General features: G+C 70.1%; 54 protein-coding genes and 1 pseudogene (1 of these 55 only partly in view). 24 read left to right on the top strand and 31 right to left on the bottom strand.

Annotation, left to right across the window (positions count from 1 at the left end; all coding sequences use genetic code 11):
- Nucleotides 1-280 carry the beginning of a hypothetical protein gene (locus IEY95_RS33875; RefSeq protein WP_189190010.1) on the bottom strand. Its footprint begins 365 nt before the window's first position, so 280 of the gene's 645 nt are visible here — the first part of the coding sequence; it begins with the start codon at nucleotides 278-280; its stop codon lies beyond the left edge, outside the window.
- Between the two features lie 136 nt (nucleotides 281-416).
- Entirely contained in the window at nucleotides 417-1001 is a 585-nt protein-coding gene (locus tag IEY95_RS33870) for an ArsR/SmtB family transcription factor (protein ID WP_189190009.1), read from the bottom strand.
- Nucleotides 1002-1094: 93 nt separating this feature from the next.
- Between IEY95_RS33870 and IEY95_RS33865 the strand changes: the two genes are divergently transcribed.
- Complete coding sequence (locus tag IEY95_RS33865; RefSeq protein WP_189190008.1) at nucleotides 1095-1478, top strand: hypothetical protein; 384 nt, start codon at nucleotides 1095-1097, stop codon at nucleotides 1476-1478.
- Between the two features lie 92 nt (nucleotides 1479-1570).
- Nucleotides 1571-4774, top strand: coding sequence for a tetratricopeptide repeat protein (locus IEY95_RS33860; protein WP_189190007.1), 3204 nt, complete (start codon nucleotides 1571-1573; stop codon nucleotides 4772-4774).
- A 549-nt stretch (nucleotides 4775-5323) separates the two neighbouring features.
- On the opposite strand, the gene IEY95_RS33855 is transcribed toward IEY95_RS33860, so the two are convergent.
- Together IEY95_RS33855 and mca are read right to left on the bottom strand one after the other, a co-directional pair.
- Complete coding sequence (locus IEY95_RS33855) at nucleotides 5324-5581, bottom strand: hypothetical protein (protein WP_229703549.1); 258 nt, start codon at nucleotides 5579-5581, stop codon at nucleotides 5324-5326.
- Nucleotide 5582: 1 nt separating this feature from the next.
- Nucleotides 5583-6443, bottom strand: a complete 861-nt coding sequence (mca, locus tag IEY95_RS33850; RefSeq protein ID WP_189190184.1) for a mycothiol conjugate amidase Mca — start codon at nucleotides 6441-6443, stop codon at nucleotides 5583-5585.
- A 193-nt stretch (nucleotides 6444-6636) separates the two neighbouring features.
- On the opposite strand from mca, the gene IEY95_RS33845 reads away from it, so the two are divergent.
- Both IEY95_RS33845 and greA read left to right on the top strand, forming a co-directional pair.
- A complete protein-coding gene (locus IEY95_RS33845) occupies nucleotides 6637-7038 on the top strand; it encodes a DUF4307 domain-containing protein (protein WP_189190005.1) in 402 nt (133 codons plus the stop codon).
- A 211-nt stretch (nucleotides 7039-7249) separates the two neighbouring features.
- Nucleotides 7250-7753 (top strand): transcription elongation factor GreA, encoded by a 504-nt coding sequence (greA, locus tag IEY95_RS33840; protein ID WP_189190004.1) that lies wholly within the window; start codon nucleotides 7250-7252, stop codon nucleotides 7751-7753.
- A 64-nt stretch (nucleotides 7754-7817) separates the two neighbouring features.
- Here greA and IEY95_RS33835 read toward each other — a convergent pair whose 3' ends face one another.
- From IEY95_RS33835 to ilvA, 3 genes are all read right to left on the bottom strand, one after another.
- Nucleotides 7818-8675, bottom strand: coding sequence for an ABC transporter permease (locus IEY95_RS33835; protein WP_189190003.1), 858 nt, complete (start codon nucleotides 8673-8675; stop codon nucleotides 7818-7820).
- Nucleotides 8672-9682: an ATP-binding cassette domain-containing protein gene (locus IEY95_RS33830; protein ID WP_189190002.1), complete on the bottom strand. Its 1011-nt coding sequence runs from the start codon at nucleotides 9680-9682 to the stop codon at nucleotides 8672-8674. The genes IEY95_RS33835 and IEY95_RS33830 overlap by 4 nt, the downstream gene beginning before the upstream one ends.
- Nucleotides 9683-9859: 177 nt before the next feature.
- On the bottom strand, nucleotides 9860-11089 hold the full coding sequence (gene ilvA / locus IEY95_RS33825; RefSeq protein WP_189190001.1) for a threonine ammonia-lyase: 1230 nt from the start codon (nucleotides 11087-11089) through the stop codon (nucleotides 9860-9862).
- Nucleotides 11090-11253: 164 nt separating this feature from the next.
- Here ilvA and IEY95_RS33820 point away from each other — a divergent pair, with 164 nt between their 5' ends.
- From IEY95_RS33820 to IEY95_RS49535, 3 genes are all read left to right on the top strand, one after another.
- Complete coding sequence (locus IEY95_RS33820; protein ID WP_189190183.1) at nucleotides 11254-11760, top strand: MarR family winged helix-turn-helix transcriptional regulator; 507 nt, start codon at nucleotides 11254-11256, stop codon at nucleotides 11758-11760.
- A 217-nt stretch (nucleotides 11761-11977) separates the two neighbouring features.
- The gene (locus IEY95_RS49540; protein ID WP_229703548.1) at nucleotides 11978-12475 is read left to right on the top strand and encodes a sigma factor-like helix-turn-helix DNA-binding protein; all 498 of its coding nucleotides are present in this window, start codon (nucleotides 11978-11980) and stop codon (nucleotides 12473-12475) included.
- Entirely contained in the window at nucleotides 12472-12720 is a 249-nt protein-coding gene (locus tag IEY95_RS49535) for a hypothetical protein (protein ID WP_229703547.1), read from the top strand. The genes IEY95_RS49540 and IEY95_RS49535 overlap by 4 nt, the downstream gene beginning before the upstream one ends.
- 6 nt (nucleotides 12721-12726) lie before the next feature.
- On the opposite strand, the gene IEY95_RS33810 is transcribed toward IEY95_RS49535, so the two are convergent.
- Nucleotides 12727-13881, bottom strand: a complete 1155-nt coding sequence (locus tag IEY95_RS33810) for a cystathionine gamma-synthase (RefSeq protein ID WP_189190000.1) — start codon at nucleotides 13879-13881, stop codon at nucleotides 12727-12729.
- Between the two features lie 176 nt (nucleotides 13882-14057).
- Here IEY95_RS33810 and IEY95_RS33805 point away from each other — a divergent pair, with 176 nt between their 5' ends.
- The 5 genes and pseudogenes from IEY95_RS33805 to IEY95_RS33785 all read left to right on the top strand — a co-directional run.
- The gene (locus tag IEY95_RS33805) at nucleotides 14058-15176 is read left to right on the top strand and encodes a hypothetical protein (RefSeq protein ID WP_189189999.1); all 1119 of its coding nucleotides are present in this window, start codon (nucleotides 14058-14060) and stop codon (nucleotides 15174-15176) included.
- 212 nt (nucleotides 15177-15388) lie between these two features.
- Nucleotides 15389-16057, top strand: a complete 669-nt coding sequence (gene msrA, locus IEY95_RS33800) for a peptide-methionine (S)-S-oxide reductase MsrA (protein ID WP_189189998.1) — start codon at nucleotides 15389-15391, stop codon at nucleotides 16055-16057.
- Entirely contained in the window at nucleotides 16050-16388 is a 339-nt protein-coding gene (locus IEY95_RS33795; protein WP_189189997.1) for a hypothetical protein, read from the top strand. The genes msrA and IEY95_RS33795 overlap by 8 nt, the downstream gene beginning before the upstream one ends.
- A 105-nt stretch (nucleotides 16389-16493) precedes the next feature.
- Nucleotides 16494-18929 (top strand): SpoIIE family protein phosphatase, encoded by a 2436-nt coding sequence (locus IEY95_RS33790; RefSeq protein ID WP_189189996.1) that lies wholly within the window; start codon nucleotides 16494-16496, stop codon nucleotides 18927-18929.
- A 159-nt stretch (nucleotides 18930-19088) separates the two neighbouring features.
- Nucleotides 19089-19244: pseudogene (locus IEY95_RS33785) on the top strand (DUF4291 family protein); the annotation flags it as partial.
- Nucleotides 19245-19293: 49 nt separating this feature from the next.
- Here the strand turns inward: IEY95_RS33785 and IEY95_RS33780 are convergent.
- From IEY95_RS33780 to IEY95_RS33765, 4 genes are all read right to left on the bottom strand, one after another.
- Complete coding sequence (locus IEY95_RS33780) at nucleotides 19294-20082, bottom strand: tetratricopeptide repeat protein (RefSeq protein WP_189189994.1); 789 nt, start codon at nucleotides 20080-20082, stop codon at nucleotides 19294-19296.
- A 288-nt stretch (nucleotides 20083-20370) separates the two neighbouring features.
- Nucleotides 20371-20676, bottom strand: a complete 306-nt coding sequence (locus tag IEY95_RS33775) for a DUF1905 domain-containing protein (protein ID WP_189189993.1) — start codon at nucleotides 20674-20676, stop codon at nucleotides 20371-20373.
- Between the two features lie 125 nt (nucleotides 20677-20801).
- The gene (locus tag IEY95_RS33770; protein ID WP_229703546.1) at nucleotides 20802-21878 is read right to left on the bottom strand and encodes a hypothetical protein; all 1077 of its coding nucleotides are present in this window, start codon (nucleotides 21876-21878) and stop codon (nucleotides 20802-20804) included.
- 257 nt (nucleotides 21879-22135) lie between these two features.
- On the bottom strand, nucleotides 22136-23530 hold the full coding sequence (locus tag IEY95_RS33765; protein WP_189189991.1) for an SMI1/KNR4 family protein: 1395 nt from the start codon (nucleotides 23528-23530) through the stop codon (nucleotides 22136-22138).
- Between the two features lie 242 nt (nucleotides 23531-23772).
- On the opposite strand from IEY95_RS33765, the gene IEY95_RS33760 reads away from it, so the two are divergent.
- Nucleotides 23773-24138 (top strand): hypothetical protein, encoded by a 366-nt coding sequence (locus IEY95_RS33760; protein ID WP_189189990.1) that lies wholly within the window; start codon nucleotides 23773-23775, stop codon nucleotides 24136-24138.
- A gap of 66 nt (nucleotides 24139-24204) precedes the next feature.
- Here the strand turns inward: IEY95_RS33760 and IEY95_RS33755 are convergent, their stop codons facing one another.
- Nucleotides 24205-24657, bottom strand: coding sequence for a hypothetical protein (locus tag IEY95_RS33755; protein WP_189189989.1), 453 nt, complete (start codon nucleotides 24655-24657; stop codon nucleotides 24205-24207).
- 202 nt (nucleotides 24658-24859) lie between these two features.
- Between IEY95_RS33755 and IEY95_RS33750 the strand changes: the two genes are divergently transcribed.
- On the top strand, nucleotides 24860-25534 hold the full coding sequence (locus tag IEY95_RS33750; RefSeq protein ID WP_189189988.1) for a hypothetical protein: 675 nt from the start codon (nucleotides 24860-24862) through the stop codon (nucleotides 25532-25534).
- A gap of 172 nt (nucleotides 25535-25706) precedes the next feature.
- Here IEY95_RS33750 and IEY95_RS33745 read toward each other — a convergent pair whose 3' ends face one another.
- Nucleotides 25707-27143 (bottom strand): FG-GAP repeat protein, encoded by a 1437-nt coding sequence (locus IEY95_RS33745; protein ID WP_189189987.1) that lies wholly within the window; start codon nucleotides 27141-27143, stop codon nucleotides 25707-25709.
- A 184-nt stretch (nucleotides 27144-27327) separates the two neighbouring features.
- On the opposite strand from IEY95_RS33745, the gene IEY95_RS33740 reads away from it, so the two are divergent.
- Nucleotides 27328-27558: a hypothetical protein gene (locus IEY95_RS33740; RefSeq protein ID WP_189189986.1), complete on the top strand. Its 231-nt coding sequence runs from the start codon at nucleotides 27328-27330 to the stop codon at nucleotides 27556-27558.
- A gap of 4 nt (nucleotides 27559-27562) precedes the next feature.
- Here the strand turns inward: IEY95_RS33740 and IEY95_RS33735 are convergent, their stop codons facing one another.
- Nucleotides 27563-27949, bottom strand: coding sequence for a VOC family protein (locus tag IEY95_RS33735; protein WP_189189985.1), 387 nt, complete (start codon nucleotides 27947-27949; stop codon nucleotides 27563-27565).
- 212 nt (nucleotides 27950-28161) lie between these two features.
- Nucleotides 28162-29202, bottom strand: a complete 1041-nt coding sequence (locus IEY95_RS33730) for an NAD(P)-dependent alcohol dehydrogenase (protein ID WP_189189984.1) — start codon at nucleotides 29200-29202, stop codon at nucleotides 28162-28164.
- 175 nt (nucleotides 29203-29377) lie between these two features.
- On the opposite strand from IEY95_RS33730, the gene IEY95_RS33725 reads away from it, so the two are divergent.
- Entirely contained in the window at nucleotides 29378-30292 is a 915-nt protein-coding gene (locus IEY95_RS33725) for a helix-turn-helix transcriptional regulator (protein WP_189189983.1), read from the top strand.
- 18 nt (nucleotides 30293-30310) lie between these two features.
- Here the strand turns inward: IEY95_RS33725 and IEY95_RS33720 are convergent, their stop codons facing one another.
- The 6 genes from IEY95_RS33720 to IEY95_RS33695 form a co-directional block, all read right to left on the bottom strand.
- The gene (locus IEY95_RS33720) at nucleotides 30311-31081 is read right to left on the bottom strand and encodes a group II truncated hemoglobin (protein WP_189189982.1); all 771 of its coding nucleotides are present in this window, start codon (nucleotides 31079-31081) and stop codon (nucleotides 30311-30313) included.
- Between the two features lie 81 nt (nucleotides 31082-31162).
- The gene (locus IEY95_RS33715) at nucleotides 31163-34456 is read right to left on the bottom strand and encodes a S8 family peptidase (protein WP_229703545.1); all 3294 of its coding nucleotides are present in this window, start codon (nucleotides 34454-34456) and stop codon (nucleotides 31163-31165) included.
- A 206-nt stretch (nucleotides 34457-34662) separates the two neighbouring features.
- Nucleotides 34663-35346: an ABC transporter ATP-binding protein gene (locus IEY95_RS33710; protein WP_189189981.1), complete on the bottom strand. Its 684-nt coding sequence runs from the start codon at nucleotides 35344-35346 to the stop codon at nucleotides 34663-34665.
- 30 nt (nucleotides 35347-35376) lie between these two features.
- Nucleotides 35377-36843, bottom strand: coding sequence for an ABC transporter permease (locus tag IEY95_RS33705; RefSeq protein ID WP_189189980.1), 1467 nt, complete (start codon nucleotides 36841-36843; stop codon nucleotides 35377-35379).
- A 175-nt stretch (nucleotides 36844-37018) separates the two neighbouring features.
- The gene (locus IEY95_RS33700; protein WP_189189979.1) at nucleotides 37019-38287 is read right to left on the bottom strand and encodes a L,D-transpeptidase; all 1269 of its coding nucleotides are present in this window, start codon (nucleotides 38285-38287) and stop codon (nucleotides 37019-37021) included.
- Between the two features lie 208 nt (nucleotides 38288-38495).
- Nucleotides 38496-38840: a hypothetical protein gene (locus IEY95_RS33695; RefSeq protein WP_189189978.1), complete on the bottom strand. Its 345-nt coding sequence runs from the start codon at nucleotides 38838-38840 to the stop codon at nucleotides 38496-38498.
- 110 nt (nucleotides 38841-38950) lie between these two features.
- On the opposite strand from IEY95_RS33695, the gene IEY95_RS33690 reads away from it, so the two are divergent.
- Both IEY95_RS33690 and IEY95_RS33685 read left to right on the top strand, forming a co-directional pair.
- Nucleotides 38951-39280 (top strand): hypothetical protein, encoded by a 330-nt coding sequence (locus tag IEY95_RS33690; RefSeq protein ID WP_229703544.1) that lies wholly within the window; start codon nucleotides 38951-38953, stop codon nucleotides 39278-39280.
- Between the two features lie 37 nt (nucleotides 39281-39317).
- Nucleotides 39318-40067, top strand: coding sequence for a DUF2625 family protein (locus IEY95_RS33685; protein WP_189189977.1), 750 nt, complete (start codon nucleotides 39318-39320; stop codon nucleotides 40065-40067).
- A 97-nt stretch (nucleotides 40068-40164) separates the two neighbouring features.
- Here the strand turns inward: IEY95_RS33685 and IEY95_RS33680 are convergent, their stop codons facing one another.
- The 5 genes from IEY95_RS33680 to IEY95_RS33660 form a co-directional block, all read right to left on the bottom strand.
- Nucleotides 40165-41853, bottom strand: a complete 1689-nt coding sequence (locus IEY95_RS33680; RefSeq protein ID WP_189189976.1) for a DEAD/DEAH box helicase — start codon at nucleotides 41851-41853, stop codon at nucleotides 40165-40167.
- Between the two features lie 134 nt (nucleotides 41854-41987).
- Nucleotides 41988-42191: a cold-shock protein gene (locus tag IEY95_RS33675; RefSeq protein ID WP_037661310.1), complete on the bottom strand. Its 204-nt coding sequence runs from the start codon at nucleotides 42189-42191 to the stop codon at nucleotides 41988-41990.
- Nucleotides 42192-42432: 241 nt separating this feature from the next.
- Complete coding sequence (hutH, locus tag IEY95_RS33670; protein ID WP_189190179.1) at nucleotides 42433-43971, bottom strand: histidine ammonia-lyase; 1539 nt, start codon at nucleotides 43969-43971, stop codon at nucleotides 42433-42435.
- Nucleotides 43972-44087: 116 nt separating this feature from the next.
- A complete protein-coding gene (locus IEY95_RS33665; protein WP_189189975.1) occupies nucleotides 44088-45239 on the bottom strand; it encodes a GGDEF domain-containing protein in 1152 nt (383 codons plus the stop codon).
- 303 nt (nucleotides 45240-45542) lie between these two features.
- Complete coding sequence (locus IEY95_RS33660) at nucleotides 45543-46349, bottom strand: enoyl-CoA hydratase/isomerase family protein (RefSeq protein ID WP_189189974.1); 807 nt, start codon at nucleotides 46347-46349, stop codon at nucleotides 45543-45545.
- Nucleotides 46350-46553: 204 nt separating this feature from the next.
- Between IEY95_RS33660 and IEY95_RS33655 the strand changes: the two genes are divergently transcribed.
- Nucleotides 46554-47255, top strand: a complete 702-nt coding sequence (locus tag IEY95_RS33655; protein WP_189189973.1) for a hypothetical protein — start codon at nucleotides 46554-46556, stop codon at nucleotides 47253-47255.
- Here IEY95_RS33655 and IEY95_RS33650 read toward each other — a convergent pair.
- Together IEY95_RS33650 and IEY95_RS33645 are read right to left on the bottom strand one after the other, a co-directional pair.
- Nucleotides 47252-48328 carry an adenylate/guanylate cyclase domain-containing protein gene (locus tag IEY95_RS33650; RefSeq protein WP_189190178.1) on the bottom strand — a complete coding sequence of 359 codons (1077 nt, stop codon included), beginning with the start codon at nucleotides 48326-48328 and terminating at the stop codon, nucleotides 47252-47254. The genes IEY95_RS33655 and IEY95_RS33650 overlap by 4 nt on opposite strands.
- Nucleotides 48329-48779: 451 nt before the next feature.
- Nucleotides 48780-49658, bottom strand: a complete 879-nt coding sequence (locus IEY95_RS33645) for a biotin--[acetyl-CoA-carboxylase] ligase (protein ID WP_189189972.1) — start codon at nucleotides 49656-49658, stop codon at nucleotides 48780-48782.
- A gap of 136 nt (nucleotides 49659-49794) precedes the next feature.
- Between IEY95_RS33645 and IEY95_RS33640 the strand changes: the two genes are divergently transcribed.
- Both IEY95_RS33640 and IEY95_RS33635 read left to right on the top strand, forming a co-directional pair.
- The gene (locus tag IEY95_RS33640; RefSeq protein ID WP_189189971.1) at nucleotides 49795-51387 is read left to right on the top strand and encodes an acyl-CoA carboxylase subunit beta; all 1593 of its coding nucleotides are present in this window, start codon (nucleotides 49795-49797) and stop codon (nucleotides 51385-51387) included.
- 37 nt (nucleotides 51388-51424) lie between these two features.
- Nucleotides 51425-51634: an acyl-CoA carboxylase epsilon subunit gene (locus IEY95_RS33635; protein WP_189189970.1), complete on the top strand. Its 210-nt coding sequence runs from the start codon at nucleotides 51425-51427 to the stop codon at nucleotides 51632-51634.
- Here IEY95_RS33635 and IEY95_RS33630 read toward each other — a convergent pair.
- Complete coding sequence (locus IEY95_RS33630; protein WP_189189969.1) at nucleotides 51631-52770, bottom strand: SGNH/GDSL hydrolase family protein; 1140 nt, start codon at nucleotides 52768-52770, stop codon at nucleotides 51631-51633. The genes IEY95_RS33635 and IEY95_RS33630 overlap by 4 nt on opposite strands.
- A 175-nt stretch (nucleotides 52771-52945) precedes the next feature.
- On the opposite strand from IEY95_RS33630, the gene mmpB reads away from it, so the two are divergent.
- Together mmpB and IEY95_RS33625 are read left to right on the top strand one after the other, a co-directional pair.
- Nucleotides 52946-53074 carry a morphogenic membrane protein MmpB gene (mmpB, locus tag IEY95_RS50255; protein ID WP_268240534.1) on the top strand — a complete coding sequence of 43 codons (129 nt, stop codon included), beginning with the start codon at nucleotides 52946-52948 and terminating at the stop codon, nucleotides 53072-53074.
- Nucleotides 53075-53125: 51 nt separating this feature from the next.
- A complete protein-coding gene (locus IEY95_RS33625) occupies nucleotides 53126-53746 on the top strand; it encodes a Maf family protein (RefSeq protein WP_189189968.1) in 621 nt (206 codons plus the stop codon).
- Here the strand turns inward: IEY95_RS33625 and IEY95_RS33620 are convergent, their stop codons facing one another.
- Nucleotides 53747-54241: a hypothetical protein gene (locus IEY95_RS33620; protein WP_189189967.1), complete on the bottom strand. Its 495-nt coding sequence runs from the start codon at nucleotides 54239-54241 to the stop codon at nucleotides 53747-53749.
- Nucleotides 54242-54595: 354 nt separating this feature from the next.
- On the opposite strand from IEY95_RS33620, the gene IEY95_RS33615 reads away from it, so the two are divergent.
- Nucleotides 54596-55497, top strand: a 902-nt coding sequence (locus IEY95_RS33615; protein ID WP_189189966.1) for an acetyl-CoA carboxylase biotin carboxylase subunit, incomplete at its 3' end; no start/stop codon positions are given.

Below are 55497 nucleotides of genomic sequence, written 5' to 3'. Positions count from 1 at the left end.
GACCGAACGCCGCCTTCGCCGCCTTGGCGCTCTTGCCGGGCTGCGCGGCGGACTCGTCGGCGGACCCGCCCGTGGCTGTGGGGCTCGCCGCGGCGGACGACCGCGTCGGCGCCGACTGCACACTCTTGTCGTCCGACGAGTCCGGCCGGCTCGCCATGATCGTGACGATGATTCCCACCAGCGGGATGACGATCCCGACGACCCACCAGGCCCAGCGGGGCTGGTGCGGCTGCGGCGGTCCCGGCGGCGGGCCCGTGAACGAGCTGTTGTCCGCAGACATCTACTCCCCCGTGGCTGTCCTTGCGATGTGTGCGATCACGATAGCCACACCGGCCGCCCCTTACACCAACCCCCACATGCCCCAGGGTTTACGGAGCCCGACGCGCCGGGTTCCTGTCGGGCGGTGAACGAGCGCATCACCCGCCCGTCGGCTCGCCTTCTGGCTCTTCTACGGCGTCCGGAACGGCGTAGAAGCGCAGGCTCACCGGGCGTGCTCCCTCGGGGGCGTCTTCACGGGAGTGGCTGTGGCGGTCGAGGAGGGCGTGGTACTCGCGCAGGAACGCGCGGAGTTCGTCCTTGCTCATCCAGGCGCCGTGGCGCTGGACCTGGGCCCAGCCCTCCGGACCCCGGTACTCCTGGTGGGCCCGGCGGAACAGCTCGGTGTCCACGTCGATCTTCAGCAGGGCGAGGTGCTCGGCCGCCGCGTACTCCTCGGCGGTCATCGTGGCCGGGTCGGGCGTGGTGTGGCTGAACGGCAGCGTCCGCCACCAGCGTTCCCGGCCGCCCGACTTCTCGGGGATCTCCTCGATGAGGCGCTGCTCGGCGAGTTTGCGCAGGTGGTAGCTGGTCGTGCCGGAGCTCTCGCCGAGTTCCTTGGCGAGCACGGTCGAGTTCGCCTCGCCGTGCCGGCCCAGGTACTCGAGGATGCGGCGGCGCAGCGGGTTGCCGAGGGACTTGTACAGGGCGGTGCGTTCGACGCTGGTCAGCTCGGGGTCGGGCATGCGGCCACGGTATCCCCGGCCCGCTTCCCTTCGCAGAGCAAGTTCTGCAGAATTTTCTTTGCAGAATTTCCTCTGCGGTTCTATCGTGGTGGCATGCGAACGAAATGGGCTCTGGTGTTACTCGGCGCCACCGCCGTGGCGCTCGTGCCGTGGATGGTGCTCCTCGTCCGTACGCTCCCGGCGAGCACCGAGGTGCGGAACTGGCAGGTGGCATGGGTGGGACTCGATGTACTGATGGCCGCGGGGTGCGCGGCCACCGCCGTGCTGGGCTTCCGCCGCAATCCGCACGCCCGGCTGACCGCGTCGGCGACGGCCGCGGTCGCGGTGCTCGACGCCTGGTTCGACATAACCACCGCGCAGCCGGGCGCCGCCCTCGTCCAGGCCCTGGCCTGTGCGGTGGCGGAGGCGGGGCTCGCCTGCGCATGTGTGTATCTCGCACTGTCCATGGCGCACGCGGTGTGTGAAGGACCGGGGTAGTACTGCCCGAATGATCGCAGGGCCTCTCGCCTTCCCGTCCCGCACGAAGGACACTCATGGGCCAAGGAGTTGCTGCCGGAGGGGGACGTGACATGCGGGACAGCCATCGGGCGGAAGCCGAGCGGCTGTTGGCCCGGGCCGTCGAGGAAGAGGTCCGGCGTTCGGGTGGGCGCGTTGACGGGGGTGTGCTGCTGTCCCGGACGCGGGCCGCGCTCGACGCGATGGGACAGACGGCCGGCGAGGAGTACGAGGCGTATACGCGGGCCCTCGACGACGCGGAGGCGGGACAGCTGACGTTCGCGCAGCGCTATGCCCAGGACGGTGCTGGAACTCCCGTACTGATAGCGGCCGTTGGGGCAGTGGCCGCCGTCGTCGCGGATCTTGCGCTGGGCACGGGCGCAGGGACGGCGATCGGCGCGGGTGCCACGGTGGGGGTGGTGGGCGCGGCGGCCACCGTGCTCAAGGTGACGGCCTCTCATCTGCCGGCCGCGAGCCGCCGGGCCGGTGCCATCGCGCAGCCCGGCGGCCCCGAACAGCTGCGCCTGCAGTGGCTCACGGCCCTGGAAGTACGAGGCATCCGACCGTTCCTCGACCAGCAGCGGGTCATCAGCGCCTCCACGAGCGCGAAGCAGGGTGCTCCCCAGCTGCGGCGTACCGACAAGAGCGCGGCGGCGCGACGGCGCAGTGTGCTGGAGCAGTCGTTCGGTCAACTGCCCGAGCCGGACGGGCCGTTCGCGGGACGCCGGGCCCAGCTGTCACGGGTCGCGCAGTGGGTGCACGCGGCGCGCGCCAGCACCGAGACGAAGCCGACGGTCGTGGTGCTGCACGGCGCGCCCGGCTCCGGCCGCAGCAGCCTCGCGATCCGGGCGGCGCACGACCTCAGGGACCAGTTCCGCGGTGCCTGCGTGGTGGACCTGCGCGGCGACAGCCCGGACGACCCCCCACTGACCACACGCGACGCCCTGCTCCACCTCCTGAACCGGCTCGGCGCACCGCGTGAGCAGCTCCTCTTCCGTGAGCGTTCCTCACCGGACCAACAGGTCAGGCGGCTGAGCGAGTTGTACCACCAGCACCTGGCGGGCCTGCCGGTGACGATCGTCCTGGACGACGCGAGCGACGCCGAGCAGGTGCGCACCCTGGTCCCCGAGCGCTCGGAGAGCCTGGTCCTGGTCACCGCCCGCACACCGCTCGACCTGCCCGCCGACCTCCCCGCCTGGGTGCACCAGCTGCCCGTCGAGGCGCTGGACGCGGCAGGCGCCGAGGAGCTGTTGAACGCGACGGCGCAGGACAAGTCCGGCCCGTACGACGCCGAATCCACCGACCGCGTAGGGGAGTTGTGCGGCGGCCTGCCCCTGGCCCTGCGCATCGCGGGCTCCTCCCTCGGCCCCCGCACCCCGCGCCAACTGGCCACGGACCTCGCGGCATACGGCCCCGTGGAACCGGTCGAGCGAGTGCTGTGGCTGCGCTACACCGACCAGTCGGACATGGCGCGCCGACTCCTGCGCCGACTGGCCCTGGCCGGCCGCGCCTCCCTGGGCGCGGCCGCCGCGGCATCCCTGCTGGCCACCGACGAACCGGAGGCCACCCGCCAGCTGACCGCGCTCTCCCAGGCGGGCCTGATCGACCATGTCCGCGGCAGCCGCTACCGCCTGCACGACCTCGTACGGGCCTTCGCGGGAGCCCGCCTCCTGGACGAGGAGGAACCCTCCGAGCGCACGGCCGCGCAGGAACGCCTGATCGTGAACTACGCGGAGCTCGCCGACTCGGTGATCCGCCTGGTCGACGGCAAGACGTCCACGCGCGCCGATCAGTTCGGGCCGCACGGCTTCACCTCTCTCGACGCGGCCCTGCGCTGGCTGGACGACGAGTCGAGCTTCATCACGGCGGCGCTGCGGCACGCGGAGGGCGTGAACCAAGCCGCGGTACTGAACCTCCTGGGCGCCCTGTGCGACTACTGCCTCCTGCGCGGCGACCTCTACCGCCTGGGCGAGATCAGCGAGTTGACCCAGGCGGTCGACCAGGGCCTGCTGGTGCGCTCGGTCCAGTGGCGCACCGGCATCGCGGCCCGCCAGCTCGGCGAACTCGACAAGGCACGCACGACCCTGGCCTCGGTCGTGGACCTCTACTTCGAGGCCCATCACGACGCGGGCGCCGCCCGGGCGCTCTGCTCCCTCGGCATCACCCTGCACCACCAGGGAAACCTCACCGAGGCCGCGGCCAAGCTCCAGGAGGCCATGGACCTCCAGGCCTCCCCCGACCTTGCCGCCGACCGCGCCTGGACGATGCACGCGCTCGCGGCGGTGGAGCGCGACAGGTCCCGGCTCGCCCGCGCCCTGGACCTGCTGACCGAGGCCCTGGTCCTGCACCGCGAAGGCGAGTCCGTACACGGCGAGGCGTGGGCCCACTTCCAACTCGGCCAGCTCGGTCTGCGGATGGGCGACGTACCGCGCGCGGAGCGCGAACTGCGCGAGGCTCTCGACCTGTACGGCCGTACCCGTGACGCCCGCGGCGAGGCCTGGGCCCTCACCCAGCTGGCCCGCGCCCGGCTCGTCGAGGGCGACCCGACCTCCGCGGTCGCCGGCCTGCGCCAGGCGGCCTCCCGCCACCGCGAGAACGAGGACGCGCGCGGCGAGGCGTGGACGATCTACTACCTGGGCCAGGCCCTGGAGGAGACCGGCAACCTGGACCAGGCGGTCCGTGAACTGGAGCGCTCCCGCACGATGTTCTCCCGCATGCGCGACGTGTACGGCCTCGCCTGCGCCCGCCACCACTCGGCCCGCGTCACGCGCGACCAACGGGCCGCCCAGACGGGTTCGTTGAGGAACTCGGGCTTCGCCCGCCAGCTCCTGGTCGACGCCCGCGCCGACTTCCAGCGCATCGGCGTCGCCCACGGCGAGGCCTGGACCTGCCTCGAACTGGCGGTCGTCGACGCCGGCAACGCCCGTACGCAACAGGCCCTGGCCCTGTGCGAGGAGGCGATCGACCTCTTCACGTCGTACGGCGACCGCCGGGGCGAGGACTGGGCCAAGTTCCTGAGGTGCACCCTGCTCCCCTACGCCGCTCCCGGCGGCTACGAGGTCGGCGCCGCGGTGGCCCAGGAGGAACTGACCCAGCTCTCCGGCACCGGACATCCCTCCCGGGACGGAAAACTGGACGACTACATCGAGGCGTACCAGCTGCTGCTGGAGCGTGGCGTGGACCTGGACGCCGGCTGGCAGGCCTGGCGACTCGGGATGGTGCCGGGGCGGCATGCGCGGGATGTGATGGGGGTGGCGGTCGGCGCGGGGCGGGAGTGAACCCGCGCGGCGCCGCCGGCACGCGGACACCGCCGCTGCGGATCCCCGCCGGGCATGCGGCGGGGACCGCCGGACTGTGGCGGAGACCGCCGGACTGTGGCGGGAACCGCCCGGCTGTCGCGGGAACCGCCCGGCTGTCGCGGGAACCGCCCGGCTGTCGCGGAGACCGCCCGGCTGTCGCGGAGACCGCCCGGCTGTCGCGGAGACCGCCGGGCTGTGGAGGCGGCGGCCGCCAAGGGGCGGCAGGGCTCTCCCCGGCGCCTAGGCAGCGGTGTGCGCGGCACGTCCGGTTGTCCGGAGTCGGTGTGTCGCGAAGCCGTATCCGCGCGACGCCCGCGACCACCGCGGAGTCCGCGTCGACGCGAGCGAGATGTACGTCCGCGTCAATGGCACAGCGGGCGCGCACTCCGGCCATCCACGGTCGGAGTCCGCGCACCTGCTGCTGTTGTTGTCCGTGAAGTACCTGTCCCTGGCGGGCCACTCCCGTTGAGTGCCACGCACGCGCCAGGGGCGGCACGCGCCAGAGGCGGCACGCGCGAGGGGACGGGCTCAGCCCTTCGCGGGCGAAGCCTTCCCGCTCCCGGTGATCCCGGCATCGGCGCCCTTGCCGGAGGACCCCGCGCCCTTCTGGGCGTCCTCCTCGAAGGTGACCTTGCCCATGTGCCGGTTCATGGACTTCATCAGCCCCCACACCGCCAGGGCCATCACCGCGAAGACGATGAAGCCGAGGACGCCGGGGGTGACCTTGTTCTGGTCGACCTCCTTGGCGAGGGGGACGAGCTGTGTCAGTGCCAGGCTTGCGCTCATGTCAGGCATTGTCGCGGATGCCCGCAAAGAGGTCGTCCTCGGGGAGGGAGGTATCGACGAAGGACTTGGCGAGCTCGTACTCCTCGGTCGGCCAGACCTCCTTCTGGATCTCCATCGGGACCTTGAACCAGCCGCCGTCGGGGTCGATCTGTGTGGCGTGCGCGATCAGCGCCTTGTCCCGGATCTCGAAGAAGTCCGCGCACGGAACATGCGTGGTCAGCGTGCGCTCGGTGCGCTCGAACTCCGACCAGCGCTTCAGCCACTCCCCGTACGGCGACTCCAGACCGCGCTCCAGCAGGGCATTGTGCAGCGCCTCGGTGCGCGGGCGATTGAAGCCCTGGTTGTAGTAGAGCTTCTGCGGCTGGAACGCCGGACCGAACTCGGACTCCGGGTACTTCTCGCGGTCCGCCGCACCGTCGAACGCCACCATCGAGATCTTGTGGGTCATGATGTGGTCGGGGTGCGGGTAACCACCGTTCTCGTCGTATGTGGTGATCACCTGCGGGCGGAAGGAGCGGATCTGCTTGACCAGCTCGCCGGCCGCCTTGTCGACGTCCTCCAGGGCGAAACAACCCTCGGGGAGCGGGGGCAGCGGGTCGCCCTCGGGCAGGCCCGAGTCGACGAAGCCGAGCCACTCCTGCTTGATCCCGAGGATCTCGCGGGCCTCGTCCATCTCCTTCTTGCGTACCTCGTGGATGTGCTCCTCGATGTACTCATCGCCCTGAAGCTTCGGGTTGAGGATGGAGCCGCGCTCCCCGCCCGTGCAGGTCACGACCAGCACGTCCACCCCCTCGGACACGTACTTCGCCATGGTCGCCGCGCCCTTGCTCGACTCGTCGTCGGGGTGGGCGTGCACGGCCATCAGTCGCAGCTGGTCAGTCAAGACTCAATCCTCGGTCAGTCGGCTGTCGCCTCGTAGGTCGGCTGTCGGCGCCCGGCGTGAAACAGCGCGATGGGCGGCTTCTATAGTGACGGAATCGGGGGGCCAATAATTCCAGGGCCCGGTCACGGGGCCCCTTCCAGGACATTGGTCCCGGCCGGCCGAGAGGACGATCATGAGTACGGCGAGCACGCAGCTGCCCGAGGGCCGGTACGGCCGCTCCGCGGACGAGCGCGCCGACCGGAAACTCAAGGCCATCGGAACTGTACTGGGCGTCGCCCTGCTCGCCCTGGTTGGCTGGTTCGGTTTCCACTACGTCGTCGGCAACAAGATCAGCGCCGAAGTGATCACCTTCAAGGCGGCCTCGGACAGCGCTGTCGAGGTGCACCTGGAGGTGCGCAAGGACGCGGACGCCCATGGCTACTGCACCCTGCGCTCGCAGAACGCCGACGGTGCCGAGGTGGGTCGCGCGGACTTCCGTTTCGACCAGGACTCCTCACGCATCGACAAGGTGGTTACCCTGCGTACGACGGCCCTCGGCTCCACGGCGGAGCTGCTCGGCTGTCACGCGGACTGAGCGGAACGGCACAGGCGCGGACACAGGCACCGACACGGGTCGGCATCGCCCTTGACTCCTACCCGCTGACCTGCACTGACGAAATTCTGATGCCTTATGTCCTCCCCCTTGAGCCACTGAATTGTTAGGCTCGTGGTTTCGCCCACCCGTGAAGGAACATTCTTCTGGGTAGGGCGATGCTTTGTATTCCCAGTACCTACGAGGAGCACCTGTGACCCAGACCAGCGAGAACGTCACCTGGCTGACCCAGGAGGCGTACAACCAGCTGAAGGCCGAGCTGGAGTACCTGTCTGGTCCTGCGCGCACGGAGATCGCCGCCAAGATCGCGGCCGCGCGCGAGGAGGGGGACCTGCGCGAGAACGGCGGGTACCACGCGGCCAAGGAGGAGCAGGGCAAGCAGGAGCTCCGTGTGCGCCAGCTGACCCAGCTTCTGGAGAACGCCAAGGTCGGCGAGGCTCCCGCGGCGGACGGTGCGGTAGCGCCGGGCATGGTCGTCACCATCGCCTTCGACGGCGACGGCGACGAGGACGACACCCTGGACTTCCTGCTGGCCTCGCGCGAGTACGCCAGCTCTGACATCGAGACGTACTCGCCGCAGTCCCCGCTGGGCTCCGGTGTGAACGGCAAGAAGGTCGGCGAGGACGCCCAGTACGAACTGCCGAACGGCAAGTTCGCCTCGGTGAAGATCCTCAAGGCCGAGCCGTACCAGGGCTGAGCCCAGGACCGGCGACTACGGCGATGCCCCCGGCCGCGCGGCCGGGGGCATCGTCATGTCCGGGTCACGCCGTGGCGGATCGGTACTTGCGCACCGCCAGCGTCCTGAATATCAGGATGATCAGGACCGAGTAGATCACCGAGGCCCAGACCGAGTGCTGCATGGGCCAGGCGTCCGACGTCGACTGACCGGGGTTGGCGAAGAGCACGCGGCAGGCCTGCACGGTGGCGCTGAACGGGTTCCAGTCCGCGATGTGCCGCAGCCAGGGCGTCATGTTGCTGGAGTCCACGAACGCGTTCGAGATGAACGTGACCGGGAAGAGCCAGATCAGTCCGCCGGAGGTGGCCGCCTCGGGTGTGCGCACGGAGAGGCCGATGAGGGCGCCGATCCAGGTGAACGCGTACCCGGCCAGAAGCAGCAGCCCGAAGGCGCCCAGCACCTTGGCCGCGTTGGTGTCGCCGTCCGAGCCGACCCGCCAGCCGACCAGCAGGGCGACCACCGCGAGGACCAGCAGGGTCAGCGCGGTCTGCACGAGGTCGGCGAGCGTACGCCCGGTCAGTACCGCGCCGCGCGCCATGGGCAGCGAGCGGAAGCGGTCGATGAGGCCCTTGTGCATGTCGTCGGCGATACCCGCGCCGGCGCCCGCCGTGGCGAACGTGACGGTCTGCGCGAAGATGCCCGCCATCAGGAAGTTGCGGTAGTCGGTCGAACTGGTGCTGCCGCCGATCATCATGGAGCCGCCGAAGACGTAGCTGAACAGCACCACGAACATGATCGGCTGGATCAGCCCGAAGATCACCATCTCCGGGATCCGGGACATCCTGATCAGATTGCGCTTGGCGACGACCAGCGAGTCGCGAATGGACTGGCTGACGGGGTTCGAGGGCGCCGTGATCTGCACGGCGTCGGTCACGGCACTCACTTGCCTGCCTCCTTCTTGCGCTTGGAACCCTTGCCTGCGTCCGCCACTCCGTTGCCCTCTTCGCGCTCCTCGGCCACATGGCCCGTGAGCGACAGGAAGACGTCGTCCAGGGTGGGACGGCGCAGGCCGATGTCGTCGATCTCGATGCCCCGGGTGTCCAGCTCGCGGATGACTTCCGCGAGCAGCTTCGCGCCGCCGGTGACGGGCACGGTGAGCTTGCGGGTGTGCTCCTCGACGGTGGTCTCGCCCTTGCCGAATCCGCGCAGCACCTCGGAGGCGGTCTCCATGTGCTCGCGCTCGTGGACCACGACCTCGACGCGCTCGCCGCCGGTCTGTGCCTTGAGCTGGTCGGCAGTGCCGCGGGCGATGACGCGGCCGTGGTCGACCACGCAGATGTCGTGCGCGAGGTGGTCGGCCTCTTCCAGGTACTGGGTGGTCAGCAGCAGGGTCGTGCCGCCGGAGACCAGGTCCTTGATGACGTCCCACAGCTGCTGGCGGTTGCGCGGGTCCAGGCCGGTCGTCGGCTCGTCCATGAACATCACCGGAGGTGACACGACCAGCGCGGCCGCCAGGTCGAGCCGGCGGCGCATACCGCCCGAGTACGTCTTCGCGGTGCGGTCGGCGGCGTCCGCGAGGTTGAACTGCTCGAGCAGCACGTCCGCGCGTATCTTCGCGGCCTTGGCCTTCATCTGGTAGAGCTGGCCGACCATCTGCAGGTTCTCGCGGCCGGTCAGGTACTCGTCGACCGCGGCGAACTGTCCGGAGAGGCCGACCCTGCGCCGCACGGCGTCGGGGTGTTTGAGCACGTCGACGCCCGCGACGACGGCCTTGCCGCTGTCGGGGCGGAGCAGGGTCGTCAGGCAGCGGACCGCGGTCGTCTTCCCCGCGCCGTTCGGCCCGAGCAGACCCAGCACTGTGCCCTCCGGGACATCGAGGTCGACGCCGTCCAGAGCCCTTACGTCACCGAAGGTCTTGACCAGGCCTTCGGCATAGATGGCGCCTGGCATGTGAGTTCTCCACGTCGTTGGGGATTTTCACGAAAGTGTGAGTTTTACTGTTTCGCACCGCCCGGTGGGGCGAACGCGCCGCCCGCCCGGCAGTTCCGTGACGGGAGACACACCGTAACGCGATGTATCGCGTTGCTCAACAGGTTTTTCCGACCGGAGACGAAAGCGCTCGTGATCTCAGCCGATCACTGTGTAACCCGCCTCGCGCAGCGCCCGGTTCACCTCGGCGCAGTGCTCGGGGCCCTTCGTCTCCAGGTGCAGCTCGACCTCCACCTCCGTGAGCCCGAGCCGTGGATCGGTCCGTACGTGACTCACATCGAGGACGTTAGCGTCCGCCACTGACAACACCCCGAGAAGTGTGGCCAGGGCTCCGGGACGATCGGTCAACCGCAGCGTGACCGCCAGGTAACGGCCACCCGCCGCCATGCCGTGGCGCAGGATGCGCTGCATCAGCAGCGGGTCCACGTTTCCGCCCGACAGCAGGGCCACGACCGGGCCCTCGAAGGCTCCGGGCTCGCGCAGCAGCGCCGCGACGGGGCTCGCGCCGGCCGGTTCGACGACCAGCTTGGCGCGCTCCAGGCAGAGCAGCAGAGCGCTGGAGAGATTGTTCTCGGAGACCGTGTGGACCTCGTCGACCAGTTCCTCGACAAGGCGGAACGGTACGTCGCCCGGCCGTCCGACCTTGATGCCGTCGGCCATCGTCGCCGGGTTCTCGATCGACACCGGGCGCCCTGCCGCCAGCGAGGGCGGGTACGCCGCGGCGCCCTCCGCCTGCACACCGACGATCCGTACGTCCGGGCGGATCGACTTCACCGCGAGCGCGACGCCCGCGGCCAGCCCGCCGCCGCCGATCCCGACGACGATCGTGCGCACCTCGGGACACTGCTCCAGGATTTCCAGGCCGACCGTGCCCTGGCCCGCGATGATGTCGGGATGGTCGAAGGGGTGGATGAACACGGCGCCCGTCTCGGCCGCGTACTCCTGCGCGGCGGCCAGCGTCTCGTCCACCACCTGTCCGTGCAGCCTCACCTCGGCGCCGTAGTCGCGCGTGGCCGCGACCTTCGGCAGCGGGGCGCCGGTCGGCATGAAGACCGTGGAACGCACGCCGAGCAGCGAGGAGGCCAGGGCGACGCCCTGGGCGTGGTTGCCCGCGCTGGCGGCGACGACACCCGCCGCGCGCTCCTCGGGAAGCAGCCCGGCGATCCGCACATACGCGCCGCGCAGCTTGAACGAACCCGTGCGCTGGAGGTTCTCGCACTTGAAGTGGACCGGTGCGCCCACCAGCTGGGACAAGTACCTGCTGCCCTCCATCGCGGTCACCCGCGCCACACCCGTGAGCATCTTCTGCGCGCCACGTACGTCGTCGAGAGTCACGCTGTGCAAGGAGTCAGCCGTGCTGTAGCTCATGACCTCCAGTCTCGCAGCTCACACGGGCGCACCCCGGCCGTGACCACGCTCCGAGACAGGTTTGCGCAGCGCCGGTACGGCCCGCGCCCCGGCCGCGTACCCTGTCCCCCAACCCAGCTCCCCACGCATGAATTGAGCCCCCGGCCATGCCCACAACACCTGAAATGTCGATGGACATGACGACCGTCGGTGACACCGGTCTTCTCGACACGCTGCAGCACGAGGTCGCGGTCTTCGCGCGCCGTGCCGAACAGACCCGGCTCGGCGGGGTGGGGCAGGTGCGCAACTCCATGGACCGCGCCGCGTACCTGCTGCTCAACCGCCTCGACAAGGAAGGGCCCATGGGCGTCAAGGCACTCGCCGCGAGCATGGGCATCGACTCCTCGACGGTCACCCGGCAGGTGGCGCCACTGGTCGACACCGGGCTCGTCAAGCGGACCTCGCACCCCGAGGACGGGCGTGCGGTGGTGCTCCAGCTGTCGCCGCGCGGGCAGTCCCGCCTCGACGAAGTGCGCTCCTCCAGGCGTCAGTTGATGGCCGAGCTGACACACGACTGGGCGCCGGAGGAGCGCGAGGCGTTCTGCACGCTCCTCACGCGCTTCAACGGCGCGCTCTCCGCCCGCCAGGCGGCACAGGGCCTGCCCGGCGCGGAGTCGCAGCCGACCTCCTGAACGACCCGGGGGCTTCACCGCGCCCCCGTCCGGCACGTGCGCACAGGCCGTTTTCGGGTCTCCCCGCTCTTCACGCGCGCGTGCATGTGCGTCGGACTCTTGACCGGAAGGCGGCGCCTGGCCTCATATGAGACCGGGTCCTTGTCGCACACGGTGCGGCCTGTCGTACGTGGCCGGGGCCCCGTTTCCCTCAGGATCGCCCTCGGACGGAGGCGTGGTGCGAGAACGGCAGGCGTCCCAAGGCGCCCGCCGGGCCCGGGAGTTCGAGGCGTTCGTCGCGGGCGCGGCAGGGCGGCTGCTGCATGCCGCCACGCTGCTGACGGCGGAACCCCGGGACGCCAACCCGCGGGCCCGCCGCCTGCTGACGCTGGCCCTCGCCCACACGTACGCCTCCTGGGACCGGCTGCGCGGCGAGGACCCGTACGACCGTGCCCGCCAGCAGTTGGCCGTGCGCTTCGCACGCTCGGCCTGGCACCAGTACGGGAGCTTCGGGCGGCCGCGCCCCTCCCCCGACAACGTCCTGGCCCGGCTCACGCCCCAGGAGCGGCTGATTCTGGTCCTCAGGCTGTACGAGGGGGTCGCCGAGGAACAGACGGCGGCCCTGCTCGGGCTCCCCACGGAACGCGTGCACACGATCTGCGCCCGCGCGATGGCGACGCTGCTGCACCCGCCGCGGGGCCCGGCACCGACCAGGGTGGAGGTGGCGCCGTCGTGAACCTTCCCGAGCGCGAGGCGGCGGTACGGCGCATGCTGGAGCAGGCGCCGCCCCCGGTGCCGCCCGACCTGTACGCGGACGTCGTACGCCGTGGCGGGCGCATGCTGCGCCGCTGGACGGCGGCCCGGCGCCTGATGTGGCTGGTGCTGTTCGCGGCGGCCGTCGCCTTCATCGTCTGGGCGAGCATCGCCCGCCCGTGGGTGGAGCCGCCGTCGGAAACGACTCCACCGCTGACGGGCTGGTGACCTGACTCAGCCGAGGGCCTGCTGGAGGTCCTGGAGCAGGTCGTCGACGTTCTCGATGCCCACGGAGAGGCGTACGAGATCGGCGGGGACCTCGAGCGCCGAACCGGCCGCCGAGGCGTGCGTCATACGGCCCGGGTGCTCGATCAGGGACTCGACGCCGCCCAGGGACTCGCCGAGCGTGAACACCTTGGCGCGGTTGCAGACCTCGACGGCCGCCTCCTCGCCGCCCTCGACCTGGAAGGAGACCATGCCGCCGAACGCCCTCATCTGCTTGGCGGCGATCTCGTGACCGGGGTGCTCCGGGAGGCCCGGGTACAGCACACGCGTCACGCGCGCGTGCCGGGTGAGCATCTCGGCGACCTTGCCGGCGTTCTCGCTGTGCCGGTCCATGCGCACCGAGAGCGTCTTGGTACCGCGCAGCACCAGCCAGGAGTCGAAGGGCCCGGCGACCGCGCCCATCGCGTTCTGGTGATACGCCAGCTCCTCGCCGAGCTCCTGGTCGCCGACGATCAGCGCGCCGCCGACGACGTCCGAGTGGCCGCCCATGTACTTGGTGAGGGAGTGCACGACGACGTCCGCGCCGAGCGTGAGCGGCTGCTGGAGGTAGGGGGTCGCGAAGGTGTTGTCGACGACGAGCTTGGCGCCCGCCTCGCGCGCGATCTGTGCGACCGCGGCGATGTCGGTGATGCCGAGAAGGGGGTTGGAGGGCGTCTCGACCCAGACGGCCTTGGTCTTCGGGGTGAGGGCGGCTCGTACGGAGTCGGGGTCGCTGGTGTCGGCCACGGACCACTCCACGCCCCATCGGGAGACGACCTTCGCGAAGAGGCGGAACGTACCGCCGTACGCGTCGTTGGGGATGACCACGTGGTCGCCGGGGCTGAGCAGCGTACGCAACAGGCAGTCCTCGGCCGCCAGTCCGGACGCGAACGCGAGGCCGCGACGGCCGCCTTCGAGGGCGGCGAGGTTCTCTTCCAGGGCCGTCCTGGTGGGGTTGGCGCTGCGGCTGTACTCGTAACCGCCGCGCAGCCCGCCGACGCCGTCCTGCTTGTAGGTCGAGACCTGGTAGATCGGCGGGACGACCGCGCCGGTGAGGGGATCGGCGGTGTTGCCCGCGTGGATCGCGAGGGTCTCGAAGTGCTGACTGATGTGCCTGTCGCTCATGGGTCCCGAGCGTAGTGCGCCCGCGGGGTCGGTGGCGGCGTAGGCCCTCCGGAGCGGGGCCGGACCGACCGTGCCGGGCCGCGGCGAAGGGAGGGCTCGCCCGTGTCGGGGCCGCCGCGAGGGGTCTTTCCCGACCGGGTTGGCCAATTGTCGGACCCGTCTGGTTCGCTTGAGGCATGGAGATTCTCTGGGTCCTGATGGCGCTGGCCATGTTCAGCCTGGTCCTGCTGCCGGTATTCAGGCGCAGGCGTGCCGGTATTCAGCTGGTCTCGCCCGGCGACCCGGACGCGGCGGACCCGGCGAACTACGGGTTCCTGCGCCAGGAGGAGCTGGACATCCGCATGCCCGGCCCGGACCAGGACCTGCTGGATGTGCTGGACCTGGTGCAGCGCACGCAGGACTACCGCTCCGCCTCGCAGCTGCTCGCCGGCACCGAGGTGGACGGCGAGCGGCGCTGGCAGCGGGTGCAGGCCTTCGCGGGTGCCGCGTCGCTGGAGCTGCAGCAGCGCCCCGGCGGGGTCAGCGAGATGCCCGGCGGGCAGTGGCTGCGGGTGTGGCGGGCCGAGCAGCCCAAGGACGCGGGCGGCACGGCGGTGCACGCGGAGTTCCTGGTGCAGCAGGCCTGGCGTACGTCGACGCCCGGGACGGACGAGTTCCGGATCATCATGGAGGAGGCGAGGGCGGCCTGCGGTGAGGCGGCCCTCCTCTCCCCCGGTGATCCGATCCCGTACATCATCGAGCTGTCGGTGGCCCGCGGACTCGGCTACCCCCAGCCGGAGTTCGAGAAGCTCTGGCTGAAGATCCTGGACCGCGCGCCGTCCCACATGGGTGCACACCTGGCGGCCCTGCACTACTGGTGCGAGAAGTGGCACGGCTCGCGCGAGGTGGCGTACGCGTTCGCGGAGGCCGCGGCCGCGCGTGCCCCGCAGGGGTCACTGCTCGCCGCCATGCCGCTCTTCGCGGTCTTCGAGCACCTCCCCGAGGTGAATCTGGTCCGCAGCTTCTACCAGAGCGAGGTCGTGACCAAAGCGGTCCATGGCGCGCTCTTCGCGGTGCACGCGGCCCGCTCCGACGACCCGATGCTGGCCCACGTACGCCACCTGCTGGTCCTCTTCCTGGTCCGCAGCGAGCGCTGGGCCGAGGCCATGGACCAGCTGGTGCATGTGGACGGCCACGTCGGCGCGCTCCCCTGGACGCTGACCTCCGACCCGGCCGCGGACTACGCGATATACCGGGCGCTGGCGGTGGCGGGATACGAGGCGAACGGCGGGAGCCCGGCGACACTGTCGCACTGAGGCGAACGGCGGGAGCCCGGCCACGCTGCCGCACTGAGGCGAACGGCGGGAGCCCGGCCACGCTGCCGCACCGAGGCGAACGGCGGGAGCCCGGCCACGCTGCCGCACCGAGGCGCGGGGCAGCTGCCGTACTGAGGCGTAGGAATGCCGGAGGCGGTTCACGCGTTCAGCAACACGTCCCCCCTCGGAACCCGCAACCCCGTGGAGAGCGCATGTTCCTGCACAGCCGTACACCGCAGCTCCCGACCCCTGAGCAGGCCCTGCGCGGCCGCCCGGAGCCGACCTTCACGGTCCCCGAGCGCCACACTGTCCTCGGCACCCCGCTCCTTGGCCCCTACCCCGAGGGTCTGGAGATCGCCGACTTCGGCCTCGGCTGCTTCTGGGGCGCGGAGCGCAAGTTCTGGGAGCTGCCGGCCGGCGTGTACACGACCCTGGTCGGCTACGAGGGCGGCTTCACCGAGCACCCCACGTACGAAGAGGTGTGCTCGGGGCTGACCGGCCACACGGAGGCCGTCCGCGTGGTCTACGACCCCACGAAGATCACGTACGAGCGTCTCCTCCAGGTCTTCTGGGAGTCCCACAACCCCACCCAGGGCTTCCGCCAGGGCAACGACGTGGGCACCCAGTACCGCTCCGCCATCTACACCCACACTCCGGCCCAGGCCGCCGCCGCGGCCGCCTCCCGCGAGGCCTACCAGAAGGTCCTCACGGGCTCGGGCTACGGCACGATCACCACGGAGCTGCTCCCCGCGGAGGGGCGCACCTTCTATCCGGCCGAGGGGTACCACCAGCAGTACCTGGACAAGAATCCGGCGGGGTACTGCGGGATCGGCGGGACGGGCGTTTCGTGCCCGATCGGCGTGGCCAAGGCGGATGGCTGAGCCCCTCCCGCTGGACGTCGCGGAGACGTTGAACGCGCTGCTGACCGGCTCTGATCCGGTGAGCAGCGCGCTGCGTGCTCAGCTTCCGTACGCCCGGGTGGTCGGCAGATGCGCTTGCGGCTGCGCCACGGTCGACCTGGCGGTGAACCGCGCAGCGGTCCCGCCGGCTCCCGCTCACGGCAATCCGGCCGCGGACGCCTGGTACGCCGAACCAAAGGACGCCGGCGTGATGGTCTTCACGAAGGACGGCTACCTCTCACTGCTGGAGATCTACTCGACGTCCAGCGAGCCGATCACTGCGTGGCCAGAGTCTCGCTTCGTCGAACGCTGATCACCGGGGAGCTCAGGCGCGAACATCCACGGCCGAGAGAACGGGAGAGTCGCGGACGGGGACCGTGGGGAGGAACATCGGAGTCATGTAGGCAAGGTGGTGGCTATGGGGACGCCGTCGATGCATTTCAGCGAGAGTCCTGAGGATCCGTTCGCCCTCGAGCGCGGCGCGTCCGCTGTGCTCGACGATCAAGGCACCGTGGTCGGCTGGAGCGCACGCGCACAGGAGCTGCTGGGCTATCCGGCCAAGGAAGTGATCGGACGGGCCTGGCAGGACCTCTTGGTCGACGCCCGTGACCTGCCTGTCGTGCGGTCCGTCGTCGTGGACGCCATGAGGACGGGGGGCTGGTTCGGGGTCCTGCCCGTCCGGCACCGCGACGGACGGCGGGTGGAAATGGGTTTCCGGGCCCGCGCGGTCGCTCGGGACGGGGACCGTCAGGAGTGGGTCCTGGTCGGAGCCCCCGCCGCCGAGGTCATTGCCTGGCAGCGGGACCGTGCGCTGCTGGACGGCCTGTACCACCGGTCCCCGATCGGTCTGGTCACTTACGACCCGGACAGGAGAGTGATCCGGGTCAACCGTGCGGTCGAGAAGGCGAGCGGCGTCCCGGCCGAGGCGCCGGTGGGCCACCGCCCCCGCGCATTCATGGTCGACGAGGACGCGGGTCCGCAGGATGAACGGGTACGGCACGTCCTGGAGACCGGCGAGCCGTTGATCTTCACGGAGCAGTCGGCCCGGGCGCGCCACGATCCGGGGCGGGAACGGATCGTGTCCGTTTCGGCGTTCCGGATGGAAGACCCCTCGGGCCGGGTTCTCGGCGTGGCCGAGACGATCGAGGACGTGACCGACCGCCACCGGGCCCAGCGCAGGCTCGCCCTGCTGAACGAGGCGAGTGCCCGGATCGGAACCTCACTGGACGTGATGCAGACGGCCCGGGAACTGGCCGAGGTGGCCGCCCACGGCCTGGCGGACTACTGCTCGGTGGACCTTCTGAAGCCGGTGACACTTGGTGACGAACCACCCCCCGGTGCGACAGGTCCGCTGCTCCGCGTGGCCCTCTCGCCCCCAGAACACCGGGTCCCGTACCAGGAGGGCGATGTGGTCCCGCTCCTTCCGGAATCTCCGCAGGCGCGGTGCTTGGCCGAGCGTCGCCCGATTCTCGACCGGCTGCTGTCCCTGCGCCCCGAGTGGTACTCCATGGACCGGCGGCGGATCGAGATCGCCTTGGGTCTCGGCGTTCATTCGCTGATCGTGGTGCCCTTGGTGGCGCGCGGCCTGGTACTGGGCGTAGTGAGCCTGTGGCGAGTGCGCCATTCGGAGCCTTTCGAGGACGACGATGCCGCGGTGGCCCATGAGTTTTCCTCGCGTGCGGCCGTCTGCATCGACAACGCTCGCCGCTTCACCCAGCAGCAGAGCGCCGCTCTGACTCTGCAGCGCAGTCTGCTGCCGAGCGCGGTGTCCGACCTGCCGGCCGTCGAGGTGGCCTGCCGATACCTCCCGGCGAGCGGTGAACCGGGCATCGGCGGTGACTGGTTCGACGTGATCCCGTTGTCAGGGGCCCGAGTCGCGCTCGTCGTGGGAGACGTGGTCGGCCACGGGATCCACGCTGCGGCCTCCATGGGCCGCCTGCGCGCCGCCGCGCGCACCCTGGCCAGCCTCGACCTGGAACCGGACGAGGTGGTGGCGCGGCTGGACGATCTGGTCAGTCTGCTGGCCACCGAGCTGGAGGCGAACGCCCGCGGCAGCGGTTCCGCAGTGGAGCAGGTGGTCGGGGCCACCTGCGTGTACGCGGTTTACGATCCGGTCTCCCGGCACTGTTCCCTGGCACGCGCCGGTCACCCGGCACCGTTGGTGTCCACCCCGGACGGCGAGGTGACCGTACTCGACCTGCCCGCGGGTCCACCGCTGGGTCTGGGCGGCCTGCCATTCGAAACGTACGACCTCGACCTCCCCGAGGGCAGTCTGCTCACGCTCTATACCGACGGTCTTCTGGAGGCGCGCGACGGCGACATCGACGCCGCGCTGGAGCACCTGAACGAATGTCTCACCCCCTCCGCCGATCCTCTGGACAGCACCTGCCACGCCGTGGTCGAAGCGCTGCTGCCGAAGGAGCACCTCCCCATCGACGACGTCGCGCTGCTCATCGCCCGTACCCGGGTGCTGCCGCCACAGGATGTCGCCGCATGGCAGCTGCCCCTGGAAGCGACCGCCGCTGCCCGTGCCAGGGAGCTGACCACGGCGAAACTGGCCGATTGGGGGCTGACGGAGCTGGCCTTCACCACCGAGCTGGTCGCCAGCGAGCTCGTCACCAACGCTTACCGGTACGCGGCGGGCCCCATCACCCTGCGCCTCATCCGTACGCACTGCCTGATCTGTGAGGTGTCCGACACCAGCCACACTTCCCCGCACCTCCGGCGGGCCCTCAGCACGGACGAGGGCGGACGCGGACTCTTCCTGGTCGCGCAGCTCACGGAGCGGTGGGGCACCCGCTACACCCACGACGGCAAGACCGTTTGGACGGAGCAGCCTCTCCCGCACACATGACCCACAACGACGGCGTGTCTGGGGAAGCGGCCGCAAGCGCGGGCCGTACTGCCACGACACAACTGACTGGCAGCGCGCCCGCCGAGAGCTTAGGTCGCGGCCCCGACGCGGTCGAAACTCGATGGCCCATGGGAGTCGTTCGGCCTCACCGTGTACGTCATGGAAGAACCGCAACGCGGGATCCGGGCGGTCTACGCAGCATCCACGATCACCGTCTACCAGGCGTACTCCCCGGACATCGGCATACCCGCCGGACGCGAGGGTCGTTTTCCCACCCTGTGGAAGCGGGACCGGATGACGTGGGTCATCAAGCCGCGCTGACAGACCTTTGTCGTCGGTTGCTGCCCTCACCGTGTCGTCGCGGCTATTGGCGCCGCGAATTGATCAACGCTTCCGCCCACTCGGGTGAATGGGCCCGACGTGCCGCCTCTCTGATCTGCTGGTCGCTCATGCCTGAGACGAGCTGGTGCGATTCATGTATGCCGTCTCCGTTGCCGACCTGGAGCATCATCAAGAACCAGGTCAGTGACCGAACCACGTCTCTGTCCGTACCTACTGCGTCCCGGTAACGGACACCGGTGGCGATCGAAGGGCCGTGTCCGCCCTGTGCCGCCCGCTCGTACCAGGTCAGTGCATCAACCTCACGGCCGACCTCGCTGAACCAATCACCGAGTACGCCCGCGGCCTCCGGCACGTCCTGCTCCGCTGCCGTCATCAGCAACGTCATCACTGCCTGCGGGCTCATACGATCAGTCGCCGTGTCCATGAGGTGCATCATCGCCAGGTTGAACATGGCGTGGCTGTCACCTGCCTCAGCCGCCAAGGTGAAGAGCCGCTCCGCACGCTCCGGGTCGCGCTGCGTACCGCGGCCTGTCATCAACAGGTGGCCCAGACCGCGCTGCCCGGCAGGATGGCCCTGCTCAGCCGCGAGTGTGAAATGCCGGAGCGCCGCCACAGCGTCTTCGTCGTATTCCAGCGCGATGCCACCCAACAGGCTTCGCGCTTCCAGGTCGCCCGCTTCCGCCAGCGCAGCGAGTGGCCCTCGCAGCTCATCAAGCCTTGCCTCCGCATCACGGTCCCCCCGCTGAGCAGCGTCCAGAGCCCGTTGAGCGCTGCCTATGACATCGAATGAAGGTACGGATTCCGAAGACATCTACTCTCCCACGGTCGGCGTCAGCGAAGAGGCACCGTAACAACGGCTGCCACGGACGCCCCAGTTGCGGTCGAGAGACCAGGGTCGGCACACACGGCCTGGGAGGCTCTCCCCCGCGAGCCGTGGCCGTACTACACAATCCGGAACAAGAGCCTGTGTTGACAGCGGCAGAGCCTCCGGATCGGTGAGTAACCGGCGTCGACGCAAAGGTCCGTGAACGCGGCTTGACATGGATCACCAAGCCGCGTTCGCAGACCCCACCCGGTCGCTGATGCCGTGCCCGTGAACCTAACGGGGTTGGGGTTCGTGGAGGCGGACTGTCATCCTCACCGTCACGTCGTCTCCTGCGGACAGGCCGCTGGGCTTGCGCACGGCGACCTTGAGCGGCAGCAGGTAGCCGCCGTCCTTGGGGAACAGCGACGTCTGGAAGGCGACCTCACCGATCCGGGCCTCGACCGGGATCACGCCCCAGCCGTAGGTGGCCATTGCGGCCACCTCGCGGATGTCGGCGGACTCCTCGTCCGGCACACGCACGAAGTAGTACGGCGCCGGTCCGCGCCATTCGATCACTCGGCCGGAAAAGACGAACTCCATGCGGTCGGTCTCCTTCGATGAGAACGGCCAAAACGCGCAACGGACCCTGCAAAGGCTCCGGGTCGCCTCACCCCGCGACGCTTCACCCGCCGACTGCCCGGAGCGGTGACGGCCCGGTCCCCCCGTCAGGAAGTCTGACGGATCCCGTTGCCGGGCGACGTGCGGGCGAACCAGATTCGCGTCTCGCCTGCGGTCAGGACGCGGGTCAGCTCGGCCGTTCCCGGGAGATGCGGGAAGAATCGGTCGGCGTTCCAACTGCGCTGGTACACCGGCTCGTCGAGCACGAGCAGGCGACGCCCCTCCACCAGGGGGATGTCGTCGGGCAGCCCCTCGTTCCAGATCCGCTCGCCGTCCGGGGCGAGGAGTTCGAAGGCTCCGGTCGCGATGGTCTGGGTGCGTCGTTGGGCGGGCTCGGGGTCCGTGGCCAGGCGGACGCTCTCCGCCGAAGGCGTGTTGCCGGGCACGTGGCCGCCGCCGACGAGGACGTGGGCGAGCAGCGTGTGCAACTGGAAGTTGTCCCCGATACCGCTGATGCGCACCTCGAACCCGGTCCCTGTGGGCCTGTGCAGCACCACAAGGGGTTCGTCGTCCAGAACCGCCAGCGCATAGGCCAGGCATTTGAGGTCGTGCCGTTCCAGGGCCGCCAGATCGCGGCAGGCGGGGAGGATCGCGGATGCGTGCCGTCGGCGCACCTCGGCACTGCGGCACAGCACGGCCAGCGCGGGCGGCTGCCACTCCTCGACCGAGCACCAGGCCAGCGCCAGCCGCGTGGCCTCGTACACCTCGCCGCCGAGGCGGGCCAGCAGCGCGTCGTCAATGATCTTCTCGTCCGACTCCGGCAGTTCGTCATCGGCCGCGCCGGCGGCGGTCCAGCGGCGGGCGAACTCCAGGGCGTCGAGCAGGTCCCGGTGGACGCCGTCGAGAATCGGCTCGGCGCAGGCCGCCGGATCGGCCCCGCGCTCGACGCAGAAGCCGGCCGCCATCGCCAGCATCGGCCGCGCCGATGGGGGGAAGGCAGGGAGCAACGCCGCCAACCGGGGCCCTGCCAGAACGCGTTCAGCGTCCGACGCCGACTGCACACCGTTCATCATGGCGGTGAAGGCACGCCCGGTGCCGTCGCCATCACGAGCGGCAACAGCCTCCTCCAGCTCGGACACCGTGGCGGCGAGGCTCGAAGCCTCCCGCTTCCTCTTGAAGATCACCGGCACACCTTAGGCCCGAGTGATGGAAGACCGCGAGGACTCATGGCTCGGGAGCAGGAGCCACCCTCTCGCATGCTTGCCACAGAAGGTCTATGAACACTGCTTGACATGGATCACCAAGGCGCGTTCACAGACCCCATCTGGGGGCACTGGCAGTCGTCCGGGCTCAGGTGCGGACAGCGTCCACCTGCTGGTGGCCCGACGCCGGCCCCCCGGGCGAGGGGGAAGCCGTTCCCTGTCGCGCCGGCCGCCCAGGGCTACGGCACGGGGCCGAGGCTGCCTTCCAGGGTGGTGCGGGTGATCAAGGGGCGGTCCCAGCGGGCGAGGATCTCGTTGGCGAGGTCCACGACCGGCAGGGGGTCGACGTCGTTGCGAACCTCGATGCCGGCGGCCAGCAGGCTGCGCGGGACCGCGTCGGCGTCCAGGAGAACGCGCCAGTCCTGCGGGCAGAGCTCCAGGAACTCGAGGCGGGTGAGCCGGGAGATCTCCAACGGGGCGGCAAGCGTGCCGGATTCAGCCCTGAGGGTCCGCAGGCGCGGCAGGTCCACGACGGGCTCCAGGCTGAGCGGTTCGCCCTCCCACAGGCCGATGCTCAGGACCTCCAGCGTGGGGTGCGCGGCGGCCTCGACGCTGCTCAGACTGCGGATGTTGACGTGCGCCACGGCCGGCGGCTCGTCGTCCGCGCGCCGGCGGGGGCCGCGCTGTCCCTGTCCAGGGAGAACCAGCTCGGTGAGGGAGTCGGCGATCAGGCCCGCGCCGACGCTCTCCTCGCGGCTGAGGACGATGACCTGCCCGGTGTGCCCGCCCGGTCCCGGCGTCAGGTCGACCGCGATCCGGTCGCCGTCCCAGTCGCCGAAGACGATCCAGCGGGGTGAGCCGACCAGCCCCTGCACCGCGGTGTCGTAACGGGTGTCGACCGCCTCCGCCTTCATCGCCGCGAACCGCCACGGGGACTGGCGTGAGGCCGCGTCGGCGATGTAGAGCTCGTCGAGGGGGAAGAGTTGGCAGCCGACGGCGTTGGCGACCCGCATGGCCGCCTCGTAGTCGTCGTTACAGTCCTCCCACCGGGCCCGGGTCACCCGGTAGAGCGCCTTGAGTTCGTCGGGCAGCGCGACACCGAGGCGTACTTCCGCCTCCGCCAGTTCCGCCTCCGTGGCGCCGACGGAGTCGGGGAGGCGATCGCGCAGGAAGCTTTCCAGTGCCGCCGGATCCGCCGCCGGCGAGAGCTTCGCGCCGGGCACCGGATCAGGCACCCGGCGCCAGGGCTCGGGCACGGCGTCTTCGACCAGCACGAGCGCACCCGGGAGCGGCCCGCTGCCCTCGGCCTCCACGGCAGGCCCGAAGTCGAGCAGGTCCAGCACGGCCGGGCCGTCCGGGGACATCCGGGCCACGAAGGAGACGCCGTCGGCGCCGGCCTCCGCGAGCGCGCCCCGCACCCGCTGCACGGCGTCGAGCTCGGGCCGTCTGTCCGCCTCGTCAGACGCCTGCCCGTGCATGGTGAACATCGGCCCCCATGGCATCGGCACGCTGTACGCGTGGGTGCCGATCCGTCCGGCGACGTGACCGCCCAGAGCGCCCGGTGTCGCGGTGTGAGCGGACCGCAGGACATGAAGCAGCGGCTCCCAGGTCGTGAACTCATGGAGCGTGGACACAGGTGTCTCCGATCGGCGCGGTCAACGTGGCGAGGTGATTATCACGGGAGGCACTGACAGCCCCCTTCCTCAGCGGCACTCGGCCTCGCCGACCGCTTTGCCTTGAACGGCAAGGAATCCGCGGAAGCCGCAGACCACGGCCCCGCTGCGCGGCTTGACGCGGATCACCAAGGCGCGTTCACGGCCCCGTCCGTGGTCGTAAGATCTCCCGCTGGTGGTCGACACAGCTTGTGGGGGCGAACATGGAGAGACCGGACGACCGCATCGCATCCGTCCTGCGCTTCGCCGCGGAACTCGTCGCTTGGGTGGCCACTCCCTGGGCCTTGTCCAAGTACTCATGGCTGCTTGCCGTCTTGGCGGTGGTGGTACTGATCGGCTTCCCGACCCTCTTCTCCACTCCGGGAGACAAGGCGCAGGTGATCATCCCTGTCTCGGGTACGGTCACGATCCTGCTCGTGCTGCTCCAGCTCGCTGCTGCCGCGATCGCCGCATGGTTGGCATGGCCCATCTATGCGGCAGTCCTCGTGTCTCTCCTCGTGGCCGCCACCCTCGTCACGGAACGTCAACGCTGGCAGTGGCTGCTCTCCACGAACCGGCACACCGGCTGAGCTGCGGAGGGGTGGCACCGGAGTGCGTTCGCTCTCCGGGCAGGCCCGCCACTTCCCGGCCTCGCCCTAGCCTTCAGTGAAGTAGGTATACGGCGCCACCGAGACTCCTTCGGAGACCGCGCGTTCGTCGTCCTCGCCGGCTTCCGGGTCGAGGTCGCGCGCCCACAACGAATGCATGGACCACACGGAGAAGCCGGCGTGGAAGTCGTGGCCGATGTCTGAGGGCGTGCTCAAGTGTCCCAGGGCGTGGAGGTCCGCGACGACGTCATCCAGAAAGCGATGGGTCAGCTGAACCCCGTCGTAGTGCGCTTCGGCATCGCCGCCTTCGCCGCTGTAGCCGATCTCCACGAGTTCGACCGTCTCGTCATCCGCGTAGGTGATCACCAGCGTGGGTGAGGTGGTGTAGACGGCCCGCTGTCCGCCCGGGCCGTGATACGGCGACCCGACACGCTCCTCGACCTGCGAGCGCGGATCGCCGATCCTGACAAGGGCCACGCCTTGTCCTGGGATGATCTCCATGTTGACCATCCTGCCAGCCAGGACAACCACTCGGGAGTCCGCAGAGAGATCACAGCGCCGCCGCTGCACCCGGCGAAGGTCTGTGAACGCGGCTTGACATGAGTCATCAAGCAGCGTTCACAGCCCGCAAGAACCTGTGCCTGCGCGGTGGACCGAGGTCACCTTCGGGTCGGCTTGTCGGGGCGTGGATCATGGTCCCGTGATGAAGTGGACGAAGAAGACGCCTCCGGTCGGGCACTCCGAGCATGAGCCGGAACTCTCGGCCTACCAGTGGGCGATGCGGAACCGGCTTCTCGCGGCCCCTGTACTGCCCGCGCCCGAACCCTGGCGGCCCGTCTTCGAGTACGAGTACGGCGTCCCTGTCGGCGGACTGCTCGGTATCGGCTTCGCGACGGATCCCGATACCGGCCACGATCTGGTGATGGTCGTCTCGCACGACGGGCACGGTCTCTTCGACGCCGTCACCGGCGAAAAGATCGCCAGGGACCGCGACCCCGCTCCCGAGGACAGCACCCCCGACGCCGTTGCCGACCTGTCCTGCCCCGGGCTGGGGCCGATCACTGGAAGCCGCGTACGCATCGCCGGGCTCTTCGGCGGCGGGCTGCACACCACCACCGAAGACGGCTGGACCCTGGAAGTCGTCACCCCGGCCTGGCCGAACGATCGGATCCTGCTGTCCCGCGACGGCGGGCTCCCCCACGCGGGTCCGCACGGAGAGGAGTGGTGGCACATCTTCCACTCGAACTACTCCACATTCCGTGCAGCCGGCTTCTCCCCCTCCGGCCGAACGATCGCCGTAGCGACGAGCAGTGACCTCTCCCTGTGGACCCGTGGAGCGAACACCAGCACCAGCCACTTCAGCAGTGCCGAGACCTGACCGCAAGGACGGCAGTGGGGCCGTGCCGTGTCAGCCGTCGAACCGGATCCAGTCCACCGCTGCATCGGCCAACTCCGGATCAGTGGGTAACCGGCGTCGATGCAAAGGTCTGTGAACATGGCCTGACATGGATCATCAAGCGGCGTTGACAGACCTTTAAAGCCCCAGCCCTTTAAAGCCCCAGCACCTCGCCGTACTTGATGGCCCCGTGGGGCAGTGCGAAGCCGAACGGGGTCAGCGACTTGCCCAGCGGGTACGTCTCCTCGGTGCTGCTCGGCACGAACCAGACGCCACCCGACCTGGGCTCACCGGCGTTCTCCCCGGGCGCGCTCACCGCGGTGTCCCACAGTCCGTCGCGGTTGTAGTCGCCGACGGCCACCTGGGCGCCGAAGCGGTCGCCGGCCTCGGCCGTACCGGGCATGTTCGTGGTGCTCTGGCTGCGGGCCAGACCGCCGTAGAGGCCGTGCTCCGTGCCGTTCATGGTGACGTACCCGCCCGCGTCCTTGACGGTGCCCACGTCCTCGCCGGGCACGCCGACCACCAGTTCCGGACGGCTGTCGCCGTTCAGGTCGCCCGCGGCCAGCGCGGCGCCGAAGTCGTCGCCCTCCTCGGCGATGCCGCCGACCTCCGGGTTCGACTGGGTGATGCACTCGCTCTCGGTGCCGAAGTTCGCGGTCTTCGAGCCCTTGAGCAGGAGCACCGCACCGCCGAGCCGGTCCTCGCAATGCGTGGTCTCCGACTCGGGGTTGGGCTGTACGAGGCCGACCGCGAGGTCGTCCGTGCCGTCCCGGTCGAAGTCGGCGGCGGCGAGCGAGCTGCCCCGGTCCGCGTCGGCGTACCACTGGGCCGGCTTGGCCTGGTCGTCCCAGCGCGTGATGAAGGTGCTGGAGTCCTCCATGCCCTGCCAGGTGGCGGCGAGGTCGTCCCGGCCGTCGCCGTCGAAGTCGCCGGTGGCCAGGTCGCGGGTGGCGCCGCCCATGCTGTAGCCGCGCAGGGTGGTGGTGGTCACGGGGGCCGCGGTGAGCGGGCCCGGGCGGAACCGGAGCGAGCCGCTCTCCTCGCCGTTCTCGCCGTACGCGAGGTCGGTGTCGCCGTCGCCGTCGTAGTCGCCCGTGGCGATGGTGCGGCCGATGCTGCTGAACTCGCCCGTGCCCCTGGCCACGGTGGTGCCCTTGACGTTCAGCCCCGAGCCGTCCAGGACGGTGATGGTGCCCTCGTCCTTGAGCTGCTCGGAGGTGAGCGACTCGCCGCTCGCGCCGACGACGAGCTCGAAGACGCCGTCGCCGTTCACGTCGACGGGTGCGACGGAGGACCCGAAGCGGTCGCCCGCCTCGGGCGTCCCGGGTATGCCGGCCTCAGCCTGGCTGATGACGCCGGTGGACTGGCTCGGGCTCCGCGGGCCGCCATAGATCACGCTGATGTAGCCGGCCTTGGCCTTGCCGTCCACCGTGGCGTTGGGCATGCCGACCGCGATGTCCGCGTATCCGTCGCCGTTGAAATCGAACCGCGGAGTCGTTGCAGCCGCGGCGCTCCCGGCGAGTGGCAGGGTCAGACCGGCGGCGGTGAGGGCCGCTGCGGCGGCGGTGACGGCCAGGGTGCGTGCACGCACGGTGGAACTCCCGTTGTCGAAGGGGGCAATGAGAGCGAAGGTTCTCGGAGATGTGACTCACGAGGTGTACGAAGGGTTGTGTGAAGGTGGCGGAACACGACTAGGGACTCGCCGTCTACGCGGGCACCATCGACAACCACCCCATCGGGGGTGGTCCCAAGCCCCCTCTGGTCAGCATGGCGATATGCAGGTGAGAGCACCCAAGGAGTGGGGCTTCCCCGTCGCGTATGACGAGGACATGCGCCACGGGCTCCGGCAGTTCCTTCCCGGCGCGGTGGTCGGGCGGTACTTCGGCGGCACTCTGCCCAACGGGGACTTCTCCATCAGGCACGAGGACCTGCTCGCCGAGAACCCGCTCGCCGGCGATCCCGATGGCCTTCCGGACCTGGATCTCATCACGAGGACCGCGCTCTGATCGGTCAGTCGTCGCCGCTTCCGTACGGTCGGGTCAGTATCTCCAGGTTGTGGCCGTCCGGGTCGTCGAAGTAGGTGCCGCGCCCGCCGTCGTTGGTGTTGATCTCGTTGACGCGACGGTGGGCCGGGTCCGCCCAGTAGGTCAGGCCGGCTGCCCGGATGCGGGCGAAGATCTCGTCGAAGTCCTCCTCCGAGACAAGGAAGGCGTAGTGCTGCGGGGTGATCGTCCCGGTCGTGTCCATGTAGTCGAGGGTGACGCCGTTGGGGATCGGGACCGGGATGAACGGGCCGTACGGCGGGCTCACTTGGAGGCCGAGGATGTCCGCGAGGAATCGGGCGGAGGCCTTCTTGTCGTGGGCGGCGACGATCGTGTGGTTCAACTCGACGGACATCGCGAAACCTCCTGTGCGTGCCTGTACGTCGTTGTACGTCCTCGTGATTCCTTCTCCGTCCTTCCACAGTAGGCATCGCGGCCCCCGAGATGCCCCTGCTCGGTGCGCCGGGCGCTCACATACTCGTGCGGACGCGGATCCCCGGGTCGTACGACGGAAACGCCGAGGGCGCCGACCGGCCGTACGACCCGTCGGCGCCCTCCACGCGGAAACTAGATCGTGGCCGTGTCGATCACGAAGCGGTAGCGGACGTCGCTTGCCAGGACACGCTCGTACGCGTCGTTGATCTCGGAGGCGCTGATCAGCTCGATCTCGGCGCCGAAGCCGTGCTCGGCGCAGAAGTCGAGCATCTCCTGGGTCTCCCGGATACCGCCGATGCCGGAGCCCGCGAGGGTCTTGCGGCCGCCGATCACCGAGAAGAGGTTGAGCTTGACGGGCTCCTCGGGCGCGCCCACGTTCACGAAGGCGCCGTCGGTCTTGAGGAGCGACAGGTAGGCGTCCAGGTCCAGCGGGGCCGAGACCGTGGACAGGATCAGGTCGAAGGTGCCGCGCAGTTCCTGGAAGGTCTTCGGGTCGCTGGTGGCGAAGTAGTGGTCGGCACCCAGCTTCAGACCGTCGTCCTTCTTGCGGAGCGACTGGGAGAGGACCGTGACCTCGGCGCCCAGCGCGTGCGCGATCTTGACGCCCATGTGGCCGAGGCCGCCCATGCCGAGGACGGCGACCTTCTTGCCGGGGCCGGCGTTCCAGTGCTTGAGCGGGGAGTACGTGGTGATGCCGGCGCAGAGCAGCGGGGCGGCCTCGTCGAGGGAGAGGCCGTCGGGGATGCGGACGGTGAAGTTCTCGGCCACGACGATCTTCTCGGAGTAGCCGCCGTAGGTGGGCTCGCCGTCCTTGCCGACGGCGTTGTACGTGCCCACGTTGCCCTTCAGGCAGTACTGCTCCAGGCCCGCCTCGCAGTTCTCGCACTCGCGGCAGGAGTCGACCATGCAGCCGACGCCCACCCGGTCGCCGACCTTGAACTTGGTGACACCGGAGCCGACCTCGGAGACGATGCCGGCGATCTCGTGGCCCGGCACCATCGGGAAGATGGCCTCGCCCCAGCCCTCGCGGGCCTGGTGGATGTCGGAGTGGCAGATGCCGGCGAACTTGATGTCGATCAGGACGTCGAACTCGCCGACCTGGCGACGCTCGATGGTGGTGCGCTCCAGCGGAGCCTTGGCGGCGGGGGCGGCGTACGCAGCAACAGTGGTCATGCCGGGGGTTCTCCTAGGGAGTGGTCTGTCCTGTGCTCGGCTGCCTTCGGCCGGGCACGCCGTCCACCTTGCCCCGCCTCACCGCATTCACCCAGGTCACCGTTCTGCGTACGTCCGCTGGTCCTACTACTGGCGGGGTCAGGCTTCTCTGCGTACGACCGTGAATACTGGACGTATGGATGGACATCCCTCTCCGGGCCCCGCGGGCGGAACGGGACAGCCGCTGGACCGGCGTGCCGAGCTCAGCGAGTTCCTGCGCACCCGCCGCGCCCGGCTGAAGCCGGAGGACGTGGGGCTGCCGGACTTCGGGCGGCACCGCCGGGTGCCCGGGCTGCGCCGCGAGGAGCTGGCACAGCTGGCCGGGGTGTCCGTCGCCTACTACACGCGCCTGGAGCAGGGCAACGGGCGCAACGTGTCGCCCGAGGTGCTCGACGCGATCGCCCGCGCACTGCGGCTCTCCGACGCCGAGCACGCGCATCTCACCCACCTCGCGAAGCCCAAGCAGCACAAGAAGAAGCGGACGGCGCGGCCGCAGCAGGTGCGGGTGGCCCTGCGGCAGCTGCTCGACGCGTTGGACGGCATCCCGGCGTACATCACCGGGCGGCGCTCGGACATCCTCGTCTGGAACCGGATGGCCGCGGCCGTCTTCGGGGACTGGTCGGAGCTGCCTCCGCAGCAGCGGAACTGGGCCCGGATGGTGTTCCTGAAGCCCGAGTACCGCGATCTGTTCGTCGACTGGGAGCAGAAGGCGATCGACATCGTCTGTCTTCTGCGCATGGACGCGGGCTGTCATCCCGACGATCCGCAGCTCTCGGCCCTGGTCGGCGAGCTCTCCGTGAAGAGTGAGGACTTTCGGCGGCTGTGGGCCACGCACGACGTCAAGGAGAAGACCTACGGCGTGAAGCGGCTGCGGCATCCGCTGGTGGGTGACCTGGCGTTGCAGTTCGAGTCGTTCCGGTTGCCGGACGACAGTGAGCAGGCGCTGATCACGTATCACGCGGAGCCGGGGTCCCCCTCGGCGGAGGCGCTGCGCCTGCTCGCGTCCTGGGGCACGGACGCGACCCGCGCGGGCGCCGCGTCCCCGCCGTAGGCTTTCGGATACCCGCCCTCACCCCTGGTACGGCGGTGCCGCCCCCCACGTCCACTTCGGGATCGGCTGCTCCCCCGGAGGCACCGCGTCCGGCCCCGAGAAGTACACGGCCAACCGCGTCCCCCACTCCGCGTACGCGACGAAGGCGGAGCGGAACTCGGCGTCGGTCGGAAGCCCCGCGTCGTCCGCCGCGTCCTGGAGGAGGTTCACCCAGCGGCGCCGCTGAACCTCGGTGATGTTCTTGCCGAGGTGCTTGGCCACCATGTGCCCGTGCCCGCCCTGGGTCTCGGAGTACTCCGGCGGTCCGCCGAAGACCTCGCCGAGCCAGAGGGCGACGTGCTGGGCGTGCTCGGGGGCGAGGTCCGCGAACAGCGGCGCGAGGAGGTCGTCCTTGAGGACCTTGTCGTAGAAGACCTCGGTCAGACGGGCGAAGGCCTCGGCCCCGCCCGCCCAGGCGTAGAGCGTGGGCACGGACGCGCCCGCGCCCCGCACCGTCGTCGGCTTGTAGTGGCGCATCTCCTCGATGTTGCCGATGTAGGGGCGGATCTCGGTGAGGAAGTCGGGGAAGAGGTCGGACTTGCGGAAGCCCTCGACGTGCTCCTCGGTCGATGTCCACGTGATCCGCAGGATGTAGTGCTCGAAGTCCTCCTCGCAGCGCGCGAGTTCGTAGTCGACGCACTGCGGGGCCGCGGCCAGCTGGGCGGCGGCCCGGGTGTAGGCGGCCAGGAACTCCGCCGACTGCTGCTCGGGAATCCGGTACCGGATGTATTCGACAGTCGAAACGGTCATGGCCCCAACCAAACACGGACGGCCCGCCGGAAGCTCTCCCTCCGACGGGCCGTTCGCTATGGGCTCACTACCTGTACTGGCTCACTTCCCGTAGTACGCGTTGTAGATCGAGATCGTCGACTTGTTCCCCTTCTTGTCGGCGATCTTGGCGTGGAACGAGATGCCCTTGCCCGCCGCCGGGTTCTTCACGGTGATCTTTCCGTCCTTGACCTGGACCTTCTTCCAAGTCTGGCCGTAGTCGTACGACACCCACACCGCCAGCGATTTGAGGTTGGCGCCCTTGGCCGCGCCTTCGACGGTGACCGGGAAGGTCACGGTCTTACCGGCCTCGACGCGACTGTCCAGGCCTGTCTTCGCGTTGAAGCGGACCGTGGAGGCGGGCAGTTGGGCGAAGTCGGTCTTCTTGGAGTGGAAGGTCCAGCTCGCGTCGATCCGCGTGGAAGCGGCCGCGACCTTGACGCTCCGGATGACGGAGGTGGTCAGCTTGTACTCGGCGTTGCCCGCCGGGACCTTGAACATCCCGTCGCCGAAGAGCGGGTCCTGGTTGGAGCCGACCTTGGCGCCGTTGCGGTACAGCGTCGTCTTGACCGAGGTGAAGTCCGACGACCCCGCGTGCTTGTTGGCGTCGGTGAACAGCGGCACGTAGCCGTAGATGCTGTTGCCCTCGCGGAACAGGCCGTAGTTCGCGTTCAGGTGCGGCCCGAAGACCGCCGTGTTGAACGTCTTGCTGTAGCTCTTTCCCGCCTTGAACGTCTGCGGTACGCCGAGGGTGTAGTAGGCGTCGGGGATCGGGAAGCCGTCCGGGTCCTTGGCGCCCCCGAACTGCAGGAAGTCCAGCCCCCACTGAATCCGCTCACCGGTCGACAGATACAGCGTGCGCGTGCTCGGCAGGGTCTGCTCCGCGAGCGCACCGACGGTGAGGTCCTCGGGCAGCAAGCCGGAGGCACTGATGGCACCGGTCTTGCCGGCGGCCGCGGCGCCCATGCCGGCCTTCACCCTGGCGAGTTCGCCCTGCTTGAAGTGCCGGACCTTGTCGCCGACGACATGCTTGACCTTGGCGGTGGTGGCGACGTCGTACTCGGTCTTGTCGCCCTTGGTCCACTGGCCGTACCAGGTCTGGGTCAGCCCGCTGGAGACGTCCGGGCCGAGCGACGCCATCCGGATGTTCTCAAAGGAGTCCAGGCTGAAGCCGACGGGAAAACCCGCGGGTTCGTAGAAGTAGTCGATCATCGCCGACAGCGGCTTGGCCCCGGTGTCCGGCACCGTGATGTCGGCGGTCTTCGTCTTCCGGGCGTCGATCGTCACTGTGGTGTTCTTGGTGACGCTCAGCTTCGGCTCGACCACCCAGTCGAGACCGCCCTCGAAGGTGACGAAGTCCTTCGCGATCCATGCGTCCAGGAGGTACGTGCCCTTGGGCACTCGCACGGTCGTCGTGCCGGACTGCGCGATCGGCACCTGGTAGCCCCGGCCGGAGGCCAGTCCCGTGTAGCCGAGCAGGATCGTGTCGTAGTCCGCCGTCGGCTGACCGTCCTTGCCGATGTGCTTGATCGTCACGTCGTACGACTGGATCTCACGCTGCACGGCCGCGGCCGTGCGTACGCTCTGTCCGCCGCCGGTCGCCGTGACATACGCGGAGTACGCGCCATCGAGCGTGCCGCCCAGCTTGGTGTTGACGGTCAGGTCGACGGAGGCCTTGCCGCCCGCCGGGACCTTCACCGTGGTGGCGCCGAGCTTGAAGAAGCCCGCGGGAGCCGCCTGCCCCTTGGGGTTGGTGGCGGTCGCCGACAGCTTCAGGGTGACGGTGGACTTGCCGAGGTTGCGGTAGGTGACCTGCTTGGTCGCGGGCTTGTCGTCGGTGTGCGGCCACTGCTGGGTGCCGAAGCTCACCGACACCGGGTCGGCGATCACGGACTGCTTGATGGCCTTGTCGACGGCGATCCGGCCCGAACCCTGCTGGAACGGAGTGTACTTGCCGCCCTTCGCGGAGCCGGTCAGCGCGCCCTTGAGTTCGGCGTAACCCCAGTCCGGGTGTTCCTGCTTGAGGATCGCCGCGGCGCCCGCGACGTGCGGGGTCGCCATCGACGTACCGGAAATGGTCAGGTAGCCGGGCGGGTTCTCGCCGACCTCCTCGTCGATGAGGCTGCCCGGAGCCGCCGCGGCCGTGATGTCCACGCCGGGGGCGGTGACGTCCGGCTTGATGGCCGCGTCGCCGGCGCGCGGGCCGGTGCTGGAGAAGTCGGCCAGCTTGTCGTGGTCGTCGACCGCGCCGACGGTGAGGGCCGCGTCCGCGCTGCCCGGTGAACCGATGGACTCGGGGCCGGAGTTGCCGGCCGCTATCGCGAAGAGGACGCCCTTCTCGGCGGAGAGCTTGTTGACCTCCGCCTCCAGGGGGTCGATCTCCGGGGTGTCCGGTCCGCCCAGGCTGAGGTTGACGACGTCGGCGCCCTGGTCCGCGGCCCATTCCATGCCGGCGAGGATGCTGGAGTCGTCACCGGAGCCGGTGTCGTCGAGGACCTTGCCGTTGAGGATCTTGGCGCCAGGAGCCACGCCCTTGTACTTGCCGTGGGACTTCGCGCCGGTGCCCGCCGCGATGGACGCGACGTGCGTGCCGTGACCGAAGTGGTCGGTGGCGTCGGCGGCCGTGGAGAAGTTCTTGGACTCGATCACCTGGTTCTTGAGGTCCGGGTGGGTCGCGTCGACTCCGGTGTCCAGTACGGCGATCTTCACGCCCTTGCCGGTGTATCCGGCCGCCCACGCCTTGGGGGCGCCGATCTGCGGCACGGACTTGTCGAGGCTCGCCTTGCGGACGCCGTCGAGCCAGACGTGTGCCACGCCGGAGGCCGTCTCGTCGCCGTTGGTGACCGCGTTCCACAGTTCGGGCGTGTCCTGCTGCGGTGTCTGCACCGCGTCCGCGTTGAGGACCGTGAGGCTCCGGCGGAGCTTGCCCGCGTCGCGGACGTCCGCCTTGGCCGCCGCGGCGGCTCCCTTGTAGCCGACGATGACCTTGAGGCCCGCCTTCTGGGACGAGCGGGTGGCCGACTTGTTGAGTTCGGTGATGTCGAACAGCCGCTGGTCCAGCTTGCCGGTGGCCACGAGTCGGGCCGCGTCGGCCGGGATGACGGTCGTGTGCCCGTCGACCTTGCGGATCTGTACGGGTATGTGCTCCCGCCCCTTCGCCCGGTCCAGGCCGACGACCCGGCCATTGGCGTCGACTGCGACCCGGTCACCGGTGATCAGGGTGATGCGGTGTGTGGCCGTGAGCGAGGGCGCGTTGGTCGGGCGCTGCTCGGGCTTCGCCGACGCCGGGCTGGTCATCCCGGCGGCGAGTGCGACGGCGGACGCCGTTGCGATGGTGGCCGCGCATGCTCTTTTCACTTGTCTGCGCAAGACTCCCCCTGGAGATCGCATGCCGGGCGAATTCCCCGTTCACCCGGCCGGGGGCGGTCCCGTACGCATGCGCGTACACCCCCCGGAAAGCGCAAGTATGCCCGGGGGGTGATCGGCCGCTCAATAGACAGGGAGCCGCGAAGAGTTGACGGACTTGTTCCGCCGAGCTCCCGCACTCCCCCCTTTGCGCTTCCTTATGCTCCCGCGTTCTCCTTGACGGTGATCCGGCCCTTGCGGATCGTCGCAAGCCGCGGGGCCTTCTTCGCGATCGCGGAGTCGTGCGTGACCATGATGAAAGTGAGCCCGTGCTCCTTCCACATGGCTTCCAGTACGTCCATGATCTCGTCGCGCATGGATTCGTCGAGGTTTCCGGTGGGTTCGTCGGCGAGCAGCACCTTCGGCTGCTTGACCAGGGCGCGGGCGATGGCGACGCGCTGCTGCTGACCACCCGACAGTTCGGCGGGCAGGTGCCCGAGCCGCTCGGTCAGGCCCACCGACTCCAGTGCCGCGGCGGCCCGTTCGCGCCGCTCCTTCGTCTTCACACGGAGGGGTACGAGGGCGGTCTCCACGTTCTCCTGGGCGGTGAGCGTGGGAATCAGGTTGAAGCTCTGAAAGACGAAGCCGATGTTCTCGCTGCGCACCTTGGTGAGCTTCGCCTCGGACAGTTTCGCCATGTCCGTGCCGTCGAGTTCGACACTGCCCGCGGTGGGGCGGTCGAGCCCGCCGAGCATCTGAAGAAGGGTGGACTTTCCGCCACCGGTGGGGCCCTGGATGACGAGCCGGTCGCCGTCCCCGATGGTCAGATCGATACCGGCGAGCGCGTCGACCGTTTCCTTGCCCCGCGTATAGCGCTTGGTGACGCCTCTGAGTTCGTACATGGTGCAACTCCTGGGATACGTAAGGGGGGCTTATTCGACGCGGCGCAGGGCGTCCGCGGGCCGCAACCGGGAGGCGCGCCAGCCGCCGAAGGCACCGGCGATCAGGCCACCGGTGACGGCGAGGGCCACCGCGACGACGATGGTGTTGAGGCTGACGGGCGCGGTGAGCGCGACCTCGAGGGCCTTGCTCGCGGCCTGTCGGCCGGGACCTCCGAAACCACCGCCAGGACCGCCGGGACCACCGCCCGCACCGCCGCCGGAACTGCCCACCTGGGCCTGCAGGGTCGGGCTGATCTCGGTGACGACATAGGCGCCCGCGAGGCCGAGCGCGATACCGAGGGCGCCGCCGACCAGACCGTTGACGACGGCCTCACCGACGACCTGGCGGGTCACCCGGCCCGACTTCCAGCCGAGCGCCTTGAGGGTGCCGAACTCGCGCACCCGGCGGGAGACGGCCGAGGAGGTCAGCAGACCCGCGACCAGGAACGCGGCCACGAGCACCGCGATGGAAAGCCACTTGCCGACGTTCGAGGCGAGGCTGGAGGCCGTCGACAGGGAGCCGGAGACGGTGTCCGCGAGGTCCGCGGAAGTCGTCACGGTCGTACCCGAGATGTTCTTCTGGATGGTGCTCTTGACGCTGCTGATCTGCTGCGAGTCGGACGCCTTGACGTAGATCGTGGTGACCTTGTTCTTGGAGTCGCTGAGCGTCTGCGCCTGCTTGAGCGGGATGTACAGGTTGGCCGCCGCGTCACCGCTGTCCGGCGTCGCGATGCCGATGACCTTGTACTTGACGCTCTTGATGGTGACGGTGCTGCCGACCTTGAGCTTCTTCTCCTTGGCGTACGACTTGTCGGCGACGACGACCTTGGCGTCGGTCTCGGACGTCTTGAACGTACGACCGCTGGTGATCTTCGACGAGGTCAGCGGGCCGAGGGCCGGCTTGGTGACGTCGGTGCCGTAGACCGAGTAGTTGTTGACGTCGAAGTCGGCGCCGCCGCCCTTGACGGTGCCCTGGGGCGAGGGCTGGGCGCCGCCCGGGCCGCCCTGCTGGTTGCCGCCACCGTTTTGGTTCTGCTGGAACTGACCCCGCGTGAACTGGCCGTTGACCCGGATGACCTGGAGGCTCAGCCCGCCGACGGAGTCCGCGACGCCCTTCTGGGAGTCGACCTTGGAGACCGTCGAGGCGGCCAGGGTCTGGAAGCCCTGGACCATGACGCGGTCGCTGCTCTGCTCCTTGTCGGAGCCGTTGTCCTGGGCGTCGAAGTTGAAGCGCGGGCGGTCGCTGCTGCTCGACGTGGGCGCCGCGGCCTTGGTGACCGTCATGTCCGTACCCAGCCCGTACAGCGACTGGAGGACCTTGCCCTGGGCCTTCTCCATGCCCGAGGACACGGAGCTGACCACGATGACCAGGGCGATGCCCAGGGCGAGTCCGGAGGCGACGACGAGGGCCGCCTTTCTGCGGCGGCGCAGTTCGCGCCTCAGGTAGGTGAAGAACATGGGCCGCAAGTTAGGTACGGCGCGTGATGAAGGGATAAGGCCGAAATAAGAGAACGATGAGAAGGCTGTGGCGGGCCGGGAGTTCACCTGTGCACCACCGAGGAACGCTGTGCGCCCGCCAAGACGAACGGCCCGCACTCCGGGTGGAGTGCGGGCCGTCGTACGCAGGCTCGGCTCAGACCGCGGAACCGGACTTCCATGCCGCCCAGTCCAGGTTCCAGCCGTTGAGGCCGTTCTCCGGGGCGATGGTCTTGTCGCCGGTGTTCTTGACGACCACGACGTCACCGATCAGCGAGTGGTTGTAGAACCACGCGGCAGGCGTGTTCTGGTCCTTGGCACCCTTGGTGTCGGACAGGCCGACACAGCCGTGGCTGGTGTTCACCGCGCCGAAGATGGACTTGGCGCCCCAGTAGTTGCCGTGGATGAAGGTGCCGGAGTTCGACAGACGCATGGCGTGCGGCACGTCCTTGATGTCGTACTCGCCCTTGCCGTCGTCGTTCGTGAAGCCGACCGTCGAGCCGTCCATCCGGGTCTCCTTGAACTTCTCGGAGATCACCATCTGGCCCTGGTACGTCTTGTGGTCCGGAGCACCCGCGGAGATCGGGATGGTCTTGATGACCTTGCCGTCCTGGGTGACCTTCATCGTCTTGGTCTGAGCGTCGACGACGGAGACCTGGTTGCGACCGATCTTGAAAGTGACCGTCTTCTGCTGCACGCCGTACACGCCGCTCGCACCCTCGACGCCGTCGAGGTTCAGCTTGAGGGTGACGGTGGAGCCGCCGGTCCAGTAGTTCTCGGGGCGGAAGTCCAGGCGGTTGGCGTTGAACCAGTGCCCGACGACCTCCTGGCCACTGCTGGAGGAGACGGTGATCCCCTTCTGCACGGCGGCCTTGTTCGTGATCGCCTTGTTGAAGTTGATCGAGACCGGCATGCCGACGCCGACGGTGGAGCCGTCCTCCGGCGTGAAGTTGCCTATGAAGCTGTTGGCCGGGGAGACCGTCGTGAACGAGGCGTTCTCATGGGCGGTGCGGCCTGCGGAGTCGGTGGCCTCGGCGGCGATCTTGTACGTGGTGGCCCGCTCGAGCTGGCCGGACGGCTTCCAGCTCTTCTTGTCGGCGGATATCTGACCGGCGACGGCGGTGCCGGCGGCGGTCTGCATCGTGACGGACGTGAGCTTGCCCTTGCTCACGGTGACCGCCGTGCCGTTGTTGATCGAGGCGTTGTCGGAGCCGTCCTTGGGCGTGATCTTGATCTGGGCCTCGGAGGTCTTCTTGGCCGCGGCCTCGTCGACCTTGGCCTGCGACGTGCTGTCGCCGCCGTCCGTCGCGCCGGCCTTGTCACCGCCTCCGCTGCACGCAGAGAGCACCAACACCCCGCCGAGCAGTGCGGACGCGGCCATCAGACCCTTGCGCCGCTTACTGTCCGTCATCACACGCTTCTCCATCGTCGCCGAATCACCAAAAGACACGAGAGCCCCACCGGAACCATCAACGCTAGGACCGTTGCATCCCGTTCCACACCCCGCGGAGGTGTGGGGCACACCACGTCCGGACAAGTGGACCGCGTGGTGCTGAGGTGGCCAGTGCGTCTGCTGAGACGACAAAACCCCGGACGGCGGTTGCCGCCCGGGGTCACGTTTTCCCCAAGCCGCGTCAGCCGACTGCGTCTTCTTCGTCGTCCTCCGCGGCATCATCCTCGTCGAGATCCCAATCCGGCGAATCGGGGTCGTAGTCGATGGGCTCGCTGCTCCAGGACGCCTGGGCGAGGTCGATCCCCGGCACCTCGCTGACCAGGTCGAACGGGTCCACCAGATACGCGAGGGCCTCGGCAGTGTCTTCCGTCACCGCGCTCTCGGCATGCGTGCGCTCGTCGGCCGGCATGCCGGCGTCGTCGGCGATCCGGCGCAGCGCGGCCTTGGTGACGGCGTCGGCGTCGTCGACTTCCAGCACCAGTTCGACACGAAGCCGCACAAACTGTGATGTCTCAGGAGTACTCATGGGACGGAGCGTACGGCCCACAGGTTCCACGACTTTCCCACGACCCGCGCCTTTCATTAGCATCGCCCCACACGGCCAATTCGCCAGCGCCACAAGGGGATCGATATTTCGTGTCCGCCGCACGTCGATCGTTGTTGACCGCCACCGCCGCGGGGACCCTCCTGGGGGCCCTGTGGTTCGTCCCGTCCGCCAACGCGACCCAGGACGAACCCACTCCGAGCGCCTCGGCGTCAACCTCCGCGACGACGACCACCACCACCACCAACGCGGTGCAGACGTCCACGGAGTCGGGCACGGTGTCGAGCGAGGAACACACCCTGCTGGCCGACACCGGCAGCGTCGACACGACGCCGTACATCGTCGGCGGCACGCTCTTCCTCGGCCTGGGCGCCGGATTCATCACCTATTCGGTGCGCCGCGAGCGCACGATGGCCTACTGAGCACGGCGCTCCGGCCCGGACAACCCACGGGGAACCCATGCGAGACCTGACCGAGCTGACCGACGTCGAGGAACCGGCCTGGCCGCTGCTGTCCGAGGCACTCGACACCAGCGGGGTGTCCATGGACGTGCTGCCCGGCGATCCGGCACGGGGCCGCTCCACCCTGCTCCAACTGCAGGTCACCGCGCGGTCCTGGCTCGGCGGGATGGTGCTCAACTGCGGTGGGGTGGTGCTGGACAGCGGGTGGCTGCGGATCTACGGGAGCCCGGGCGCCGATGCGTCCACGGGGCTGCCGGGGGGCTCCACGGACCTGCCCAGCCTCGCCGAGGTCAACGGATTCCCCGCACGGTTCGATCCCGCCTGGCGGCCCTTCAACGGGCTCGTCGTCGGCCACGACGTCCTGGGCGGGGTCTTCGTCATGAACGGGCCCGACCCGGAGGCGGCCGGCCGTCCCGGACGCCCTGGCGAGATCGTGTACTTCGCTCCGGACTCCCTGCGCTGGGAGGCCCTCGAAGTGGGCCACGGGGCCTGGCTCCACTGGCTCCTCGGCGAGGGCACGGATCACTTCTACGACACGCTGCGGTGGCCGGGCTGGCGCGCCGAGTCCGGTGCGCTGACCGGGAGGCAGGGGCTGTCCGTCGTGCCCTTCCTCTGGTCGGCCGAGGCTCGCCGGGACATGCACTCGACCAGCCGCCGCGCGGTGCCGCTGGCCGAAATCCTCAGCCTGCACCGGGACTTCGCGCTGAAGCTCGACTCGGTGGATCCGGGGTTCCTGGGCACCGTCTGACGACTCAGGTGGCGTGCGGCGCCCCCTTCGGAGGCGCGGGGAACTGCGCGGCCGGCGAAGACGGCCCGCAGTTCACATCACGCCCCCGGGAGAGCCATCACGCGGCCCGGCGACCGCCGCCCTGGCCGCCACGTTCCGTGCGGCGCTGCGGGGCACGCCCACGGCCACCCGAGCGGGCGCTGCCCGCGCCGCCCCCGGTGTCGGTACGTCGGCCTGTCGCACCGCCGCCGCCACCGGTGTCGGTACGTCGGCCGGTCGCACCGCCGCCGCCACCGGTACGGCGACCGGTGGCCGTGCCGCCGGCAGCGCCACCCGTGCCCGTACCCGACGGCCGCCTGGCCCCGCCCCCGGCCCCACGCCGGGAGTTCGACCGCTGCTTCGGCTGCTCGGCGGGCTGCGGCACCTCGATGACCACCGGCACGCCGGAGGGCTCGCGGGCGCCGGTGAGGCGGGCCAGCTCCTCGTCGCCGGACTTGATGCGGGCGGTGCGCGGGGTGATGCCGGCGTCCGCCATCAGACGGGTCATCTCCCGCTTCTGCTCGGGCAGTACGAGGGTGACGACGCTGCCGGACTCCCCGGCGCGGGCCGTACGGCCGCCGCGGTGCAGATAGTCCTTGTGGTCGGTCGGCGGATCGACGTTGACGACCAGATCCAGGTCGTCGATGTGGATGCCGCGGGCGGCCACGTTGGTGGCGACGAGCGCGGTGACCTGACCGTTCTTGAACTGGTCGAGGGTGCGGTTGCGCTGCGGCTGGCTGCGCCCGCCGTGCAGCGCGGACGCCCGTACGCCACTCGCGAGCAGCCGCTTGGTGAACCGGTCGGCGCCCCGCTTGGTGTCCACGAAGAGGATGACCCGGCCGTCGCGCGCCGCGATCCGCAGGGCGACGGCCTTCTTGTCGGTCTCGTCGACGACATGCAGCACGTGGTGCTCCATGGTGGTCACCGCACCCGCCGACGGGTCGACCGAGTGCACCACGGGGTCCGTGAGGAACATCCGCACGAGCCGGTCGATGTTCTTGTCCAGCGTCGCCGAGAACAGCAGCCGCTGACCGTCCGGCTCGACCTGCTGGAGCAGCGCGGTGACCTGCGGCATGAAGCCCATGTCGGCCATCTGGTCGGCCTCGTCGAGCACGGTGATCGCGACCCGGCCGAGGGAGCAGTCGCCCCGCTCGATGAGGTCCTTGAGCCGCCCGGGGGTGGCCACCAGCACTTCGGCGCCGCGACGGAGCGCACCGGCCTGCCGGCTGATCGACATACCGCCGACGGCCGTGGCGACGCGCAGGTTGACGGCGGTGGCGTACGGCGTCAGCGCGTCGTTGACCTGCTGCGCGAGCTCACGCGTGGGCACCAGGACAAGGGCGAGCGGCGCCTTGGACTCGGCCCGGCGGCCCGCGGTGCGCGCCAGCAGGGCGAGCCCGAAGGCGAGGGTCTTGCCCGAGCCGGTGCGGCCCCGGCCGAGAACGTCGCGCCCGGCAAGGGAGTTGGGCAGGGTCGCACCCTGGATCGGGAAAGGCTCGGTGACGCCCTGGGCGGCGAGCGTCTTGGTCAGCGCGGCCGGCATGTCCAGTGCGTCGAAGGAGTCGACGGCGGGCAGCGCGGGCGTGATGGTCTCGGGCAGCGAGAACTCCTGCGGCGGCGCGACCCTGCGGGCACCGCCCTTGCCGGCGCCCCGGCCGGTGTTCCGGCCCGCGCTCCTCGCGGAGCCGCCGGTCTTCGCGGAGCCGCCGGTCTGGGCGCCGCGTGCGTTTGCCGGCCGCTTACGGACGGGACGTTCGGATCGAGTCATGCTGGATCTGGATTTCCTTCCTGGGCCCCACGGACTGCACGCACAGCGCTCACCACGCGCATGAGCATTCACAGCACGAGCCGGGACCCGCACCCGAAGGTGCGGGTCCCGGCTCTGGAAAAGCGCGTCCCGAATCAGGCGGGGACGATGTTCTCCGCCTGCAGGCCCTTCTGGCCCTGCGTGACGTCGAACGAGACCTTCTGGCCCTCCAGCAGCTCACGGAAGCCGGAGCTGGCGATGTTGGAGTAGTGGGCGAAGACGTCGGGGCCGCCGCCGTCCTGCTCGATGAAGCCGAAGCCCTTTTCCGAGTTGAACCACTTCACGGTGCCTGTAGCCATTGTTTTCTCCTGAACAGGTAGAGGTCCCATCCGGAGATGCACCGGGAAAAGCCGGAGATGCCGGTAAAACAAAACGCGCCTGCGGAAGATTCCGATCAGGCGCACAAAGTAAATGGGTACCAAAAACGTATCAACGCGACGGTAGCACACCTCGGACTGCCCTCCGGCACCGAGAGGCCCCGATGTGACGGGGGCCACCGTAGCCGACGGCGGCCCCCCTCCACATACGACGGACCTGCCGCTAGGCCAGCGGACCCGTCACCGGCTCCACCGCCGTCACCACATGGCCACCGCGCACGAACGCGTCCGCGGCCTCCAGGTCGGGGGCGAGGAAGCGATCCGGGCCGGGGCCCTGGACGCCGGCCGCGCGGACGGCCTCGATGACCGCCTGCGACGCCGGGGCGGGGGTCAGGCCCTCGCGCAGTTCGATCGCGCGGGTGGCGGCGTACAGCTCGATCGCGACGATCCGGGTCAGGTTGTCCACGGCCGTACGCAGCTTGCGCGCCGCCGACCAGCCCATGGAGACGTGGTCCTCCTGCATCGCGGAGGACGGGATGGAGTCCGCGGACGCCGGCACGGCGAGCCGCTTCATCTCGCTGACCAGCGCGGCCTGCGTGTACTGGGCGATCATCAGGCCCGAGTCGACACCGGCGTCGTCGGCGAGGAACGGCGGCAGGCCGTGCGAGCGGTTCTTGTCGAGGAGGCGGTCGGTGCGGCGCTCGGCGATGGAGCCCAGGTCGGCGGCCGCGATGGCGAGGAAGTCGAGGACGTACGCGACCGGGGCACCGTGGAAGTTGCCGTTCGACTCGACGCGGCCGTCGGGCAGCACAACCGGGTTGTCGACCGCGGAGGCGAGCTCGCGCTCGGCGACCGTACGGGCATGGGCGAGGGTGTCGCGTCCGGCGCCCGCGACCTGCGGGGCGCAGCGCACGGAGTAGGCGTCCTGGACGCGCGGGGCGCCGTCCTGGTGGTGCCCGGTGAGCTCCGAACCCTTCAGCACGGCCAGCATGTTGGCGGCGCTGGCACCCTGGCCCGGGTGCGGGCGGATGGCGTGCAGCTCGGGGGCGAGGACCTTGTCGGTGCCGAGCAGCGCCTCGAGGGAGAGGGCGGCGGTGACGTCCGCCGACTTGTAGAGCGTCTCCAGGTCGGCGAGGGCCATGACCAGCATGCCGAGCATGCCGTCGGTGCCGTTGAGGAGGGCGAGGCCTTCCTTCTCGCGCAGTTCGACGGGCGCGATGCCGGCCTCGGCGAGCAGCTCACCCGCGGGCCGTACGACACCGTCCGGGCCCTCCGCGTCCCCCTCGCCCATCAGCGTGAGCGCACAGTGGGACAGCGGCGCCAGGTCGCCGGAGCAGCCGAGCGAGCCGTACTCGTGCACGACCGGGGTGATACCGGCGTTGAGGATGTCCGCCATGGTCTGCGCGACCTCGGGCCGTACGCCCGTGTGTCCCGAGCAGACGGTCTTGAGCCGCAGGAACATCAGCGCGCGGACGACCTCGCGCTCCACGCGCGGGCCCATGCCGGCGGCGTGCGAGCGGACGATGTTGCGCTGCAGCTGGGCGCGCAGCTCCGGGCTGATGTGCCGGGTCGCGAGGGCGCCGAAACCGGTGGAAACGCCGTAGACGGGCTCCGGCTTGGCCGCCAGCGCGTCCACGATCTCGCGGGCCGCGGCGAGGGCCGCCACCGCCTCGTCGGAGAGCTCGATCCGGGCGCCGTCGCGCGCCACGGCGAGAACGTCGGACGCGGTCACCCCGGACGTCCCCACCACCACAGTGTGCATATCCATATTCAGGAGCGTACGCAGTGAATTCGATGATGTCACTAGTGGGTCATCGGTTTACCCCTTACTTCGACGTACGTCACAACGGACGGCCCGGGAGCGGGGCGCCGGCCGGATCACGGACGGGGCTCGTGGCGTCCGCGGAAGCGGCGGCGCTCCCCCTCCGTGGGCGACGGCGCGTCCGCGAGGCGCACGACCGGGTCGTCCGGGCCCTCGCGCCCGGCGACCACGGGCTTCGCCGCGCGCACGGCCTTGGCCCGGTACTGGGCGGCGTCGGCCAGCCGGAAGAGCCGCCGCGCCGAGCGCACCGGTCCGATCGGATCCTCGGTCGAGGCGACCCCGCACGCCACCCCTTCCCCCAGCTCCAACTCGGCCGCACGGCGACAGAGTTCGTCGGCGATGCGGACGACCTCGTCCGCCGCCGGGCCCACCGCCAGCAGGCAGAACTCGTCACCGCCGAGACGGGCCGCGAGGGTGCCCGGGAGCATCGCCCCGCACAGCGAGAGCACCGATCCGAACCGCTCCAGGAGCCGGTCGCCGACCGCGTGCCCGCGGGTGTCGTTGACCCGCTTCAGCCCATTGAGGTCGCAGACGACGAGACTGACCACGACCCCGTCGCCCTTGTGCCGCTCGACTGCCTCGTCGAGGCGGACATCCACGGCCCGGCGGTTGGCGAGCCCGGTGAGGGCGTCCGTGAACGCCAGCCGCCGGGCCTCCTCCAGACGCTCGGTCTGGGCGATCCCGGCCGCGACGACGGAGGCGAGGACGGTCGCGAAGTCGGCGTCGGCAGCGTCGAAGTCGGGGGCCCCGGCCGGGCGGGCCACATACAGCTCGCCCCACGCACGGCCGTGCAGGACGATCGGCGCGACGACGCAGCAGCCGCGACCACGGCGGCGCAGGGCGGCGACGCGCTGATGGCAGTACCCGGCGCGGCTGCCCGCCGGGCCGTCCGCCGTCTCCACCCAGGCGTTGGGCCCGCCGCCCCCGGCCCAGCGTTCATGCAGGAACTCGGTGATCTCCGGGAACTGGTGCACGGGGTAGGCCTCCCCGTCGGGGAACTCGTCCTCGCCCTCGGTCCGCTCGCCCACGTTGACGAGCACCCGCAGCCTGCCGAGTTCGCGCTCCCACACCGAGAGCGCGGCGAAGCTTCCGGCCAGCGCGTGACACGCGCCGAGCGCCGCGGCCCGCCACGACTCGCGTGGGGTGTGGGCCGCCGCCATGCCCTGCGCCAGCCCCACCACCGCCCTCAGCCGTCTGTCCTCACCCATCACCCCAGGCTAGGTAAAACTGCAGCATTTCGGGACATTGATACGGCGAACAGGGGTCCGGGACGGTGGTTCGGGCGGGTTTTTTCGCCCCCGCCGCCCCTGCCCGTCCCGCACCAGCCTTCGGCTGCGGGTTCGTGGGGGCTGGTCGCGCAGTTCCCCGCGCCCCTTTCCAGGGGTGCGGGGAACTGCGCAATCTTGTAAGCGGGGTCTGGGGACGCAGCCCCCAGGGACGATGGGGGTCCCCCCTGCTCGAGCGAAGCCGAGAGCTTGGGGGAGGGCAGGGGCGGCGGGGGCGAAAAACGTCTACTCGCCCGGCCACTCCGGCTTGCGCTTCTCGTTGAAGGCGGCGACACCCTCCGCCCGGTCCCCCGAGAAGGCGACGGACCGCCAGGCGGCATCCTCGACCTCGAGCCCCGCACGAAGGTCGAGACCCTGCCCGAGACGGAGCGCCCGCTTGGCCGCCCGCAGCCCCACGGGGGAGTTCGCAGCGATACGACCGGCCAGCGCCAGCGCCTCCGCCCTGTCCCGCCCCTCGTCCACGAGCTCATCCACAAGCCCCAACTCCCGCGCCTCGACCGCCTCCAGCCGCCGCGCCGAGAAAATGAGCTCGGCCGCCCGCGCGGCTCCGACCCGGCGGGGCAGCAACTGCGTACCGCCCCCTCCGGGGATCACCCCGACCGACACCTCGGGCAGCCCGACGACCGCCGTACGGTCGGCCACGATCAGGTCGCACGACAGTGCCAGCTCGAACCCGCCGCCCAGCGCGAAGCCGTGCACGGCGGCGACGGTCGGCATCGGCAGCTCCAGGACCCCGGTGTACGCGCCCCGCGCGACCGGGCGCTGCCGCACCAGCTCGGCGTCGGTGAACGAGTTGCGCTCCTTCAGGTCGGCGCCGACGCAGAAGGCGCGCTCATGGGTGGAGGTCAGCACGACCACACGTACGTCGCGGTCGGCGGCGAGCGCCTCGCAGGCACCGGCGATGGACCGGGCCATGTCCGTGGACACGGCGTTCATGGCCTTGGGCCGGTCGAGGGCGAGCTCCGCGACGTACGCGTGCCGCCGTACGACGACGAACTCCCCGAACCGCCGCTCGTCCCCTTGCTCCGCCATGACACCCTCCCGGTTAACGCGGGTTAACAAACCGACGCCCCGATCATCGCAGCCGACGCCGTCCGACGAAACCCGCCCCCCGCGCACCCACCTCCCCGTTCGAGTGACATCCCGCCCAACTCCCGCCCGCCGTCCCGAAACGGCACATAGCCTGCGCACCGCCGGTGCATTCGGGGGGCGCGGGCACATTGGGGAGGGACGACCATGACGAACCGAGAGACGACGCAGGCCACGAAGACCCGGCCGGAGCCGCGACGCACGCCTCCAACGGCGCGGCCGACGGCTCCCGGAGCGGGGGACGCCACAGCGGCGCATCCCGCGGCGGACGACAGCGCGGCGGTCCGCCCCGTCCGAGGGCGGCACCGCAGGCCCCGGCCGCGGCGGGTGCTCTTCGCCGTGGGCGGACTCGCGCTCGCCGCGGGGGTGTTGAGCTTTGTGCGGATGACGCCGGAGTCGGTGATCGGCGGTGGGGGCAGCGCGGAGGCCGAGCCGACAGGCGCGACCGTCATGGACACCGCGGGCAGCGCGGTCACCACCGTCGAGGCCGTGCCCTCCGGGGACCCCAAGGCCGACACCGGGACCGCCGCGATGGGCGCGTCGAGCGCGACGCCCACCCCGGGTGCGAGCGGCGTACCGACACCGTCGCCGACCACACCCGCGTCGATCCCGTCGCCGCACGGGAGTGCCCCCGCGACCAGCGCGCCGGACACCACGGGCATCCCGACCGCCCCCATGACCACACCGCTGACCACACCGCCCCCGGCGGCGACCACTCCCGGGGCCCCGCAGCCGACCCCGAGCGCGACGACCCATGGCCCGGCCCCACAGCCCGATCCCCCGATCGTGTGCGTGCCGATCGTCGGGATCTGCGTGAACGGTCTGGCGGCGCCGATCGGCCCCCGTTAGGACTCGGCGTCCCGGCGGGCGAGCAGCCAGGGTTCGATCACTCCGAGGCCACGGACCGGGCGCTGCCACATCGGCTGGAGGGCGAAACGGTAGGAAGGCGGTTCCTCGCCCTCCTTCTCCGCGGCGGCGGCGGCCTCGGCGGCCTCCGCCTCGGAGGCGGGCGCGTCCCTGGTGCGGATCAGTTCCTCCGCGAAGGCGCCGTCCACCAGGACCGCGTCGCGCGGCGCTATCGACGTGAGGCGGCTCGCCAGATTCACGGTGGTGCCGAACACATCACCCATCCGCGTGGTCACCGTGCCGAAGGCGATGCCGACGCGCAGCTCCGGCATCGTCTCGTCGTTCGCCATCGTCTCGATGAGCCGCATGGCGATCTCGGCCGCGATGCCGGCGTCGTCGGCGGCGTACAACACCTCGTCGCCCAGCGTCTTGATGAGCCGCCCGCCGTGCGCGGCGACCAGGTCGGCGGCGGTCGTCTCGAAGGCCTCGACGAGTTCGCCGAGTTCCTCCTCCTCCATGCGGCGGGTCAGCCGCGTGAACCCGACGAGGTCCGCGAAGCCGACGGCGAGGCGGCGGTCGACCATCTCCTCGTCGTCGGCGGCCTGGATGACCCGACCGGCCGAGGCGGCGAGCTGGCGCCGCCAGACGTAGACGAGGAACTCCTCCAGCTCGGGCAGGAGCAGCTCGATGATCGGGTACGTCACCTCGGTGCGCGTCATCCCGGGTTCCGGGGGCTCGGTCAGCCCCTCCAGGAACGAATCGATCTGCCACTCGGCCAGCCGGGCGGTGGTCTGCCCCGTGGAGCGCGCCACCTGCACGGCCATCGCCTCGCTGAGCAGGCCCGCCTCGACGAGGCCGGAGAGACGACGCAGCGCGAGCACGTCGGCCTCCGTGAGCGCCTTGGCCTGCCCGATGTCGGCGAAGCCCATCGCCCGCCAGAAGCGGGTGGCCAGTTCCACGGAGACGCCCGCGCTGCGGGCCGCCTGGAAGGGGGTGTAGCGGCGCTCGGCACCGAGGATGAGCCCCTCCAGGCGCAGCGCCAGCGGGTCACCTCCGGAGTCCGGCTCGGGGTGCATGTCCACGCGACCGTCCGCATCGGGCCGGGGTTCGGCCCGTGCGTCGGCCCGGGTGTCCGGGCGCGCCTCGGTGTCTGCTTCGGGCCGTGCGGGGGATGCGTCGGTGACCGACTCGGCGGTACGGCCCGGCTCGCCGTCGGGGGCGCGGTGGGCACCCGTGCCGGAGCCGGTGTCGTCGACGGTCACGCCTGTTGCCCTTCCGATCTGCCGCGGTCAGGTATCGACCGCGCTCAACTCTACGGCAGGTGTGCGCTGGCTCACTCCCGACGCCGGGGCTTGGACCGGGAGGTTTTCGCCCCCGCCGCCCCTGCCCGTCCCGTACTGGGGCTGCGCCCCCATCCCTCCAGCTCCCCCAAAAGATCGCGCAGTTCCCCGCGCCCCTGACAGGAGGTGGCGCCCGGCAGCGGCGGCGGCAGGATGCAGCCCGGGGGAACTGCGCGGAGATCCAGCCCTACACCGCCCGCAGATGCACCACGTCCCCCGCCCCCACCGGCTCCTGCACACCGTCCCCGGTGGCGACGACAAGCCGCCCGTCCCCGTCCACGGCCACCGCCTCCCCGGTGATCGACCGTCCCCCGGGCAGCTCGGCCCGGACAGAGCGGCCGAGCGTCGCGCACCCGGCGGCGTACGTCTCCTGGAGGCCGGACGCGGCGGGGTCGCCCCCGGCGCCGCGCCAGCGCTCGTACCACTGCTCCAGGGAGCGGAGCACGGCCCGCAGCACGGTGTCACGGTCCGTGCTCACCGCGCCCGCCAGCGCGAGGGAGCCGGCCCCGGGCACAGGGAGTTCGTCCTCGCGGAGCGTGACGTTGATGCCGATGCCGACCACCACCGCGTCGGTGCCCGCCCGCTCCGCGAGGATGCCTCCGGCCTTCCGCTCCTCGTCACCGACGGTCACCAGCACGTCGTTGGGCCACTTGAGTGCAGTGTCGACGCCGACGGCGCGCGAGAGGCCCGTCGCGATGGCGACGCCGGTGAGCAGCGGCAGCCAGCCCCAGCGTTCGACGGGGACCTGGGTGGGCTTGAGCAGGACGGAGAAGAAGAGGCCGGAGCGGGCGGGCGCCGTCCACTGGCGGTCGAGGCGGCCGCGCCCGGCGTCCTGTTCCTCGGCGATGAGGACCACGCCCTCGTCCGCCTTGCCCTCGGTGGCGAGGGCGACGAGGTCGGAGTTGGTGGACCCGGTGCGCTGGACCACCTGGACATCGCGCCAGAGCCCCTCCTGGCGGAGCAGCGCCCGGCGCAGTGAGGCCTCGTTCAGCGGCGGACGGTCCAGGTCGGACCACCGACGGCCGTTCGCGTTGTCGTTCGCGTCTGATGCATCTCGCGGCGTCATGCAACCCAGCCTAGGTGTGGTAAACGCCGCACTGCCGAACGGTAGGCACGCCACTACGCTACGGATGAGTAGCAAGCCCCCCTTCTGAGCACCTCACCCTCACGTCCCCCTAGAGCAGGCAGGGAGCCACATCCCGATGTCCGAGCCGGAAGAGCTGCAACACCCCGACATTCACACCACCGCGGGCAAGCTCGCGGACTTGCAGCGCCGCATCCAAGAGGCGACGCACGCCGGCTCGGAGCGCGCCGTCGAAAAGCAGCACGCCAAGGGCAAGTTGACGGCCCGTGAGCGGATCGAGCTGCTGATGGACGAGGGTTCGTTCGTCGAGTTCGACGAGTTCGCACGGCACCGGTCGACCGACTTCGGGCTGGAGAAGAACCGCCCGTACGGCGACGGTGTCGTCACCGGATACGGCACGGTCGACGGCCGCCCTGTCGCCGTGTTCTCGCAGGACTTCACCGTCTTCGGCGGCGCTCTCGGCGAGGTCTTCGGCCAGAAGATCATGAAGGTGATGGACTTCGCGCTGAAGACCGGCTGCCCGGTCATCGGCATCAACGACTCCGGCGGCGCCCGCATCCAGGAGGGCGTCAGCGCGCTCGGCATGTACGGCGAGATCTTCCGGCGGAACACGCACGCCTCGGGCGTGATTCCGCAGATCTCGCTCGTCGTCGGGCCCTGCGCGGGCGGCGCGGTCTACTCCCCCGCCATCACCGACTTCACGATCATGGTCGACCAGACCTCGCACATGTTCATCACCGGCCCGGACGTCATCAAGACGGTCACCGGCGAGGACGTCGGCTTCGAGGAGCTCGGCGGCGCGCGCACGCACAACGCGGTGTCGGGCGTCGCCCACCACATGGCGGGCGACGAGAAGGACGCCATCGACTACGTCAAGCAGCTGCTGTCGTATCTGCCGTCCAACAACCTCAGCGAGCCCCCGGTGTTCCCGGAGGAGGCGGACCTCTCCCTCACCGACGAGGACCGCGAGCTGGACACGATCGTGCCGGACAGCGCGAACCAGCCGTACGACATGCACGCGGTGATCGAGCACGTCCTGGACGACGCCGAGTTCTTCGAGACGCAGCCGCTGTTCGCGCCGAACATCCTCACCGGCTTCGGGCGGGTCGAGGGTCACCCCGTCGGCATCGTCGCCAATCAGCCGATGCAGTTCGCCGGCTGCCTCGACATCGACGCCTCCGAGAAGGCCGCGCGGTTCGTGCGGACGTGCGACGCCTTCAACGTTCCCGTCCTCACCTTCGTGGACGTGCCCGGCTTCCTCCCGGGCGTCGACCAGGAGCACACCGGCATCATCCGCCGCGGCGCCAAGCTGATCTACGCCTACGCCGAGGCCACCGTCCCGCTGATCACGATCATCACCCGCAAGGCCTTCGGCGGCGCCTACGACGTCATGGGCTCCAAGCACCTCGGCGCCGACCTCAACCTCGCCTGGCCCACCGCCCAGATCGCCGTCATGGGCGCGCAGGGCGCGGTCAACATCCTGCACCGCCGCACCATCGCGGCCGCCGAGGACCAGGAGGCGACCCGGGCCCGGCTGATCCAGGAGTACGAGGACACGCTGCTGAACCCGTACACGGCGGCCGAGCGTGGGTACATCGACGGTGTGATCATGCCGTCGCAGACCCGATCCCACGTCGTACGCGGCCTGCGTCAGCTGCGCACGAAGCGGGAATCACTCCCTCCTAAGAAGCACGGCAACATCCCCCTCTGAGCCCCCCTGTGGACCCGGATCATTCTTGGGAGCAGACATGACGATCAAGGTCGTACGGGGCAATCCGACCCCGGAGGAGCTGGCCGCCGCACTGGCGGTGGTCAGGGCGCGCGCCGCGGCGGCGGCCTCTACCCCGTCCGGCGCGCCCGGATCGCGAGACTCCTGGGCCGACCCGGCCCGCATCGCCGCCCGCCGGCTGCGCCGGCCGGGCCCGACGTCGTGGAGCCGCACGTACTGGCCCGACTAGTGACGAAGCAGTTCCGCCACGGCTTCGGCCATCACCGCGTACCCCGCGTCGTTCGGGTGCAGGTGATCGCCGAAGTCGTACGCCGGGTGCAGCCGGTCCGGGTCGGCCGGATCGGCCGCCACGCGGTTGAGGTCCACCACCGCGTCCCACTCCCCCGAGCGGCGGATCCACTCGTTCACCTCGTGGCTCACCTTCGCGGCGTGCTCGCCCCAGTGGTCGGAGCCGCCGGAGGGCAGCAGGGTCGCGCCGATCACGCGTAGCCCCCGGGCGCGGGCCTGGCGTATCAGCTCCCGGTAGCCATCGATGAGTTCGTCGGCCTCGACGACCGGCGCGGGCCGGTACGTCGGCTGCTCGTCCGTCTCGCTGAAGCCGATGTCGTTGAGGCCCTGGAGCACGACGAGCGTGTCCACGCCCGGGTGGTCGAGGACGTCGCGCCCGAGGCGGTGGACCCCCTTCTCGCCGTACCAGGCGGAGTCGTTGAGGAGCAGGTTTCCGCCGATGCCCGCGTTGAGCACGGGCCGGCCGGTGCGTTCGGCGAGCGCGTCGGACCAGCGGCGGTTCGCGCCCGGGGTCGAACCGAAGCCGTCGGTGATGGAGTCCCCGAAGAGCGCGACGGCGTCCGTACGGCCGCCCGCGTCGACCTCGACGGCCGCGAGGAAGTACCAGGACTCGGTCGCCTCGTCGAAGCCCTGGCCGTCGATGTCGTCGAGGCGGTTCCCGGCACCCCGGTAGCTGGTCGCGAAGGCCTGCGCGTGGAAGGTCGCGGGCCCGGTGACGGCGTCCAGGTGGAGGGTGACGGTCAGCGACTCCAGGGATTCCAGGGCGAGTTCGACGGGATCGCCGACGACGAGTCCGCGCGCCGGGATCTCGACACCGGTGGCCCCGTCGAAGGTGAGCCGCCGCATCGAGCCCGCATCGACGGCGGCTCCTTCGCCCGCACGGGCCACCGTGGCGCCCGCGATCCGCAGTGGCGAGCTTCCGTACGCGTTCGAGAGCCGGACTCGGATCCGGTCGCCGCCGACGGTGAGGCGTACGACCTGGCGCAGCGACTGACGCCAGAAGCCCTCCCGCGACCAGTTGGGGGTGAAGCCTTCGCTGGGGAGCTGGGGCGATGCGGTCCAGGCGGTGGTGAACACGGCAGTTCCCTCCCGACGATCCCACCAAAGGGGACCAGAGTTCCTTTAGTAATGGTCACGACCGTAGCAGGCGCTCACCCACTAAAGGAACCCCAGGACCATTTACACACCGTGCACGCAAGTTGAGTACGCGTACTCAGGCGCCCGGGGCCGTCACCACCGCACGATCGAATACATGCTGTGGTCCGACCCGGAGGACGAACCTCCCAAGGAACTCCGCGACATGCAGGACATGTTGCGGCGCCTGGGCGTTCTCATGGCGCTGGCCATGGTGCTCGCGATGATCGTCCTCGGCATCAGATGACCGAGGGCGGTGGCCGAGGCATTGCTCCGGGCGCGCCGATACCCTGACCGCATGACCGATCAGCCGCGCCGCCGCCTCGTGCTCGCCTCGCAGTCCCCCGCCCGGCTCAACCTGCTGCGGCAGGCCGGACTCGCCCCCGAGGTGATCGTGAGCGGGGTCGACGAGGACGCCGTGACCGCGCCCACCCCCGCCGAACTCGCGCTCGCGCTGGCCGAGGCGAAGGCCTCCGTCGTGGCGGCGAAGCCCGAGGTCCAGGGCGCCCTGGTGATCGGCTGCGACTCGGTGCTCGACCTGGACGGCGAGGCGCTCGGCAAGCCCGCGGACGCCGAGGAGGCCACCGCCCGCTGGAAGTCGATGCGCGGCCGGGCCGGGACCCTCCAGACGGGTCACTGCATCTACGACACGACGGCCAAGCGCTACGCCTCCGGGACCGCGTCCACCGTGGTCCGATTCGGCGATCCGACCGACGCCGAGATCGCCGCGTACGTCGCCTCGGGCGAACCCCTCTACGTGGCGGGCGCGTTCACGCTCGACGGCCGCTCGGCCCCGTTCATCGAGGGCATCGACGGCGACCACGGCAACGTCATCGGGATCTCGCTGCCGTTGGTGCGCCGCCTGCTGGCCGAACTGGGCATCGGCATCACGGAGTTGTGGACGCCGCCGGAGAAGTGATCAGGAGGCCGACGGGGCCGGCGGAGCGGCGACCGGGGCTCCGCCTCCGTTGTCGCCGTTCTTGCCGTCCTCGGGCGCGGCGTCGGCGGGGCCGCCGGCGGCCTCCCGGCGGTCGTACGCCATGAGTGTGAACACGATCAGCCCGAGCACCACCATCATGAAGGCGAACGCGCCCCAGCCCACCAGGCCCACCGTGAAGGCGCCGAGCAGGGCGTGCACGACGGCGGCACTGATGAGCAGGATGCGGCCGAAGACGCTCGGGGCGCGGTCGCGGAGGGCGACCAGCAGGGCCGCGAAGCCGCACGCCGCGAAGTAGAGCCCGAAGACCAGGCCCCCGACCTTCGACGACACGGACATCATGTCCGAGTCGAGGCCCGCCAGGGACATGTCCTGACGGTCGACGACGACGCCGAGGAACCAGTTCAGCAGCGCGATTCCGATCGCTTCCACGAAGAGCACGATCGCCGCCACCCACGCCACCGGTCTGCGCACCACCGGTCCCCACCCACTTCCCAGTGCTGTTACCCCAAGTACGTTCGTACATCCCGAACGCTACTAACGGGTAAACCCCCGGACAAGGGTTCTGCCGAAGGCAAAGAATCGTTGGGCCATTCGTAGGGACTCCACAAAGAAACGTTGTGGGCCGCAGCACGGAGTCACAGAGACCTTGACCACATTGGAAGGCTAGGGTTCAGGGAAGGATTCCTGCGTGCCGCGGCGCGACAAGGGATTTCACGGGTCGGGCGAGCCTCGCATCACGCTCCGTGTGGGCAAGCTCACCACTGGGGACGGGTCGAGAAGCCGTGTCGGCAGTCCCTAAACTCGGCTTGTTTCAAGGAGGGAGCCATCGTGCGCAAGGTGCTCATCGCCAACCGTGGCGAAATCGCTGTCCGCGTGGCCCGGGCGTGCCGGGATGCCGGGATCGCGAGCGTTGCCGTATATGCGGAACCGGACCGGGACGCTCTGCATGTCCGTGCGGCGGACGAAGCGTTCGCGTTGGGCGGTGACACCCCGGCCACCAGTTACCTGGACATCGCCAAGGTGCTGCAGGCCGCCAAGGACTCCGGAGCCGACGCCATCCATCCCGGATACGGCTTCCTGTCCGAGAACGCCGACTTCGCGCAGGCGGTCCTGGACGCGGACCTGATCTGGATCGGCCCGCCGCCGCAGGCGATCCGCGACCTGGGCGACAAGGTCGCAGCCAGGCACATCGCCCAGCGTGCCGGCGCCCCGCTGGTCGCCGGTACGCCTGACCCGGTGAGCGGGGCCGAGGAGGTCGTCGCGTTCGCCGAGCAGCACGGCCTGCCGATCGCCATCAAGGCCGCCTTCGGCGGCGGCGGACGCGGCCTGAAGGTCGCCCGCACCCTGGACGAGGTCCCCGAGCTCTACGAGTCCGCGGTCCGCGAGGCCGTCGCCGCGTTCGGCCGCGGCGAGTGCTTCGTCGAGCGCTACCTCGACAAGCCCCGGCACGTGGAGACCCAGTGCCTGGCCGACACCCACGGCAACGTGGTCGTCGTGTCCACCCGCGACTGCTCCCTGCAGCGCCGCCACCAAAAACTCGTCGAAGAGGCCCCCGCACCCTTCCTCTCCCCGGCGCAGGTCGAGGAGCTGTACTCCTCCTCCAAGGCGATCCTGAAGGAGGCCGGCTACGTCGGCGCGGGCACCGTGGAGTTCCTCGTCGGCATGGACGGCACGATCTCCTTCCTCGAGGTCAACACCCGCCTGCAGGTCGAACACCCGGTCACCGAGGA

Origin of the sequence: Streptomyces albiflavescens (assembly GCF_014645835.1) — a bacterium.
Classification (GTDB): Bacteria; Actinomycetota; Actinomycetes; order Streptomycetales; family Streptomycetaceae; genus Streptomyces; species Streptomyces albiflavescens.
Note: the sequence above shows the minus strand (reverse complement) of the source record. Positions and strands in the feature narration are given on the sequence as shown.

What these genes read in the sequence shown, in the direction of transcription:
- IEY95_RS33865 (WP_189190008.1), top strand. Translation starts at nt 1,095, where the DNA reads ATGCGAACGAAATGGGCTCTGGTGTTACTCGGCGCCACCGCCGTGGCG.
- ilvA (WP_189190001.1), bottom strand. Translation starts at nt 11,089, where the DNA reads ATGAGCTACAGCACGGCTGACTCCTTGCACAGCGTGACTCTCGACGAC.
- IEY95_RS33790 (WP_189189996.1), top strand. Translation starts at nt 16,494, where the DNA reads ATGGGGACGCCGTCGATGCATTTCAGCGAGAGTCCTGAGGATCCGTTC.
- IEY95_RS33655 (WP_189189973.1), top strand. Translation starts at nt 46,554, where the DNA reads ATGACGAACCGAGAGACGACGCAGGCCACGAAGACCCGGCCGGAGCCG.
- IEY95_RS33810 (WP_189190000.1), bottom strand. Translation starts at nt 13,881, where the DNA reads ATGAGCGACAGGCACATCAGTCAGCACTTCGAGACCCTCGCGATCCAC.
- mca (WP_189190184.1), bottom strand. Translation starts at nt 6,443, where the DNA reads ATGGCCGTGCACGCCCACCCCGACGACGAGTCGAGCAAGGGCGCGGCG.
- IEY95_RS33845 (WP_189190005.1), top strand. Translation starts at nt 6,637, where the DNA reads ATGAGTACGGCGAGCACGCAGCTGCCCGAGGGCCGGTACGGCCGCTCC.
- IEY95_RS33665 (WP_189189975.1), bottom strand. Translation starts at nt 45,239, where the DNA reads ATGGGTGAGGACAGACGGCTGAGGGCGGTGGTGGGGCTGGCGCAGGGC.
- IEY95_RS33820 (WP_189190183.1), top strand. Translation starts at nt 11,254, where the DNA reads ATGTCGATGGACATGACGACCGTCGGTGACACCGGTCTTCTCGACACG.
- IEY95_RS33870 (WP_189190009.1), bottom strand. Translation starts at nt 1,001, where the DNA reads ATGCCCGACCCCGAGCTGACCAGCGTCGAACGCACCGCCCTGTACAAG.
- IEY95_RS33685 (WP_189189977.1), top strand. Translation starts at nt 39,318, where the DNA reads ATGCGAGACCTGACCGAGCTGACCGACGTCGAGGAACCGGCCTGGCCG.
- IEY95_RS33805 (WP_189189999.1), top strand. Translation starts at nt 14,058, where the DNA reads ATGGAGATTCTCTGGGTCCTGATGGCGCTGGCCATGTTCAGCCTGGTC.
- IEY95_RS33735 (WP_189189985.1), bottom strand. Translation starts at nt 27,949, where the DNA reads ATGTCCGTCGAGTTGAACCACACGATCGTCGCCGCCCACGACAAGAAG.
- mmpB (WP_268240534.1), top strand. Translation starts at nt 52,946, where the DNA reads ATGCTGTGGTCCGACCCGGAGGACGAACCTCCCAAGGAACTCCGCGAC.
- IEY95_RS33775 (WP_189189993.1), bottom strand. Translation starts at nt 20,676, where the DNA reads ATGGAGTTCGTCTTTTCCGGCCGAGTGATCGAATGGCGCGGACCGGCG.
- IEY95_RS33860 (WP_189190007.1), top strand. Translation starts at nt 1,571, where the DNA reads ATGCGGGACAGCCATCGGGCGGAAGCCGAGCGGCTGTTGGCCCGGGCC.
- IEY95_RS33795 (WP_189189997.1), top strand. Translation starts at nt 16,050, where the DNA reads ATGGCTGAGCCCCTCCCGCTGGACGTCGCGGAGACGTTGAACGCGCTG.
- IEY95_RS33710 (WP_189189981.1), bottom strand. Translation starts at nt 35,346, where the DNA reads ATGTACGAACTCAGAGGCGTCACCAAGCGCTATACGCGGGGCAAGGAA.
- IEY95_RS33675 (WP_037661310.1), bottom strand. Translation starts at nt 42,191, where the DNA reads ATGGCTACAGGCACCGTGAAGTGGTTCAACTCGGAAAAGGGCTTCGGC.
- IEY95_RS33730 (WP_189189984.1), bottom strand. Translation starts at nt 29,202, where the DNA reads ATGACCACTGTTGCTGCGTACGCCGCCCCCGCCGCCAAGGCTCCGCTG.
- IEY95_RS33780 (WP_189189994.1), bottom strand. Translation starts at nt 20,082, where the DNA reads ATGTCTTCGGAATCCGTACCTTCATTCGATGTCATAGGCAGCGCTCAA.
- IEY95_RS33760 (WP_189189990.1), top strand. Translation starts at nt 23,773, where the DNA reads ATGGAGAGACCGGACGACCGCATCGCATCCGTCCTGCGCTTCGCCGCG.
- IEY95_RS33635 (WP_189189970.1), top strand. Translation starts at nt 51,425, where the DNA reads ATGACGATCAAGGTCGTACGGGGCAATCCGACCCCGGAGGAGCTGGCC.
- IEY95_RS33700 (WP_189189979.1), bottom strand. Translation starts at nt 38,287, where the DNA reads ATGGAGAAGCGTGTGATGACGGACAGTAAGCGGCGCAAGGGTCTGATG.
- IEY95_RS33660 (WP_189189974.1), bottom strand. Translation starts at nt 46,349, where the DNA reads ATGGCGGAGCAAGGGGACGAGCGGCGGTTCGGGGAGTTCGTCGTCGTA.
- IEY95_RS33830 (WP_189190002.1), bottom strand. Translation starts at nt 9,682, where the DNA reads ATGCCAGGCGCCATCTATGCCGAAGGCCTGGTCAAGACCTTCGGTGAC.
- IEY95_RS33640 (WP_189189971.1), top strand. Translation starts at nt 49,795, where the DNA reads ATGTCCGAGCCGGAAGAGCTGCAACACCCCGACATTCACACCACCGCG.
- IEY95_RS33855 (WP_229703549.1), bottom strand. Translation starts at nt 5,581, where the DNA reads ATGAGCGCAAGCCTGGCACTGACACAGCTCGTCCCCCTCGCCAAGGAG.
- IEY95_RS33645 (WP_189189972.1), bottom strand. Translation starts at nt 49,658, where the DNA reads ATGACGCCGCGAGATGCATCAGACGCGAACGACAACGCGAACGGCCGT.
- IEY95_RS33725 (WP_189189983.1), top strand. Translation starts at nt 29,378, where the DNA reads ATGGATGGACATCCCTCTCCGGGCCCCGCGGGCGGAACGGGACAGCCG.
- IEY95_RS33705 (WP_189189980.1), bottom strand. Translation starts at nt 36,843, where the DNA reads ATGTTCTTCACCTACCTGAGGCGCGAACTGCGCCGCCGCAGAAAGGCG.
- msrA (WP_189189998.1), top strand. Translation starts at nt 15,389, where the DNA reads ATGTTCCTGCACAGCCGTACACCGCAGCTCCCGACCCCTGAGCAGGCC.
- IEY95_RS33650 (WP_189190178.1), bottom strand. Translation starts at nt 48,328, where the DNA reads ATGCACCCCGAGCCGGACTCCGGAGGTGACCCGCTGGCGCTGCGCCTG.
- IEY95_RS33750 (WP_189189988.1), top strand. Translation starts at nt 24,860, where the DNA reads ATGAAGTGGACGAAGAAGACGCCTCCGGTCGGGCACTCCGAGCATGAG.
- IEY95_RS33720 (WP_189189982.1), bottom strand. Translation starts at nt 31,081, where the DNA reads ATGACCGTTTCGACTGTCGAATACATCCGGTACCGGATTCCCGAGCAG.
- hutH (WP_189190179.1), bottom strand. Translation starts at nt 43,971, where the DNA reads ATGCACACTGTGGTGGTGGGGACGTCCGGGGTGACCGCGTCCGACGTT.
- IEY95_RS33695 (WP_189189978.1), bottom strand. Translation starts at nt 38,840, where the DNA reads ATGAGTACTCCTGAGACATCACAGTTTGTGCGGCTTCGTGTCGAACTG.
- IEY95_RS33680 (WP_189189976.1), bottom strand. Translation starts at nt 41,853, where the DNA reads ATGACTCGATCCGAACGTCCCGTCCGTAAGCGGCCGGCAAACGCACGC.
- IEY95_RS33755 (WP_189189989.1), bottom strand. Translation starts at nt 24,657, where the DNA reads ATGGAGATCATCCCAGGACAAGGCGTGGCCCTTGTCAGGATCGGCGAT.
- IEY95_RS33625 (WP_189189968.1), top strand. Translation starts at nt 53,126, where the DNA reads ATGACCGATCAGCCGCGCCGCCGCCTCGTGCTCGCCTCGCAGTCCCCC.
- IEY95_RS33740 (WP_189189986.1), top strand. Translation starts at nt 27,328, where the DNA reads ATGCAGGTGAGAGCACCCAAGGAGTGGGGCTTCCCCGTCGCGTATGAC.